The following is a 57,671-nucleotide window of genomic DNA, read 5'->3' as shown; positions in this document are numbered from 1 at the left end:
CGTTGTTCTTTGCACCTTGTTTTTTGTGGCTGGAGGAACCATTTATTATAACATTCAGGAGTATGAAAACAAACATCAATATGATCTGAATGAAAAAATGAAATCAATAGCCGAAGAGATTGATAATCGGCTAAATGATGTATCAACCATCACCCCTGAATGGAGAGATTGGTTGTGGCGGGAGTTAAATAAGCTTTCAAATATATTCCGTACCGATATTAATATTTATGGTGTTGATGGGAAGCTAATCGCTTCTTCCCGCCCGGAGATTTATATCCGGGGGATCCTTTCACAACGCATGAACGCAGATGCATACTACGAGCTTATTGAAAATTACCAGGTCAACTATTTTCAACCTGAAAAGATTGGAAATTTGTCTTTCTTATCGATTTACGAACCCATCATCAATAATAATGGTGATTATCTTGGTTTTCTGAATTTGCCCTATTTTACACGTGGCGATAAACTGAAGCAAGAGATATCGACATTCATTGTGGCATTTATTAATTTGTATGTGCTGTTGTTTCTTGCCAGCGTTATTGTCGCTGTTCTCCTGGCCAATCAAATTACCAAACCTTTAAGCTTGGTGAGAGAAAAGTTGAGAGGTATTCAGCTTGATAAAAAGAATGAGCAGATCAGTTATCAGCGAGATGATGAAATTGGATCATTGGTTAAAGAGTATAATCGGAAAGTTGAAGAATTGGCAGAAAGTGCTGAGATTTTAGCTCGTACTGAACGTGAAGTGGCTTGGAGGGAAATGGCAAAACAGGTGGCTCATGAGATTAAAAATCCATTGACGCCGATGAAGCTTAATATTCAATATTTGCAGCGAGCGAAGGCAGAAAAAAGTGAGCATTATGATGACTATTTTGATCGCGTGACCCGCACACTTATTGAGCAAATTGATACGTTATCTGATATTGCCACTGAATTTTCAAATTTTGCCAAAATACCAAAAGCAAATAATGATGTTTTTAATCTTTGTGATAAGCTGCAAAAAGTAACTGGTTTATTTGAGTCTAGTATGCATGTTGACTTTACGCTGGATTTGAATGGATACAAGGAAATATTGATTTTCGCTGATCGTGAACAGATTTCAAGAGCGGTTATGAATTTGGTGAAAAATGCGATTCAATCCATTCCGTCAAACAGGAAAGGTAAAATTTGCGTTAGCTTAAGTAAAGAAGAAAATCAGGCAGTAATTGCAGTGTCAGATAATGGTTCCGGGATTCCTGAGAATATCAGACAACAAATGTTTCAACCCAATTTTACAACCAAAACGAGTGGAATGGGGCTTGGGTTAGCAATTGTAAAAAAGATCATTGAAAATTCAGGAGGAACAATATGGTTTGAAACGGTGATTAATAAAGGAACTACATTCTACATCAATATTCCACTTTATAGGAGTGCCGAATAATCCATAAGTTTTTAGGTCGTTGTGTTTTAGTTCTCCGATACAAGGTGATTTCACGAATTGTGCACCAACTAACTTTTCTGTCATTCTATTGTTTTTAATAGAAATAGTCATAACAGATTGATCTAAGCAGTGGAATATTATTATTTTTGAATATAGATTGATAATAGATGTAGTTGTTAATTCATTTAAATTTAGATATTATGAAGTCAAGTGTTGCTGCGATTCGCCTGGAAAAGATTCAGTTAACAGAAACGGTACTGGTTTTATTTAGTACGATGTTACTTCCGATTTTGGTTCACATGCTACCGAATGTAAATAATCAGTTAGCAGGAATGGTATTCTTGCCAATTTTTCTGGCACCATTGGTCGCTGTGTTCTTTTTTAAAAAACATGTTGCAATTATTGCAGGTTTATTGGCACCAGCTTTAAATTATCTCTTGCTCGGGCGACCATCTCCTGAAATGGTTTTAATATTGAGTTCCGAAGTTGTTGGCTTTGTTTTGCTTTTAGGATGGTTAAAGAATTTTTCAAGAGTTCGTTTTTTAGCAGCACCGGTATCATATATTGTTTCTTCATTTTTTGCTGCATTAATAATAAGCTACTTAGGAATAGTGGGTTCGCCATTTGCTTTTTGGACAAATGCCGTTATTGTTGGTTCTCCTGGTATTTTGTTGATGGCAGCTTTAAATTTGGCGATTCTGAAATTTAAAAAATAAGATATGACCCCGTTATCTTTTAAAGATATTAGTAGGCGGCTTCGGGAAATGGAGCTGCCTTTTTTTGATTTAGTCATTGGGATTGGGACAGGTGGAATTGTTCCGGCTAGTTTAGTAGCTTTTCATTTAGATTGCGAGTTGCAGGTAATTACGCTCAACTATCGGGATGAGAATAATAATCCAAGACATGAAGTGCCGGTTGTTTTAGAAGGGCTTCCTTCTAATTTTGATTTAGCTGGTAAGAAAGTTTTATTGGTTGATGATGTCTCAGTTTCTGGTAAAACGATGAACCAGGCGTTGGAGGCATTGAATATGCCAGGCATTCAAACACTGGCAATGAAAGGGAAAGCTGACTATGTTCTTTTCCCGGAGATTAAGGACTGTGTAAAGTGGCCCTGGAAATAGGCTGTTGTTCTTGTTTTCGGTATTGAACCTATCTTGATCGAAATTAGACTGATGGATTGGTAATTATTTTTTATCTTAAAATAAAATTCAAAAAATTCTTTGGTAATGAAAAAACGAATTATCATTTCATTGGTAATAATCATCTTAACAGGTGCTGTTTATTACTTGAATTTATTGATGCCAATCATCACCGGTTATGCAGCCAAAAATCTGGCATCAGGTGTTTTTGTTGCTGGTCGTACACAAATATCGATGGAAAGTGAAGATCTTAATTTTTCAGTGATCAAGTTGGCTGAAAATACGGTAGATGCCGAAGCTCACACAGTTACCAGTCGCTTTTTATGGGGAGAATCTACAGCCGTATATGTTAATGGGTATGGTTGCACCTTGGTGAAGGACTTTACAGCGCAAGATATTTTGGGAAGAGATTATCCTGAAGTCACTACATTCCCTGAGAACCCGGATACGATTCCCTGGCCAATGGGTAGCTTGATTTCGGATTCTGTGCCCAGTGGAATTAATATGGATCAACTTGAAAAGAGTTTGAAACAAGCGATGGCAGATACTATTCCTTATAAAGGTACATTTGCATTGATGGTCGTTTATAAAGGACAACCTGTAGCGGAGGTTTATCGGGATGATTTTTCCAGTAAAAACCGGTTTCTAAGCTGGTCAATGGCTAAAAGTTTTACGAATGCATTGGTTGGCCTAAAAGTAAAGTCGGGAGATATCGATATCAACAAACCAGTGGAAATTACAGAGTGGGAAAACGATGAAAGAAGGAACATAACCTGGAATAATCTGCTTCATATGAATAGTGGATTGGAATGGAATGAAAGCTATGGAAATCTTTCGGATGTGACAGTCATGTTGCACAAAGTTGGCGATATGGGGGCGTATACTGCCGAGAAAGATGTTGCTTATCCTCCTGACTCTGTTTGGTCATATTCGTCGGGAACAACGAATCTTGTATGTAAGTTATTGAGAAACACTTTCGAGGATGATCAGGAGTTTTACAAGTATCCACGAGAGGCATTATTCAATAAAATTGGAATGAAAAGTGCCGTATTCGAGATGGATGCATCTGGGACTTTTGTCGGATCATCATACTTGTATGCAAGCATGCGTGATTTTGCCCGATTTGGGATGCTGTATCTCAATAATGGCATTTGGGAAGGTGAGCAAATCCTGCCAGAAGGTTGGGTTGAATATACTACTCAAATTGCAAAGGGATCGAAAGGACAATATGGTGCGTTTTTTTGGTTGAATAGATCTGGAGATTTGCCAGATGCTCCGGAAGATACTTTTCTTTGTCGTGGGCATGATGGCCAGTTTATTGTAATCATTCCTTCAAAAGATTTGGTGATTGTTCGTACCGGTTATTCAAAAAAAGGTGAGTTTGACTTAAATGGGTTGGTAAAAGGAATTGTTGACAGTGTAAGTAATAAAACAACATAATTATCGTCTGATATAAGTATAGACACCCTCTAATTAATTTGAATGGCTCGTACCATAGCTAAAATAAGTATTGCCTTGCTCATTATTGTTTCGCTGCCTCTGGGCTTTTACCTAACCCGGGAGTTAACCACTTTGAATGAAAATGAGAAAATGGTGGAACGAGTCTTTAGTTCTCAGCTAGAAACCATATTATTATCGCTGAATCAATATTCCGAAAGCCTTGTATCTCGCTGGGGGTATAGTTTGGATCAACCGGTTGACGCGGAAGGGCCTTTAATGCATGCAATTGTAAATAATCTTTTGCAGAATAATCCATCCATTGAACGTGTAAATTTTGCTGAATCCGGCAAGGGTGATTTGCTGGTTTCTTATGATCGATCGGGGGTTGCACATGCAGATTTTAATAAGCCTTCAAACTGGCAAATAAATAACTTGAGAAATCTTTTAGGGGATAATTTTCAGAAAATTGAAAGTCTGATTGACGGAAACAAAGTGCTGTTTTTCTTTTTGATGAAAAGTACCGAAGGAAATACTTTGTGCCAGTTGGTAATCAATCCTAAAGTATTTGTAGAACAAAGTCTAGGTCCACAAATTCAGCAGGTTTCGCAGGATATCTTTTACATTGAAGTTCGCGATACATTGAATGATGCACTTGTTTATACAGTTGATAATATTGATGAGCGGGAAGGTTCTATCGAAACATTGCCTTTATGGTATTTGCCAAATTATCAATTTGGAATTAGGCTAAAATCGAAAACAGTTACCGAGTTGGCATCCGAGCGAAGTCAGCAAAGCAGCTTGATTCTATGGGGTCTAACAGTGGTTGTTATCCTTGGGTTGGGATTTGTGATTTGGAATATCCGGAAAGAGATGAAATTAGCAGAGCTGAAATCGGAGTTTGTTTCTAATGTTTCACATGAAATTCGAACGCCTTTGGCACTCATTAGCATGTATGCAGAGACTCTTTTGCTCAAACGTGTGAAAACCGAAGAAAAGAAAGCTGAGTACCTGGAAACCATTTTTGAGGAAAGTAACCGGCTAACCGGAATTGTGAATCGAATTTTGAACTTTTCCCGCATTGAAAAAAATAAACGCAGTTATGATTTTCGAGAGGTGGATCTGATAAAATTGGTTGAAGCTTCCTTAAGAACCTGTAAAAATCATTTCGAGTCAAAAAATGTTGAATGTAAGTTTAAATCACCAGACAAGCCGATGATTGTAGTTGCAGATCGGGAGGCGGTGAGTGACATGTTAATGAACTTGATGGATAATGCAGTGAAATATGGAAAAGACGAAAACAAACAAATCACCATTAGATTAGCAACACATAAAAAGCAAGTTTGGCTCGAAGTGGAAGACAATGGGATTGGTATTTCCCTCAAGGATCAAAAGTATATTTTCGATCAGTTTTATCGGGTAACCGAGGGTAAGCTGGCAAATAAGGCTAAGGGTTCAGGGCTTGGTTTAAATATGGTGCTGAAAATGATGAAGGCACATGGAGGTGGAGTATCTGTTAAAAGTAAGGTAGGAGAAGGAAGTACTTTTATTCTTAAATTTCCGGTAAAACAAAATAATCATGTCTAAAATTTTAATTGTTGAAGATGAGCTGGCTATGTTGAATGGCCTTCGTGATAACCTTGATTTCGAGGGGTATGAAGTGGATACTGCAAGCCGGGGAGATGATGGTTATAAAAAATTGAAAAGTGGCAACTATGATTTAGTGCTGCTGGATGTAATGTTACCTGGAATGTCTGGTTTTGATATTTGTAAAAAAGTGAGAATGGAAGGTAATCAAACTCCAATTATCTTGTTGACTGCCCGGGGGGAAGAGCTCGACAAGGTGCTTGGCCTTGAGATTGGAGCAGATGATTATGTGACAAAACCATTTAGCCTGCGAGAATTGCTTGCACGCATAAAAACTATTTTGCGACGAGCCAGAAGTACTTCATCTTCTATTGATGATTGGGTTGAGATTGGACAGTTAAAAATATCGTTTGAATCATTTGAGGCAAAGATCAACGATGAGCCAGTGAAAATGTCTCACAAAGAATTTGAGATTCTAAATTACCTCTATCGGCACTCGGGCAAAATTGTTACCAGAGACGATTTATTGGATGAAGTGTGGGGCCTTGACTACCAACCAACAGCAAGGACTGTTGATAATTTCATTGTGCGCTTGCGAAACAAAATAAATTCCGAAGAAGTACAACACATTGTTACCGTTCATGGAATTGGTTACAAATTGGTGAATTAACAGTCATATCCATTATTCTCCTGAAGGTTGAATTTGCCTACATTCAATTGTCATTCTACAACATTTTTATTTTTGACTTTTGTCATACCTGCGGCCTAATTTATATTCTAATTTGCAGAAGAAAAGCAAACAGAATATAAGATTGAATTGTTGTCTTTTCATCTACTTAATCAAACTATAAATACTATGAAAAAGATTGGCTTAATTGGGGGTGTTGGTCCTGAATCAACTATTGAATATTATAAACAGATCATCAACCGTTTTCAGGAGAGACAAAAGACCAAGTCATATCCTCAGTTTATCATTCATAGTGTTGATATGACTACAATGCTTGATTATGCTTTTAGTGATCAGCTGGAAGAGTTGGTTGATTTTTTTGCTGAGAACATTGAAGTTCTGGAAAAGGCAGGAGTTGAATGTGCTGCAATTGCCGCTAATACACCTCATATCATATTTGATCAATTGGCTGCCAAGGTGAATCTGCCATTAATCAGTATCGTTGAGGAAACCTGTAAGGAAATTAATAAACGTGGAATGAAGCGTGTTGGGTTGTTTGGCACTAAAACAACGATGACGAATGAGTTCTATCCAAACGTGGCGAAAAAATATGGAATTGAGATTACAATTCCTGAAATTAGTAAGCAGGATTACATTCATTCAAAGTATATGTCTGATTTTGTTTTTAATCGCACGAGCCCTCAGACAAAGCAAAACTTAATTCAGATTGTGCGAGAACTTCAGGAGCGGGATTCCATCGAGGGATTAATTTTGGGAGGAACTGAATTGCCTTCAATTTTAAATCAATCAGATTTTGATGACATTGAAATACTGGATACCACCAAAATTCATGTTGAAAGTATCGTTGATAAAATGATTGAAGAGTAGGAATCTAAATTGGTAAAGTCTCTGTAAACTTCATTCTTAATTTTCTTTCAAAATACATTTCTGGATGCTTTTATTCCCTGGGATTGCCATCCGTTCGTTGTTTTTGTGACAATTCTGTGACAAACTTTTACAACGTGTGACAACAGTTTGACAAACAGGTTATATTCCTGTTGTTACTTTGTAATACAGAAAACAAGAAAACAGAAACAATCACAACAGAACACAATGAAAGCTATGAAAACAATTTTAACAATGTTGTTGCTGGTAGCATTCACAACTTTATCATTTGGTGGCGATGCTTCATTGGATGCAGCAAAGAAAAGTATGAATGAGCAAATTACAACAGTACTGAAGAAAAACATGAAACCATGGGACAACTACTTTTACAAAAACGACATTAACAAGGTAAAAGAAGATGTAGAGTTGGCATTTTATGTCAATGAAGATCAGACTATCAAAGTATTGCATGTGAAGTCTGGTAATCCAGATGCTGTTGGTTACGTAAAGCATGTATTGAAAAAAGAATCATTTAAGGTTAATAAGGTGTTGGCGGGAAAAACGTTTCGATTTAATTTGCATCTACGCTACGACGCCAGCTAACATCTCTAAATCAATTGTTGTAAATTCGATTAATGTTGCAAAAGAATAAAGAATCATGACCAATAGGCTTTTAATAGTTACTATGCTGTTTCTGCTGGCTTTCGGCTCTTCGGAGCTGAAAGCTGCAGATTGGCAAAAAGTTGTTGATTTAAGGGGAAGCTGGTATTTTACTGTCGGGGATGATCCGGCCTGGGCTGATCCAAATACGGATATTAGTGATTGGGACCGAATTGATGCACCGAGAGCTTGGGAGCACTATTATGAAGGCTATAACGGTTTTGCATGGTATCGGCATTCTTTTCGATTGGATCCAGAGGTGAAAGGAAAGGATTTAACTTTATTCCTTGGCAGTATTGACGATGTGGATGAGGTATTTGTCAATGGGCACAAAGTTGGGCAAACAGGTTATTTCCCACCTTATTTTAAGACTGCAGCAGGTCAGGATCGGCGTTATATTGTTCCTTCGGAAATTCTTCTTCCAACCGCGAATGTTATTTGTGTTCGAGTATTCGATTTTTACAAGCAAGGTGGAATGGTGAATGCAAATAGGTTTGGATTCTTTATTGATCGGGATCTTCGATTCCTGGATTTAGATCTGAGTGGAAAGTGGAAATTCAGTACCGATCGTTATTCTGATTTTAATAAAACAAGCTTTGATGATTCATTATGGGATGAGATACAGGTTCCTGCTAAATGGGAAAGTCAGGGGTGTCCGGATTATGACGGTTATGGCTGGTACCGTAAGAAAGTGATCATTCCAGATTATCTTTTAGAAAATAAGTTATTTCTGATTTTAGGAAGAATTGACGACTATGATAAAGTTTATCTAAACGGTCATTTAATTGGGCGGGTGGAAGATTTGGAGGCCTATTCAAGATTTAGGCGTGATAACTCGTGCAATTTGCTTAGAGTGTATGAGCTGCCGAAGGAATACGTAAGAAATAAAAATCTGATAGCAGTTGAAGTGCGCGACCAGTGGGGTGACGGAGGAATTTACGAAGGTCCCATTGGAATTATGACCGCTGACAATGCGGAGCAATTGTATAAAAAGAATCGTTGGGAGAACCGCAATAGTGGTTGGGAATCATTCATAAATGACTTGCTTGAATTATTAGATTAGAAATAGATATGAAAGCATCTTTAATATATACAATCATTTTAAGTTTCGTGCTTTGTTTAACGAATACAAATTTAGCATCGGCTGAAAATGAAGTTCAATTGAAAGGAATTTGGAAGTTTCGTGTTGGTGATCGCATGGACTGGGCAACTACCGGATATGACGACAGTGATTGGGATGATATCCGAGTCCCGGCCAGATGGGAAAATGAAGGGTATCATGGATACGATGGATTTGCCTGGTATCGGATTCATGTAAAAGTGCCTGAGGTATTTGATAATCGACTGTTAGAGCTTCATTTAGGATATATTGATGATTGTGACGAAGTGTATATTAATGGGGTGAAAGTCGGCCAGTCGGGAGCATTTCCGCCGCAGGTTGCAACCGCTTACAATGCAAAGCGAGTCTATAAACTTTCAGGAGAGCATCTTCACTTTGGCGAGGAAAATCTGATTGCCGTCAGGGTGTACGATTCTCAATTGGAAGGAGGCATGGTATCTGGTGATTTTAAATTGGTCGCATTGGCTACAAAGCCTCAATTTGAGGTTGACTTATCTGATGAATGGATGTTTAACAAAGGGAGAGAATACGATAAAGAAAGTGCAAAACCAATTCAAGTACCAGGAATTTGGGAGAATCAGGGATATAATAACTATGATGGGTATGCTGTCTATTCGAAAAGCGTTTTTATATCCAATGAAGTGGGTAATAAACGGCTGGTATTAATGGCTGGACGAATTGACGATGTCGATCAGGTCTATATTAATGGAAAATTTGTTGGAGAAACGGGCCAATTTAAACATCGGGATGGAGCAACCATGTGTGATGAGTTCCGCAATTATTTCATTCCAATCGAATTTGTAAACGGAGGTCAGGATAATCTAATCGAAATTCGTGTTCACGATGATCGTGGTGAAGGTGGTATCGTTGAAGGTCCAATCGGAATTATCACTCAGGATAAATTTAGAGAATACTGGAAATCAAAAAGAAGAAATTAGTTTTTGCGAATAGAAATTCTTGATATTCCTTTTTGGGAAGTCAAGGATGATTTTTCATCATTAAGCATAATTGTTTTGGACAATTAGAACACGAAATAACCTGCAGTAAATGCGGGTTATTTTTTTGCATAAAAAATCCCGCCGAAGCAGGATTGATTTATCTTTTAACCTAGTTTACTTATTCGTTCAAGCTTTTGTAGATCGAGGATCTTTATTTTCCGTCCATCAATCGCAATTACTTTTTCACCTGCAAAGGTAGAAAGTGTTCGGATGGCATTGGAAGTTGTCATGTTTGACAAGTTGGCAATATCCTCACGAGATAAGAAAGCTTTTAAAGTTACGCCATCATTTTCGTAACCATATTTTTCCTTTAAAAGGAGCAATGATTCTGCCAAGCGACCGCGAATGTGTTTTTGAGTTAGTGTAACTGTTCTAGAGTTTGAGAATCCAAGTTCACGGGCAAGCTTTCTCAGAATTCGGCCCGAGCAATCTGCATTGCGTAAAAGTTTTCCAAAAAAGAAATCGGGTGATACATGGCAAACTAGTGAATCTTCCAAAGTAACAGCAGAAGCAATGTGTATTTCCTCCGCTAAAAGTGCCCGATAAGCAATATAGCCCATCGGTTTGGTCATGCGGATGATTTGTTCCCGGCCACCAACACCTTCTTTGAAGATTTTTACTTTTCCCTCGATAAGAAAAATATAACTTGAAGGATTATCTCCCTCTTTATAAATGAATTCGTTTTTTTTATAATTGGTAAGAGTAATGTTGTGAAGGAATTCTTCTTTTTCTTCAGGGGTTAGCAGACTGAAAACCGATTTCGGATTTTCTAACATCTCTTTGATCCCCATTTCGTGACTCAACATAAACCTTATTTTACATGTTATACAGCAGTAAAGTTAACCAATTTTAACAAATAAAAAATGATTTACGTACTTATTTTCAAGTAAAATGACTTCTAAGTAATTCGTTTTTAGCTTTGAATGATAAATCAGTTGAATGATGATTTTTTTGTTTAATGGTACCGTGCAACAAGGGGCATCTTCCTCCCAAAACCAAAAGCTTTTGAACTTACCCTTATAATTGGGGGGGCCTGAAAGCGTTTGTATTCATTTTGGTTCACCATTTTTGTTACTTTAAAAACAGTTTCTTCATCGAAACCACGCTCAATTATTTCTTTTGGAGACAGATTTAACTCAATATAGTCGAATAAAATTTGATCGAGGATGTCGTAATCTGGGAGTGAATCAGTATCCTTTTGATCAGGTCGAAGTTCTGCAGATGGTGGTTTTACGATGCTGTTTTCAGGAATAACTTCACCATTTCGGTTAATGTATCTCGATAGCTTGAATACGTCCATTTTATACACATCACCCAATACAGCCAGCCCTCCATTCATATCACCGTATAAGGTTCCATATCCCACGGCACACTCACTTTTGTTTGTCGTGTTCAGCAAAATATTTCCAAACTTGTTTGACACGGCCATAACCAATATTCCGCGAGTACGAGCCTGGATGTTTTCTTCTGCCACACCGGGGGGGAGATCTTCAAATATCGGACTCAGTTGCTTTTCAAACTCATCAACCATGCTTTGAATTCCGATAGTGTCATGCCTGATTCCCAGGTTCTCTGCCAGGTGCAACGCATCCGCAACGCTGTGGTCTGACGAATATCTGGATGGCATCAAAACACCACGTACGTTCTCACTACCTAATGCTTCAACTGCCAATGCACAAACCAAGGCAGAGTCAATTCCTCCCGACAATCCTAGAATCGCTTTTTTAAAGCCCATTTTTTCAAAGTAATCGCGAATACCAAGGATAAGAGCCTGGTGTATCTTGGCGATATAATCTTTCTCAACTTGGTGGTGTATTGTAGTATTTTCTGTATCAACTACTCTGAAATCTTCATCAAAATAGGCGAGCTCACATGGAATGCTTCCATCCTTTTTCATGAAAAAGGAACCTCCATCAAAAACAATCTCTGTATGTGCTCCCACCTGGTTAACGTACACAATCGGGAGCTGATATTTTATGGCTTTGTTAACCAAAATATCTTTTCGCCAGCTTTCCTGGTTGTAAGAAAAAGGAGACGCTGATAGGTTGATCACCAAGTCGGGATTTAATTTGCTTAACTCTTCCAGGGGAGAACGGGTATACAATTTGTCTTTACCAAATTCATTCTGTGTTGGTTGCTCATCCCACAAATCTTCGCAGATAGTAACAGCAAGTTTTTTCCCGTTAAACTCAATTACATCAAATTGGCGATTGGGTTCGAAATGTCGATATTCATCAAAAATATCATAGGTGGGTAAAAGCGATTTGTTACGAATGGCTTCAATTTTTCCATCTTTCAGGAAGTAAGCAGAATTAAATAGTTTTTTCCCTTTACTTCCGGTATTTATGCTCGGACCACCAACAAGAGCTGCAATATTAATACAGTGCTTTGCAACCTCATTGATCGCTTTTTCTGCCTGTTCTATAAATTCTTTTCGTTCTAATAAGTCATGAGGATAATAGCCAGTAATTGCTAATTCTGAGAATACGATCAGTTCAGCTCCATGAATTTCAGCTTTCTTAATTGCTTCAATAATCTTTCGGGTGTTTCCCTCAAAATTCGCGATATGATAATTTAGCTGTGCTAACGCTATTTTCATTCATTATAATTTTCAGATACAACAATAAGAGATTCAATTCCCTTGAAAGAACAAAAATAGCGTAAAAAGAATAAATAAAAGTTGATTTAAGACTTTCTAAAAGTTCCTAATAACAAATTCATTTTCTGTTAACGTGATAAGCGTGTGTTAAAACACCAGTCCAAGTTTTAATGCAATAGAATTGAGTGTTGATCGCTCGTTGAAAGCATTGTCGCTGGTAACATCCAGAAAACCATTTTTATAGATCAACCCAATTGCTATGGCATTATTTCCACCCAGATCAAATTCAGAGCCTACACCAATATTCAGAGCAATGTTGAATAGATTAACTTCTTCGTTGATATTTGTCTTGTCAAGAATTCCATTATCGCTATCACCTCTCGCACGCACATTGATGAAACTGGACAATCCAAATTGTCCCCAATAGGTCCAACGTTGGAAAGGACTTGTTTTAAGTTTTATGGCCATTGGGACTTCCACATATTGTAATCGATACCGAATTGTTGATCCTAGTGGGAGCGTTTCGCCCGCGAATTCAAAAGGGGCTGTTGTGAAATAATCAAACCTTCCCCCAGTATTCGTAATCAGTAGCCCGGTAGTAAAGGCATACTTATTATCTTGATCGAAAAATATGTCTGCATTGACACCAAAATCAAATCCGGCGGTCGCGCCGTTTTTGTTTACTTCTTTTTGGTCAGATGACATCCAGTTTATAGAGGGACTCGCTAGGAACGACATTTGAACATTGCGTTGAGGAAATGCCCATATCGTAATAAGTGTACAAATAGATAAACAAATTAATTTCTTCATGGCTTTAAAAGAATTTCTGCTTATTGAACGGTAATTTCACGTAGTTTTGTATCTGCAAATCTCGAATAATATTTTGAAATTGACAATAAATACAAGAATCAAACGTCTCAGAAGTAAAAACAATATGATGAATCGTTTTTTGTTGATATTATGCTTATTGATCATTTTTATTTCCTGTAATCGCAACCCTCTAAAAGTTAATACCTCAAATGTTGAGCTGCAGTTGCAGTTTAAAAGTTTGGATGAAGATTTGTTTGAGGCTCAGGATAATCTGGAAATAGAATTGCCAAAGATTCAGAAAAGTTATGGTGACTTTTTCACCATTTTCACACATCAGATGATCAATATTGGTGGACCAGATAATGACGAATTCTACATGCGATTGGAATCATTTTTAAAAGATTTGGTTATTGTGGGTGCTAAAAAATTGTCAGATGAGACGATCGATAAAAAGAAATTGGAATCGACTTTTTTGAATGCATTGAAGCATTATAAATACTATTTCCCGGAGAAATCCATTCCTCAAATATATACGTGCATTAGCGGGTTTAACCAGTCGATTGTTCTTACTGAGAATTTGATTGGTGTGAGTTTGGACAAATATCTTGGCGAAGATTGTGAATTTTATCCACAGTTGGGAATTCCAAAATACAAAATACAAAATATGCATCAGGGGAAAATTGTTTCTGATGCTATGTATGCCTGGGCATTGACTGACTATCCGATTAAGGACGATGCTGATAAGTTAATAGAGCATATGGTTTACCAGGGGAAATTACTCTATTTTGTGGATGCGATGTTGCCTGAACTTGATGATACGGTTAAAATTGGTTATTCGAAAGAACAATTGGATTTTTGTGAGCTTAGTGAGCAAGGTATGTGGACTTATTTAGCGGAGCAAAAAATGTTGTTCTCGACACAACGGATGGATATTAAAAGGTACATTGATGATGCCCCGTATACTTCCAGTTTTACCGCAGATTCTCCCGGGAGAGTGGGGATGTGGTTCGGGTGGAAAATTGTCAAGGCTTATATGAAGAAGAATCCAAAGGTGACCATCAGTCAATTGATGGAGAATGATGATTATTTAGGCATCTTAAATCAATCAGGGTACCAACCGGATTAAGCTAACTAATACTATCCCTGGCTTCAATAATTATCTCTTTAATTCGGGTGTTTGGAGATAGCTTCAGTAAATATTCCATGGAGGAGAATATATCTTCTGGTTGTATCATTTCCTCATCGCTAAGTGGCGTCCCTGCAATATCAGCCATTTCGGTGGCCACCCATCCGGGGCAAATTGCAGTTACTGAAATTCCAAATACAGCTAGCTCCCGATAAAGGGATTCGCTCAATCCAACCAACCCAAATTTGGAAGCAGAATAGGCTCCACTATTGGAAAAACCAATCTTTCCTGCTCGCGACGCAATGTTAAAAATATAGCCAGACTTTTGGGCCTTCATGATCGGAACAATTTCTTTGAGGAGATTAAAATTGGCCATGAGATTGAGCTCCATTTGCAAGCGGAAATCTTCTGCTTCCAACTGAAGATTGCCACCAATATACATTCCGGCATTATTGACCAAAACATCTATTCTGGGGTAATAATGTTTAATTCTACTCAGACATTCTTTCAGATCACTTTCCTTGGTGAGGTCAACTGCGAAAAGAGACGCTTCACCACCATTTTCATTAATTTGTTGTGCGACTTCTTCAAGCAACTCCAAGCTTCTGGATATCATGATACAATGATATCCTAAACTAGCGAGTCCAAGCGCGCAGGCTTTACCTATTCCTCGGCTAGCTCCAGTGATAATTGCTGTCTTTTTTGTGGAATTCATTTTGCTAAGCATTTAGTTCACTCTAAGTTAGCAAAAAATCAGCTTGGATTATTAATTTTCAGTTGAATCTACTTGTAGTAAAAAACCGCTACCATGAATGTTTTTGATTTCAATGGTTGAGTCGGAAACCAGATATTTTCTCAGTTTGGTTATATAGACATCCATGCTTCGTGCGGTAAAATAACCATCATCACCCCATATCTTTTTAAGAGCGGTTTCGCGGGGCAAAAGTTCGTTTTTATTTTCGCATAACAATCTTAACAATTCAGCTTCTTTTGGCGAAAGTTTTTGTTGATGATCATCTATTTGGATGGTTCTCAAGCGAAATTGAAATAGATATCTACCCAGTTGATACTCTTCCTTAATCTGTGCAGCCGGATTTTGGCTGTTTCTGCTTAAGATAGCTTTGATTTTGCAAATGAGTACCTCTGTGTCAAAAGGCTTGGTTATATAGTCATCAGCTCCAATGTTAAACCCACGGAGCACATCTTCTTTGAGGTTTTTTGCTGTTAAAAAGATGAATGGAATATGTTTGTTTAACTTCCGAATTTCTGTGCCAATGGTAAAGCCATCTACATTTGGAAGCATCACATCAAGTAAGCAAATATCGTACTTGCCCGATCGAAATTTTTCAATTGCCAATTTCCCATCATCGACCCAAGTAACTGAAAAGTCATTCAGTTCCAAATAGGACTTTAGCACAGCTCCAAAGCTGAGATCGTCTTCGACAAAGAATATGTGTGATTTTTCCGTCATTAGGCTTTTTTCAAAATCCGAGTTCTCGTTGTCAAGTACAGACATTGATTTCGAATCTGTTTAGCTCTAAAATTAAAAAATATATAGGCTTTTTATGGTAATTCTTGAAAAAATGATTGACGGAAAGTATTATAGCAGAAAATAATATATAGGTTTAATTTGATTCTAATTCTTTATTCAGCATCCCACGAATCCAAAAAATCAACCAACTCAATTATTTCTTCTTCAGTATTATATAGATAGTCATTGCTCAATTTCAGCAAAAAAATATTGTGGTACAGCATGCTTATTTTTTCAGGGTTGGGTATCCTGAGAAGTGCTTTTGCCTGAGAGTACAGATTATTGCGATTCTTCATTTTATGCTTATTTACCTAACCATTCTTTAAATTCAGTGGCTTTTAACCGACTGATAGTTACTGGTTCATCAAGAGGATGAACTAATTTGACAACTAATTTCCCTCCAAAATAATTTTCGAATTTCCGAATGGATTCGCTGTTTAAAATGGTACTTCGGTTCGCTTTGAAAAAGCGATCCGGATCGAGCTCTTCTTCCAATTTTTCAATGGTGAAATCTACGATGTGCTTTTTCGCTTCAAAAGTCACGGCCTGTGTAATTCGATTCTCCGTAATAAAGTAGGCAATATCCTCAACGTCAATCTTAAAAAATGAGCTCACTCCCGAAATCAAAAAACGTTTCCGATATTTTTTCTCACCCTGAACGATGGCATTTAATATTTCCTTGTAATTGATGTTTGATTCCGAATTTCTTGCCGGATAGTTGGAAATTCGTTCAAACTTTTCGATGGCAATATTCAGTTTCTCTTCTTTAATTGGTTTTAAGAGATAGTCAATACTATTTACTTTAAATGCCCTCAATGCATACTCATCGTAGGCAGTTGTAAAAATGACCATGCTTTTAACTTCCACCTGCTCAAATATAGAAAAGCTTATTCCATCGGTTAATTGAATGTCCATAAATATCAATTCAGGAGCGGGATTATTTTGCAACCAGTCAACCGTGCTTTTCACGCTTTCAAAGGACCCGCAAATCTCCCAGTCGGGTCTCAATTTATTTATCATTCCTTTTAATAGCCGATAATTATGCTGTTCATCTTCTACAATAATAATTTTCATAATTATACTTTTCAGATTATAACATAGGAACTTTTACCATGAACGTTTCATTCGAATCTGAAACTTCAATTTTACTCGGAGTTAGCATCTCGTATCGATTAATTAAATTGCTTAATCCTGTTTTTGTGGAATAGGATGAGGTTCTTGGTTGCAAATTATTCTTTACGATTAAGTATTCATTATCAGTGTTTATTTCAAGTTTAAGAGGGGATTCTTTACTTATAATGTTGTGTTTGATTGCATTTTCTGTTAAAAGCTGCAAGGTTAATGGTGCAATTTCTCTGTCGAGTGATTCATCATCAAGTAATAATTTCACCTGAAACCCTTCGCCAAGCCTTTCTTTATGAAGCCCGATATACGATTCGATGAAATCTTTTTCGTTGCGCAATGTAGTGAGCATCTTGTCTTTACTCTGAAGTACATAGCGGTATACATCGGTAAAGTTCTCAGTAAATTTCAAGGCTGCGTCTTTGTCGTAAATAATGAGTGATTTTAGAACACTTAAATTATTAAACAGGAAGTGCGGATTTATTTGATCCTGAAGTGAGTTATAATCCATTTTGAGTTTTTCCTGCTTCATTTTTGAAATTTGTTCCTGAGTTTCAACCCACTTTCCTGTGAATCTTGCAATTGCCAGACTATTTGAGAGCATGTTTGCAAAAAGTAATCCGAGAATTAGCCCCATGTAAACACTAGGTCTCGAATTTTCAGTAAGCATTGTTGGCTCGATGACCGACATCGCAAATCTATGACAGACTACCAGCATCAATATTCCAAAAGAAAATTGAATTGCGATTCTCAGTTTAATCCTATTTGGAATTGGTAAAAACTTCTCAAGTATATTGTCTAAAGCAATTTGAAACTCACTAATAAAGTTAAAGATTACAATGACTAGTATATAATAGCCAGGTTTTACATGATCAACATTTTCAGGGAGCCCACCGGTAGCAAAAACAATTAGCTTAATGATTAAGATCGCAATCATGCTGATAATAGTAACCCTAATAATAATTGATAACGGCGAATAATTAGGGAGTCTGGTAGCTAGCGTTTGTTTTTTGCATGTATTTTCTAAGATCTTCATTTGAGCTCCACTTTTTTTTCAAAAATAGTATATTCTAATTCAAATGGTAATTCTTTTAATCATATAAAGACATGTTGCCAGTTGCTTTTTTCCATTTGGTTTTCAGAACATTGAATTGAGCGTTTGCTTTGATTAGTTGAGCTTGTGCATTTTGCCAATTTGCCTGCGCGTTTAACAAATCGGTTGTTGTATTCAGTCCAACATCAAAACTTGCTTTAGTCTCTTCTAAACTTTCTTCGGCTTCTGCAATGTTTCTTTTTGCGATCAAGATGGATTCAAAAGCTTCTTCAACCTGAATTTTAACCTGCATTACTTCAACATTGATTAACTCATTCGTGTTTTGCAGGTTGGTTGCTGCCTGTTGGATCTTTAATTTTGCGGCCTTTTGTTTTTGCTTATTCTGTCCCCAATGAAAGATAGGAATTGAAACTTGAGCTGCAATTATAGGTTTAAATTGAACGTTCTCACTAAGATTGTTGATGTACGCTCCAGTGTATTGCAAGCTCAATCCCGCTTGAGGCAAATAGTCTGCTTTAGCAAGTTTCAGGTCATATTCAGAAATCACTTTTTGTTGTTCAAGTATTTTAAGTTCTTCTCGGTTGGTACTCGCTAAATTCAACCCGTTTGATAAATCAAAAAGTTTATTTTCAGCTTCGGGTTGGTAATTGAGCTGAATGTCCATATCCAAATCCTGCCCAAGAATCTGGTTCAAATACATTTTTGATATTTTCAGACCATTTTGTGCTTTCATCAGGTTTAGTTCAGCTTCGTTTTTTTGGACGCTAACCTTCAATTTTTCACTGGCAGGCTGCAGTCCAACTTCATACATAGCCGACATTTGATCTCCCAAGACCGTTAGCATTTCAATGTACTTTTTTGCTAAATCGATATTTGACTTAATCATGATCACATTCCAAAATGCTTCATCTGTTTTATCAATAACTTCCGAATATTTTAGATTGTAAGCAAGCTTGGAAATCTCAACTCCAGCATCTGATTGCAAGTTGGAGTACTTGATTTTGCCACCGGTATAAATGGGCTGAGTAACCGATAACCCTCCATATGCGAGGGCCAGGTTCTTCAAACCCAAGTTTATACCGGGGCTCCAAACATTGCTTGTTTCAGTAAAAATACCGGCTTCGGCGGCTTCTGCACTTTCGGCGGTTGGTAAAAAATGTCCTGGCATTGAAATATTCTCCATAGTAGGAAGGTGCATTGCAGACACATCTGCTTCAACAGCTGGCAAATAAGCCGTTCTGGCTACTTTTTGATAAGCGATTGATTCTTCCTTTTGGAGAGCTGCATTTTTTAATTCTTTATTGAATTCGATGGCTTGTTTGCGGCATTCCTCAAGAGTCAATATTTTTTGTCCTGAAGCGGAAATAACCACAATCAAAAAAAGCATGGTGCTTAGTATATGTTTTATTGAATTATTCATTGTTCTCTATTTTCTGAAGGTTCTTCTTATTTTAATTCTTTCACATCAACTTTATACAGTACCGTATATAAAACAGGCACTACAACTAACGTTATCACCGAACCAATCAATAAGCCAAACATGATTACAATGGCTGTTGAGTTAAACATCGGGTCAAAAACTAAAGGAACCATTCCAAGGATGGTGGTTAACGATGCCATCATTACCGGGCGCATTCTGGATAAGGCCGCGTCGATGGTTGCCTTTAGTTTATTCTTGCCTTCCCGCAGATTTCGGTTAACTTCATCGAGCAGCACCACCGCATTTTTAATCATCATTCCAATTAGTCCGAGTGCCCCAATAATTCCGGCAAAAGTAAGTGGGATTCCGGTTAGCAATAAACCGACGACCACACCTACAAATGCAAATGGCACAACCATGAAAATGATTACAGGTTGCTTCAGATTATTAAACAACCCAATAATGATGATCGCCATTAGCCCAAGTGCAATCGGTAAAAAGCTAAATAATCCGGCATTTGCTTCACTTGAGCGAGAAGTTGCCCCCTCCCAGTGCATTTCATATCCTTTTGGCAGTTCAATAGCTTCAACTTGTGCTGCTATTTTATCTTGCACCTGTTGTGCTGTGTATCCTTTTAGAGCATCGCATTGTGCTTTAATGGCTCGTTTCCTGTTTAACCTGTTTACTTGTTGATTTTCCCAGCCTAATTGCATAGTGTCAACAATTTGCGCAAGAGGAGTGCTTGTTTGGCTTCGTTGTCCCCAAACCGGAATAGCCATCAGTTTCTCCATGTTGTCTGCAACATTGTTTGAAGTTTTTAAAACAATGGGTAATTGCTTGTCACCTTCGTAGATTGAGCCAATAGGCATTCCATTGGTTGCAACCAGTAACGAGTTTCCCATATCAGAGCGCGTTAAGCCAAGGGGCTGAGCCCTTTCAATAGAATATTTTGGGATTATTTTTTTCGATTGATTTTTCCAGTTGTCTGTTACATTTGTAGCAAGTGGATTCGTTAAAAAGATATCTTTTGCTTGGGTTGCCAGATCTTTTAATATTGCTGGGTCCGTTCCAATAAATTCAACTTCAACATCGGCATCAGCAAATGCAGCCCCATATTCATGAATGCGGATAAATGCATCGGGGTATTCTTTTGCAAGGCGACTTTCCAGTTCTGGAATAATTTCTTCGACCCGCTCAATTTCTTTCGTTTCAACAATGAGTTCTCCATAATTTGAACCACCCGTTGCCATTCCGCGCATTAAAAGATATCGTGCAGGAGGTCTGCCAATTGAACTGCTTACCGACTTAACTCCATCCATCTCAAGAATTTCTTTCTGAATAGAGGAAATGTCATTTTCGACAGCACTGATGTCTGAACCTTCAGGTAAATAGTATTCTATATAGAATTGGTCATAATCGATTTTCGACATAAAGTCGATTGTTACAAATCGAAACGAATAAAGTGAGATGAATAATACTAAAATACTACTGGCTGAGAATATAATCTTATGGCGAATAGCCCATTCAACAAAGCTGCGGAAAACCCTGTAAAATTTTGAGTCGTATTCAACTGCGTGCTCACCTTTTGGGCGCTCTTTTCGATAGAAGTATTTAGCGTTGAAAGGAGTTTGGATCATGGCAAACAGCCAACTAAGTCCGAGTGATATAATGAGTACGGTAAATAGTGAACTCAAAAATTCACCTGCCATATCAGGAGACATTCTTAATGGTAAAAATGCAAGAATTGCTACCGCAGTAGCGCCTAATAACGGCAGTCCAGTGTTTTTTGCGGTTCTAACAAAAGCCTTATTTCGTTCCACTCCATTTTTCAGATCGACTAATATTCCGTCGGCAACTACGATTGCATTATCCACTAACATACCCATTCCAAGTATGATGGCAGCAAGTGTAACCCGATGGAGTGGCAACCCGATGGACATCATTACGATTAATGTTCCCAGAATAGTAAAGACCAACCCGCTGGAGATAAGTAGTCCTGAGCGTAATCCCATTGCAAACATTAGGACAACAATTACAATTCCCACAGACACTGCCAGGTTCATCATAAAGTTTCCAACTGCTGCGTCGACTCTGTCGGGTTGGTAGTATATTTGATTGATCTCTATTCCCGCTGGTAATTCGGTATTCAGTTCAGCTAACTTTTCATCCAGTGCTTCTCCCAATTTTACAACATTAATACCACTTTCGTTAGATATTCCCAGCGCTAAGCCGGGCTTGTCGTTGTAGTAAAAAGCTTCACGTTTTGGTTCCATAAGCGATCTCTTAATAGTCGCAATTTCGCCTAAGCGGAAGTTGCCCCCTTCCGGAACTTGGATGAGTAGATTTTCAACTTCTTCAATTGTTGTAATCTTACCGCCAACTCCAACTCGAATTGATTCCTGACCAGTTACAATTGATCCGGGATTGATGATTGCGGTTTCGTTTTGCATAGCCATTGCAATCATCATAGGATTGATGCTCAAGCCGGCCAGTTTCTCAGATGAGAAAATTACATCAATTGCTTCGGTTTGTTTTCCGAAAACTTGAGATCGACGAACGCCGTTTACCAACAGAAGTTCCTTTTCAATATATTCAGTGTATTTCACCAATTCCTGGTGAGTAAATCCATCAGCAGTGACAGCATATAAAATCCCATAAACATCAGCAAAGTCGTCATTAACAATTGGATCGAGAGCACCGGAAGGAAGACTACCTTTTGCATCTCCAACCTTGCGCCGCAGATGATCCCAAAGTTGTGGTAGCTGTGGTGTTTTAACTCTGGGCTTAATGTTAATGGTTATAAGTGAAAGTCCGGGTTTTGAAACTGATTTTATTTCATCAATGTTTTCCAGTTTCTGAATGGCTTTTTCCAGTACATCCGTTACCTCCAACTCCACTTCGTGGGCAGTTGCTCCCGGGTATGGAGTAATTACCATTGCAGATTTGATAGGGATTTCTGCGTCCTCCAGCTTTCCAATGTTCAAATAAGCAAATATACCTCCTAAAAATACCGCGAACAGTATGGTAGAAATCATTGCCTTTTGGTTCAAAATCTTCTCCAGCATTATAGTAACCCTCCAACATTAGTTGCTGTTTGAGGTGCTATTGGTCTGACTTTTTGACCATCTGTGACAGAATGAACTCCTGCCGTAACTATTTGGTCACCCGATTTTAAACCTGAAGTTACCTCTATTCTTCCGCCTGATCTTAACGCTCCAATCTCGATTTGTTGCTTTCCAATTTTCTGTGTTGATGAATTAAAAACCCAGACATAATTGTTTGATACTTCATGGAATACTGCCGATGAAGGAATGGTAAGAATGCTGTTTTGAGCATCACCAATCAATGAAACTTCCGCTGTCATTCCTGGAGCAATTTTCAATTTTTCATTATTCGCGAATGAGAATTTCACTTCATACATTCCATCTTTCATTGTTTTTTCACTAACACTCGTTAGTTGAATGGGAAGTTGTGAAACCTGTGCATTTTTAACATCCAAGAAACTCGTTTTATCTGATTTTACCTTTTGCAACAAATTTTCAGGTACTGAAACAACTACTTCCAGTTGGGAGATGTCGATAATGGAAACGATTGGAGTACCTGCACCAACTGTTTGATGATTTTCTGTGAATTTCTCGTAGATATATCCGGAGAATGGAGCTTTCAGCTCGGTGTCTTTCAGTTGGTTGAGCGCATTGTCGTACCTGGTTTTGGCCATTAAATAACCTGATTCAATTTTTTCAAATGTATTCTCAGGAATTTTGTCTTGTTCAACCAATTGTTTGTATCGATTATATTCGCCTTGCAATTGTTGCCATTGGGCTTTTGTTGACGCAACTTGCAATTCATAATCACGGTTGTCGATGGACGCAATTACTTGTCCGGCAACAACGTAGTCTCCGGGCTGTACATTTAGTTCCGCAATGGGGCCACCCACACGGAACGAAAGAGAGGTAAGACTTCTTTCCTTGATCTTCCCATTAAAGACAAGTTTGTTTTGGCTTGCACTTGTGTTAATGGTTTCAACTTTTACAAATTTAATTGTCTCGGCTTTGGGCTCGTTTCCTTTGTTTGAGCAACTAATAAGTGTAAATAGTGTTGCTGCAAAGATTAAACAAATTGTACTGCTTGCTTTCATTTCTAGTTCTTGATAAATTTCTGTTGGCCAAATGTAAAGACACTAAATGCATCGTTTCTGGAGAAATATCGCGAACTGCTAAAATTGATGTTTGAAATGATTTTAAGTATTTGGGAATGGAAATAAAGAAAACCAGAAAAGCTCTCTTTTTTGGGAGATCGCCACTTATTCTTTTAAGTAAGGCAGAAAAACGTTGAACTGAGTGCCTTTCCCCAAGTCGCTTTTTACGGTGATGTTTCCATTATTTGCTTCAACAACGGCCTTCACATAACTAAGTCCGAGACCAAACCCCTTTACGTTGTGAATATTTCCGCTGCTCTGGCGGTAGAATCGTTCAAAAACTTTGGATTGTACGGATTTGCTCATCCCAATACCTTTATCAGAAACTGAAATAATAATCCCCTTGGGCGTATTGATGGTATCAATCTTTATTTCGGGTTTGTTGATTGAATATTTATTGGCATTGTCAATCAGGTTGTAAATGACATTCGCAAAATGGGTTTTATCAGTAGTAATGTTCGGATTGATAGCTTTGTAGTTTGTCTTAATGGAGCCACCTTTCTTTTCTACTTGCAGTTGAATACTCTGAATAACATCATCAGTTAGTTGATGTATGTTCAACGATTCCCATTTAAATTCAAAATCTTTTTTGTCCAGCCGGGCAATGGTTAATATGTCCTCGACCTGCCTGTTCATGCGGGTGTTTTCTTTTTTGATCATACCAACGAAATAATTCACCTGTTCCGGATTACTGATTACCTTTTCATTGTTAATGGAATCAGCAGCGACGGAAATAGTAGCAATGGGAGTCTTGAATTCGTGAGTCATGTTGTTGATAAAATCGGATTTCATTTCGGAAATCTTTTTTTGCCTTAAAAGGAAGAAAATACTTACGCCAAAAGTGATCAGAATAACCAGGGAAAAAAACAAAGAAGCAATCAGTAACCATGAAACTGATTGATATATAAACTGGGTTTGGCTGGGTATAAAAAGCGCCAATTTTTTGTTTTGGTCAAATACAGCGTTTGGAAAAAGTCGAACCTGATAGGGGCTTTCTGCTAATGAAATGCTGTCTTTTTCGTTGGAAAGCTCACTGATTGTATCATTGTCCAACAAAGCTATTTCAAAATCAGTTGGCATATTTTTGTCAGCAAGTTCATTACTTACCAATTCACGGACATCCGCAAGTTTTAAGTCTTCCTGCCCAAAAAAGGAAATTTCTGAAACAACTTTGGTTGTCAAATCCTTAAGTCTTTCAGTTTTAATTTCAATCCGTTTTTTCAGATGGGGCGAAAATTCAATTAAAGTATCAATTGCACTCTCCAACGAATCCAATGCCATTTTGCGAGAGTTGAAAAAAGTATGAGTATTGGTTAATATGGTGTCTTCGTGAGATACTATTATCTCTTGCTGGTGCAAAGAATCGTTTCCATCTGCAAATGCAAATACTTGCATATTCGTGTCTACACCAACTTCAAATTTGTAATCTATTTGGCCTGCTTTTGTAGATTTCCGTACAATCCTTATCGGCTTGGGGGGTGTGGGTGGAGCATTGAGATTTGCATCGTCCCAATGAAAATCTTCCAGAGTTGGTAAGCCGGCAAGAACTTCTACATCTTGACGCCTCTCAAGTTTATTGGCTGTTTTCTGTAACGCTTCATTTATACTACGATCGAAAAGCTCATTTTTCACTCGTATGGCATTATTTATCCATACTAACTGAACTCCAATCACTCCGAGGATCGAGAGGCCCATTAATATCAGTAAATATGTGAAGGTGCGCTTATTCATGCATCGCGTTATTTTGCTAATCAAAGATAAATATTTAATAAAGAGATCGTTGAGTTTTAACTTTTCCTTAACAGATTTTAACCAGGCTTTAACTGAGTTTTGGGGGCAACTGCTCATACCTTTGTTTCAGATAAAATTCTAAATAAAATAGAACAGTTATGAAAGCACTTCTTAAAACAGGTATTCTTGGGTTATTGACCGTTGTATTATTATCCTCATTTTCATTGCGGGAAAGCCCGGAAGATCCTCCTCGTGGGATAAAAAAACACCTAAAAATGGTGAAGGTTGAAAATGGTGAAAAAACGGTTATAGATACCGTAATCACTGGTGACGCCGATGTCATGACCTGGTTCTCTGATCAAGACTTCGATTTTAAAATTGATTCAACAATCAAAACAAAACTTAAAAAGTTTGATATTCAGATTGAAGATACAGACGGAAAGCAAGATGTTTTTGTTTTCTCATCTGATGATGACGATCCATTCTCGTGGACCGAAGATATTGATGTTACAACAGAGACTACTTTGGACGGGGATTCCATCGTAAAAGTGATTGTGATGAAAAAAAGCGATGGAGATCTGGAAGAGAAAGTAATTCGTATGAAACATCCTCATCCATTTGTAAAGGTTCCGCATCCGCCAATACCTCCAAGAATTGAATTTTTTAAGCAACACGTGGATGGAAATGTGATTAATTTGAACGACCCCGGGATTATCTCATTTAAGAAAAAAGACTTGAGTGGTGGCCGTGAAAAGATTGAAATTATCAGACAAAAACCAGCTAAGTTGGAAGATGTAGAGATTATTGAAGAGATGGCAGATTAAACAGCAGGCAGTATATTAGAAGCAATTAAACAGTGAAAGCGACTCCGGAAGGGGTCGCTTTTTATTTGATATTTAGAGATGTGCTGATTTTTTTCATGAATTAAATTTATGATTACTTGTTTTTTGAAATAAATTCATTTTTATTTGTGTCATACAAAACTAGGACACTAAACTTCTATGTCATGATTACAATTAAACAATTGGGTTTTCACTACAAAAAACAACACGCGTTGTTTTCGGATTTAGTTTTTCAGCAGGAAAATGGAAGCATCACCGGACTTTTAGGTAAAAATGGTGCCGGAAAATCAACACTGCTAAAGCTAATGGCTGGTTTATTAAAACCACAACAAGGAGAATTAAGTATCAATGGATTCAAGCCCTTCGATAGGTTGCCAGGTTTTTTAGCTGACGTATTTATGGTTCCTGAAGAGTTTACTTTCCCTTCAATATCCATTAATTGTTATGTAAAAGCTACAGCACCTCTTTATCCAAATTTTGACTACGAAAAAATGGATAAACTACTCAATGAGTTTGAGCTGGATGGGAAGAAGAATATTAATCGAATGTCTCACGGACAGCGGAAGAAGTTTCTAATTGCTTTTGCTCTGGCAACTAATTGTCGGTTGCTAATTTTGGATGAGCCTACTAATGGATTGGACATTCCTTCAAAAAGTTTGTTTCGAAAGATTCTGGTCAGTTCAGTTACTGAAGAGCAATTGGTGTTGATTTCAACACATCAGGTAAAAGATATTGAAACAATCATTGATAAAATTGTGATGCTTGATGAAGGCCAAATCGTGTTAAACGAAGATCTTCCAGTGATTACCCAGAAATGGCAATTCCAGATCACTTCGAATCTTGCAGGAGTTGATTCTGCAATTTATCATGAAAAATGCCCGGGCGGATTTCGCGTGCTGTCCAAAACAAATGGACAAGATGAATCCGACATCGATATTGAGCTCCTCTTTAATGCAATTGTAAATAAAGCCACTTTAAATTAAAGCCATGAATCAAAATAAATATTTCAATCCAGGTCGGTTTGCCCGACTGTTTAAACATGATTTACTAATCAATCAAAAAATCTATTTTTTTGCCATTGCCGGAATTGGAATTGCTATCTATTTACTTTCATATTTTATTATGCTTCAAAACAGAGGAGGCTTTTTAACAACAGATTCATACGTTCCATTAATGTTGTTTTATATGATGGGGCTTGGAGCATTGATTGGGAACTCTTTTCCGGCTTTAAAAAATCAGATTAAAACAAGCAGTTACCTGTTGTATCCGGGATCAACCTTCGAAAAATTTATGGTTCAGTTTGTTATTCGTATTGTGTTATTAATACCGATTGCATTTGGGCTTTTTTGGATCGGAACACATTTGGCCAAAGCTACCATGTTTCTGGTTCACCAGCCTGGGACTGATCCAAATAATATTATAGACTTTAATTATAGTTATTTACTTGAGGATGTTCCTACACTTCTGGATAAAACTTTTGTAGTATTCTCTATTTTTTCATTTGCGACAGTCCTTTTTGCCGGAGCAGTTTGGTTTAAACGTTTTTCCTTAGTTAAAACGCTAATTATTACAGGATTGATGTTTGGTGTTTATTTGCTGACATTTGTATTTTTTTCGCATATCTTTTTCTCGGACAAAGTTGTCGGATTTGATATTTATATTAATCAATACAAAGTAGCAAAAGACTTGCATAATATTCAGGTACTTCTTTATTCAGTTGGTGTTCTCTCCTGGTTATTTCTTTTGCCATTGGCTTATTTCAAATTAAAAGAGAAAGAGGTTTAAAATGGAATTTCAATCATCAAAAGGAATATTCCTACAGATTGCCGACAATCTTTGTCATCAAATTCTTGATGGACACTTAAAACCAGGAGATCGGGTTCCATCAGTGCGTGATTTGGCTGCTGAGTTTGAAGTGAACCGAAATACTGTTATGCGAACGTATTCCATTTTACAAGAATCAGGCATTTTTGAAAACAAGCGAGGTATTGGATTTTTTGTATCCGGTGATGCCATCAAACTGGTTCGAGATACCGAAAAGGCTAACTTTTTCAATCATGATTTACCTGATTTTATTCGCAAAGTCAAACTATTAAAACTAACAAGCAGCGATTTAAGTGAACTCGTATCCGAATTAAAAAATAACGACAACCATGAAAACAAGTAACTATATAATTATTGCCTTTCTTACCTTCTTATTTGAAGGAATTTTTATTTTTTACCTTACCTCTTGGCAACATCCAATTGATCGATATGAAAGAACTAGTTCTTTTAATTCATACAATGAAAAATTAGACAACTTTTCAGTAATTGTTGCCCAACCAAATTCTAGCATTGCAATTTCAAAATTAGAATATCCTCAATTTACGATCGTTTACCCTAAATCGGATAGTTGCACGTTTTCTTCCTATGAGGTTAGAAACGACACTTTATTTGTTAGTACAGATGAACTTACGCCTAAACATACATTAAATATTTATTCCTCTACATTAAAATCAATTGTAGCAAAGAACAAAAGCATTGTTAATATTCATCAATATCCATTTGATAGTCTGCATATTGAATCTTCATCTTCAAGAATATTTTTAGATAACATAAATATAAAGAATGCGAAATCTTTGCTATATATAAATGCCAGAAGTAATTCCCGAATACAGTTAAACAATATGGACGCCGGTGAGATTAACATGAAGTTGTCACATTCGGAACTGAGTATTCAGAATTCAGAAATTGGGACACTTTCAGGCAATGTAATGAAAGAATCTAAACTCTATAGCTACAAATCAGTGGGCAAATTCAATCTGGAAGTTGATCCGACAAGTAAATATAATCTGAATAAACAATAAGAAATAAAAGGAACATCTGGGTTAAACGAAAGCGTTAATTAGTGTAATAATTTTTGGGACTCCATTATTTCTTGTCACCAATTCAAATCTTTTCACCGCTCTTCGAATAAAAGAACGGCGAAAATGACTTGTTAGTCGAAAAAAATAAAGCATTCGTTATAATTTCTCGTTAATTTATTAACCTTAATTATTAAACCTATTTGGATTAATTCAGTCTACTAACAGAACGAAATTAACAACTGTGAAAATTACGATTGATCAACTAAGCAAAATATATCCCAATGGTAACAGGGCTTTAAGTGATGTCCAGCTTGAAATAGAAAATGGCATGTTTGGGCTACTTGGACCCAACGGTGCAGGAAAATCAAGCCTGATGCGAATTTTGGTCACCCTAATGAAGCCAAGTAAAGGAAAGGTTACTGTAAACGGTTTTGATTTGGTAAAAAACCGGAAAGATATTCGAAAAATGTTGGGTTATCTGCCTCAGGATTTTCGCTTCTTCTCAAAATTAAAAACCTATGAGTTTTTAGATTATGCTGCTCGTTTGGCTGGTATGAAAGATACAAAGGAACGGGCAAGTGCAGTTGACAAAATGCTGGAAGAAGTGGGTTTGTTTGAGGCACGCGACCGACAAGCAAACCGTTTGTCTGGTGGTATGAAAAGACGTTTGGGAATTGCTCAGGCGTTGATAAACAGTCCACAAATTATAATAGTTGATGAGCCAACGACCGGTTTAGACCCTGAGGAACGTATCCGGTTTCGAAACTTGCTTTCAACGATATCTACTAACGATGTAATCATTATTCTTTCCACCCACATTGTAGGAGATATTTCAAGTACCTGTACAAACATGGCACTGCTGAACCGTGGAGAAGTTGCTTACAGTGGTTCACCAGATGAACTGGTTGAGAAGGCGAATGGAAAAGTTTGGCTGATCAAAGCCACGGAATCGGAATACATGGAAATTAATGAAAAGTATCCGGTAATCTCGAATGTTCCAACAAGCGAAGGCTGGGAAATACAGGTTGTTGCCGATGAGATCAATGGTTACTATGGAGAGAATATTGATCCGAATTTAGAACATGCCTATGTTTATTTTATGGAAAGTCGACTAAACCAATGGACGGCCATTTAAGCTAAAAATCTGAGAAACGATGATATCAATTCACAACATACGATCCATTGCGCGCTATGAAACCAAAACACTATTGCGCAGTTGGTTCTTTCGCATTTTTGCCATCCTGGCAATGGTATTCCTGACCTTCTTTAATTTTGGAGTGCTGATAGAATCAAATGGTGGTGCCGGAGAATGGGATATTAAAGGACTTCCTTCATTGATTCCTTACACTAATTTATTATTCCTAAACGTAGTGCAGGCAGTGATTGCCATCTTTTTGGCATCCGACTTTTTAAAACGTGATAAGAAATTAGATACTACTGAGGTAATCTATATGCGGCCAATGACCAATGGTGAATATGTGATTGGTAAAACATTGGGAAACTTGGTTGTATTCATTGTTCTCAACATTATCATTCTTCTAATAGCTGTAATCTTCAACCTTATTACAAAAAATACCGACGTAAATTGGATTAGTTATCTCTATTATTTTTTAGCGATCAGTGTTCCCACCTTGGTATTCATCATGGGGCTATCGTTTTTGATTATGTCTTTGATTCGGAATCAGGCGGTTACGTTTGTGGTTTTGTTGGGTTATGTGGCCATTTCACTTTTCTATTTAAAGGATAAATTTTATTTCCTATTTGACTACATGGCTTTCAATATTCCGCTGACGTTTTCAGATTTCGTGGGTTTTGGAAATATTGAAACGATCCTCATTCATCGGGGGATGTATTTCTTACTCGGCTTAGGATTTATTTTTTATACCATTTTACTTTTAAGACGTCTGCCACATTCCGAAAGCATGCGAATTTTTTCATATATTTTTGGGACCGCAGCAGTTGTAGGAGGTTTGTATTTAGGGAGTTTACATGTTGGTTCATTTTTGAAAGATCAGGAGTTGAGGCAGGAAATGATTAGCCTGAATGACCAATATCTTGACGTAAAACAATTAATGGTTCGAGCATATGATATAAGTCTGGATCATGAAGGGGAAAGCATCTCTGCAGAGGCAAAATTACGAGTCCGAAATGATGATGAAACTACCAACAAAAAGATATTTTTTAGCTTGAATCCGGGATTGGAACTGGAACAGGTTACCGTTGATGGGAAAGATCAACCTTTTGAACGGAAGTTGGGATTGGTTGAGTTAACTGGTCTAAGTATAGAACCGCAAAAGCAAGCAGAAATTGTTTTTAAATATTATGGAAATATTAATGAAGCTGCTTGCTACTTAGATATTGATGATGAAACACGACAGAAAGCTCATCGAAATTTTCTGTATCAAATTGATAAACGATCTGCGTTTATTACACCTGATTACGTATTGCTAACTCGCGAGAATAATTGGTATCCGATACCGGGAGTTGGTTATGGAGTGAAAAACAAGCAATGGAGCTCACGACAATTTAGCCGATTTAGACTGGATGTATCTACCCGTGAAGGATTGACTCCTGTTTCGCAGGGGGAAATGGAGAAAGTTGATAATCGATATGTATTTAATTCTTCACATGCACAATCTCAAATCTCCTTGTCAATTGGAGAATATGAATCGATGCAAAAAGAAATTGACGGACTTCAATTCAACTTATATTATCGCAAGGGGCATGATTATTTTTCCAGCTTTTTTGAAGATATAAAAGATACAATCCCGGCAGTTATCACCGAGGCTTTGCAGGATTTTGAGCGTGATGTTGATTTATTTTATCCATTTGATAGGTTTTCATTAGTGGAGGTTCCTATTCAATTCTATTCATACGACCGATTATTAACTGGTGCACGAGAGCAAGTTCAACCAGAGATGATATTGTATGCAGAGAAAGGTTTGATGGTTCGTGAAGCTGACTTTTATGGACGGATGGAACAAAGACGAAGATGGGGCCGTGGTGATGAACAAAACCTGACTCCGGAAGAACGAAAAGTGCAGATATTGCAAAACTTCCTTTCCACATTTACCCAGGAAGAGGGGCGTCCTGACTTTAACCGTTCGCAGGGTCAGCTTCAGGTGGAAGAGACCCAGAATCCGTTTTATGCATTTCCTCTTTTCTACAATTACGCGTACTATATTCGCTCAGACCGTTGGCCGGTAACCGATCGTGTTTTCGAAGCCTATAAAAAGCAGGCTGGTGATAATCCACGGATGGGCTGGCTGCGCGATGTGCAAGGTATGTCGGAAGATGAACAGGGGAACCTGGCTTTGCTCTCACAAAGTTTTGAAGAAATTTTGGATGATCCCGATCAAAAACTCATCGTAGATAATGTGATTGAGCAAAAAGGAAAAGCATTGTTCTCAATCATTAAACGTAAAGCAGAAGACGATGCTTTTGAAGATTTCCTTTATGATTTTTTAAGTGATGTGAAATTTAGATCATCCAGCATTGAAGATTTCAATGATGCTTTATTGGATGATTTCGGTATTGACCTGATTCCGTATATGGAAAATTGGTTCAGCACAACCCAACTACCGGCTTTTCTTATTGGAAATGTCAACGCAGTAAATGTGCTTGATGGCGATGAATTAAAAACCATGGTCAAATTTAAAGTGAGTAATACCGAAAATGTAGAAGGTATCATTCAGGTTGATTTCAGATTGGGAGGAGGTCCCGGGGGAAGAGGGTTTGGCGGTGGAGGCACTCCTGAAACGGTTACCAAGCTTGTTCATCTGGATGGAAATCAAACCAAAGAAGTTAGTTATTTGGTGGGAGGCTCTCCTCGTGGAGCAACAATAAATACGCTTACATCCAGAAATATTCCTTCAGAAATTAGATTGCCATTGGATGATGTTAAGGAAGATACCAAAGCCACTCCATATGAAGGGGAACGTGTAGTTGATATTCCTGTTCGAATTGCAGAAGACAATGAGATTATACTGGATAACGAAGATCCTTCTTTTGTGGTAAGTGAAGATGATGAAGGTAGTTTATTAAGAAAGCTGTTGATTAAGGAAGAACCCAGCAAGCAAAAGTATTCCGGCTTTTCTGGTTGGCGGCCACCTCGTAATTGGACTTTGACTACCAATTCAAATTTTTACGGAGCATTCATTCGTTCCGCTTATTATCTGAGATCAGGAGAGGGAGAGAAAAAGGCAACATGGAACATTCCTATTAAAGATCCGGGATACTACGATGTGTATACTTATATAACGAATGATGATCGTCGTGGGCGTCGTGGCCGGGATGATGGAGGTGGTGAATATCATTACATTATACATCATGATGATGGCGAAGAAGAAGTGCCGGTTGATTTGAAAACTGCCGAAGATGGATGGAATCACCTGGGAGCTTATTATTTCTCACCAGATACAGCCGTTATTGAGATAACCAATAAGTCTGAAGCTCGAATGGTTGTGGCAGATGCTGTGAAACTGATAAAACAATAAAAAACAGATAAAGAGTCTATGAAAACTATTATTCTAAAAATTCAATTTCTAATCATTTTGATGGTTTTGCCGGCTGCATTTTTGTTAGCGCAGCAGCTTCTCGGATTAGATAAAGCTTTGGAAATCGCGATGCAAAATAGTCCCGATATAAGAAGGTCTCTTCTGAACTTGGAACGTTCGCAGGAATCATTGAATGCGCAAAATGCAGCTTTAAAATCACAATTTTCTTTAAGTCTCAATCCGGTTGAATACAGTCGCAATCGTACTTTTGACGATTTCTCATCAACTTGGTATACCAGTGAAAACTTTGGAACTTCAGGTACGTTCACCGTGTCCCAGCCAGTTTTGTTAACAGATGGAACCGTATCTCTGGTTAATCGTTTTGGTTGGCAAAGGAATACAAATGATTTTAATAATATGGAGGACAAAGCTTTCACAAATAACTTGTACCTGAGCTTGAGTCAGCCATTGTTCACATATAATCGTTTGAAATTGCAATTGAATGAATTGGAGCTTGATTTGGAAAATTCAAATCTGAATTATGCCATGCAAAAGCTGAATTTGGAGCGCATGGTAACCCAATTTTTCTACAATGTATATATGGCACAAATGAGTCTGAGTATTTCAAAAGACGAATTGGCCAATACCGAGCGAAGCTATGAAATCACCAAAAATAAGGTAGATGCAGGATTGGCTGCCAAGGAAGAGTTGTATCAAGCTGAACTCAACTATGCTACGGCAAAGTCGAACGTTCAAAATCAGCGCGTGAATTTGGACAACTACAAAGACCAGTTTAAGCAATACATAGGCATGGATATTTTTGAAGAAATTTCAGTTATGGCCAATGTGGATGCCAATCCGGTTCAAGTTGATTTGGACAAAGCGATTGACTATGGTTTGAATTCACGAATGGAACTTCGCCAGCGTGAAATTGAAATTGAAACGTCGATGTTTGACTTGGTTCAGACAAAATCACTCAATGAATTTAGAGGAGATATGAACCTCTCCATTGGAATCATTGGAGACGATGAAAAACTGAATAATATATATAATAACCCAACGAATAATCCACGGGTATCTCTTTCATTCAATGTTCCGCTATTTGATTGGGGAGAAAAGAAATCACGTATCAAAGCACAGGAAGCAGTAATTAAAACCCGCGAACTTGGTCTGGAAGAAGAAAAAACTCAAATAGTGATTGACATTCGACAGGTATATAGAAGCCTGCAAAATTTATTGACTCAAATTGATATTGCCAAGCAAAACGAAAAAAACGCTCAACTTACTTATGAGATTAATCTGGAGCGGTATGCGAATGGCGACCTTACCAGTATGGATTTGAATTTGTTTCAAACACAGCTTTCTGAAAAGAAGATGTCTTATGCACAGGCATTGATCGACTATAAAATTGAGTTGCTCAATTTGAAAGTTCAAACACTGTTTGATTTTGAACAAGGAATAGGAATCGTTCCTGAAGAATTACTAAAAGAGACCAAAAACTAAAATATAATTAGCTAAAACATAATCCCATGAAGATAAGTCATTTCCACATTACAATTTTATTTGCGCTTATTGGTTTTACCGCCTGTAATAACCAAAGTGCCGATTCTGCAGCTGAGGTTGCGATTCCTGTTTCGGTTGAAGACCTGAAACCCTCATCCATTGAGCAAACAATTACGACAACCGGAACTGTTGTTGCTACAAAAGAAGTGACATTAACAACAGAAATGTCCGGGCGTTATAGGCTAGCCAAGAATCCAAAGACAGGGAAGCCTTTCATATTAGGTGATAAAGTCGAAAAAGGACAGGTTATTGTTGAATTAGAAGATGAAGAATATCTCAATAATTTGGGAATGGAAGCCAAGGAATTGAACCTGAAAATTTCAGATCAAACCTATGAAAAGCAAAAATCCTTATTTGATAAGGGAGGAGTGACTCAGAGTGAGTTAAGTAATGCTGAAGTTGCGGCAGTGAATGCTCGTGACAATTATAATTTAGCCAAAATACAATTGGATAAAATGAAAGTTCGTGCCCCATTTAAAGGGGTAATTACTAAACTTCCTTATTACACAGAAGGAACAAAATTAGCTTCAGGAACTGAAGTGGTCAGTTTAATGAGCTACGAAAAATTATTGCTTGAAGTTAATCTTCCTGAGAAATACATTAACAAAATTGCAAAAGGACAAGATGTTCGCGTGATGAACTATACCTTGCCTGAAGATACATTGCATGGTGAGGTTAGCGAATTGTCTCCAGCGATTAGTACGGAAACAAGAACCTTTACAGGGAAATTATCGATTGACAATGACGATTTAAAATTGCGTCCTGGAATGTTTGTTCAAGGCGAAATAATATTGGCGCGTAAAGACAGTGTTATAGTTATTCCTAAGGATGTGGTTATCTCAAATCAGCGTGGAAAAACAGTATTTATAGTTGCACAGGGAACGGCTGAGCAAAAGCAGGTGACCTTTGGTTATGAGAATCAAGATAAAGTTGAAATTACTTCTGGGTTGAAAGTCAATGAACGTCTGGTTGTCAAAGGCTTTGAAACATTGCGAAATCGTTCGAAAGTTAAAATCATCAAATAGAAAGGACTTACCGTGAAGAAATTAAGCGAATTTTCGGTCAATTACCCGGTGACAGTTCTGATGATGGTTCTCGGCGTTGTTTTGCTGGGTTACATTTCCTACGATAAGTTGGGTATCGACCTCTTTCCTGATTTGAATAATCCCCGATTGTTTATTGAGATGGAGTCGGGTGAACGTCCTCCGGAGGAAATGGAAAAGCAATTTGTTGAGAAGCTTGAAGCTTTGGCTATTCGTCAGTCTGATGTTTTGCAGGTGGCTTCGGTTTCCAAAGTAGGGAGTGCACAAATTACCATTGAATATGCCTGGAATAAGGATATGGATGATGCGTTTCTGGATTTGCAGAAAGCAGTGACTTCATTTGCTCAAAACCAGGAAATTGATGCCATTAATATTACGCAGCATGATCCAAATACTACACCGGTAATCGTGCTCGGATTGAGCCATTCGACCATTGATGACATGAACGACTTGCGAAAAGTTGCGGATAATTATATTCGTAACGAGTTGGTGCGTTTGGAAGGTGTTGCAGAGGTTGATGTGTCGGGCTCGGAAGATGTTGAAGTACTTGTTGAAACCAATCAATATCTGCTTGATGCATTTGGATTGAGTTTAGACGAAATAAGCAATCGCATTCAAAGTTTCAATCAAAATGTTTCTGGAGGTTCTATAGAGGAAATGGGCTTGCGATATGTCGTCAAGGGAGTCAGTTTGTTAAAGGACGTTTCGGATTTTGAGAATGTAATTGTTGGATACAAACGAATTACTGCTGACGATAATACTGCTGCATTTGCGCCTGTATTTTTAAGGGAGGTGGCCAAAGTCAGCATTCAAAATAAAGAACCGGAAAATATTGTTCGATTAAATGGCAAGCGTTGTTTGGGGCTTTCTGTTTACAAAGAGACAAAGTTTAACACGGTTAAAGCTGTTGAAGAGATAAGTAATGCTATCGTAGATATTGAAAAAGCACTTCCTGGTTATCAACTACAAGTAGTTACAAATCAGGGAAGTTTTATTCGGGATGCGATCGACGAGGTTGAAGAGTCTGCTTTGTTGGGGATTGTGCTGGCGGTGTTTATACTATTTGTCTTCTTGCGTCGATTTGGAAGTACCATGATCATTAGTATTGCTATTCCGGTATCCATTATAGCCACTTTTAATTTAATGTATTTCAATGGGCTTAGCCTCAATATAATGACTTTAGGAGGGCTGGCACTTGGTGCCGGTATGTTGGTTGATAATGCCATTGTGGTCATGGAAAATATTTTCCGAAATCACGAAAATGGTATGTCTGTTCGGGATGCTGCCATTGAGGGGACTTCGCAAGTTGGAGGAGCGATTACCGCTTCGACGATCACGACAATTATTGTTTTCCTTCCAATTGTGTATTTACATGGAGCTTCCGGCGAATTATTTAAAGATCAGGCCTGGACGGTGGCATTCTCATTGGTATCATCGTTGGTTGTTGCGATCTTGGTAATTCCAATGCTGTTCAATCTTTTTTATCGGAAAAAGAAAAAACAAGTAAAAGCCCGTTCTGTTCAGGTGAAGGGTTATGGCTTATTTCTGGAGAAGGTTTTGAAAGTTAAATGGATTGTTATTATAGTCACAGCTTTGTTAGTGGGCGGAGCCTCTGCTTTGGTTCCTTTTATCGGGACAGAGTTTATGCCAAAAACTGAGACTCATGAATTTAGTTTGGATATACGTATGCAGGAAGGTACACGTCTCGAACGAACAACTGCTGCAGTAGAAAATATGGAAGCAATTATTTCTGAAATACTGGGAGATGATCTGCAAACTATATATAGTCACGTCGGTCCAACAAGCGCTATCAGCAGTTCTGCTTCCGATATTTTTGAAGGAGAAAATACAGCGAACATTAAAATTTCTCTTAAAGCAGATAGCCATTTAGCTTCGACAGCGGCAATCCGAAAAATTAGTCAGGCAATTGGTGAATTACCGGGAATGGAAATTAATTATTTGCAGGATGAAACAGCACTTAAAAGCATCATGGGCACGGATGAAGCTCCATTGGTAATTGAGGTGCAAGGCGAAGATCTCGATGTTATCGAAGAACTGACAGCTGAGGTGAAAGGTCTGGTTGAAGGATTGCCGGGGATGTACAATTTTGAATCCTCAACGGAGGAGGGATCGCCGGAAGTGGAGATTGTGGTTGATCGGATGCGTGCCGGAATGTATAACCTGAGCGTAAATAATATTGTTTCACAAATTCAGGATCAGTTGGAAGGGCGTGTTGCCGGACAAGTGGAGCGCCAGGGAGAAATGCAGGACATTACTCTTAAACTTCCGGATCAAGGTTTGTCAAAATTGGATGAATTAACGATTGAGAGCAATGATCAGCGATTTTTGGTCAATGAATTGGCTTCCATTAGCATTGGACAATCGCCCAAAGAGGTCTATCGACGAAATCAAAACCGCATTGGGAAAATTACAGCACAGTTGGATAAGGACATGCCACTCGATCAGGCTGTAAAAGAAATTAAGAACGCCATTAAGCCTATGAATATTCCACCGGACTATAAGGTGAATATAAGTGGTGAAGAAGAAAAAAGGCAGGAATCCATGTCTAGTTTGACTTTTGCATTAATCCTTTCAATTGTATTGGTCTACATGGTTTTGGCGTCACAGTTCGAATCATTATTGCATCCATTTACCATTCTGTTGACTATTCCACTGGCAGTTGTTGGGTCAATATTGGTATTCTTTATCCTTGGAAAAACGCTTAATATCATGGCCTTTATTGGGGTAATCATGTTGGTAGGTATTGCCGTAAACGATTCCATCATATTTATAGATCGAATATTGCAACTTCGTAATGAAGGAATGCAGCGAATGGAGGCAATTATTCAGGCAGGGCAACAGCGAATCAGGCCAATTCTTATGACCAGTTTGACAACTATTCTGGCGTTATTCCCATTGACCCTGGGAATTGGTGAAAGTGCTTCGTTGCGTTCACCAATGGCGCTGGCAGTAATTGGTGGTTTGATAACTTCCACACTGCTTACGTTGGTGGTTATCCCTTGTATGTATGAGGTGCTTGAAGGCATGAAAGATTGGTTTAAGAAAGAGCCAAAAACAGTCAGTTAATTGAGGAGGACAGCATGAAGTTTATTATAGATAGAAAGACACTGATCAGCATGTTGTTTATCGGCTTGACCCTTTTGGGTTATGTATCCTATAAACAGCTGGGAATGGAATTGCTTCCAAATGCGGAGCTGCCGTTTCTGTTTGTTCAGGCTGTCTCAACCCAGGAAGCTGACCCTGAATACCTCGAAAATGAGGTTATTGTGCCACTGGAAGGAGCAATTGGTACCCTGGAAGGAATTGAGTCGTTGGAGTCCAACATCAATTCAAGAATGGGAACTGTTATTGTGTACTATCAAAAAGATGTTGATTTTAGTTTTGCCTATCTCAAACTGCAGGAGAAAGTAAACGAGATTCAAAGCGACTTGCCGGAAGGAGTTCGGGTGAATGTGAACCGGGTGGATTTGTCGCAGATGAATACGCAGTTCATGGAGTTGCAGGCTCGTGGAAGTGGTGGTGTTGACCGGGTACGGAATATTGTGGATCAGGAAATAGCTCCAGATCTGGAGAATATTGACGGCATAGCCGGAGTGAACGTCTTTGGTGGAAAGGAAAAATCCATCGAGGTAATTCTGGATATGGGCGCCTGTGAGGCTTATGATATTACACCGGGGCAAGTACGATCTTTGTTGTCACAAAATGCCCAATCGCGAACCTATGTAGGAAATCTGAAGGAAAAGGAAAAGCTATATTTTGTCCATGTTACTGCAGAATATGATCAGGTTGGAGATATTGAAAACCTAGTTGTTGCTGATGGCCCAATCCTTTTAAAAGATATTGCTGAAATTCGTTTTGGGGTGAAAGAAGAAACCAGCTACAGCCGCGTTAATGGGCTGGATGCGGTAACAATTCGACTGATCAACGATTCGCAAACCAACCTGATTGAGCTTTCACATAAAACTCAGGAATTAATTGCCCAACTAAATGCAGATTTGGCTACCGAAGATGTTGAATTGGTGATTCAAAGCAACTCGGCTGATACCATGGAAGACAATATTGATCAAATTATCAATTTGGCATTGATAGGTGGATTAATGGCTGTTTTTGTTCTGTGGATGTTCTTGAAAAATGTGCGCATTGTAGCATTCATTGCTCTTGCAATTCCAGTTTCGGTTTTTACAGCTTTTAACTTATTTTACGCCTATGATATCACATTAAACAGTCTTACGCTGGTTGGAATGGCTCTGGCGATTGGGATGCTTCTCGACAACAGTGTTGTTGTTTTGGAGAATATTTATCGGCTGGCTGGTAAGGGTGAAAATGCAGATACGGCTGTTACGCAGGGTACGACTGAAGTTTGGCGATCTATTGTTGCGGCTACGCTGACAACGGTAACAGTATTTCTTCCATTTGTTTTCTCATCTAATTTTATGATTGAGATGCTTGGGAAAAATGTGGGCATTTCAATTATCTCCACCTTGTTGGTTTCTTTGGTTGTGGCCTTGCTTTTTGTTCCGATGGCTATCCACTTCATCTTAAAAAGGAAAAAGGGGAAAGACATTTCGTTTGAAAAACTGACCACGAATAATCGAATGGTGCAGGTGTATATGCTGCTTCTTAAGTCGTGTATGCGATATCCTGCTGCAACGGTTTTGGGGGCGGTGGCTGTCTTCTTTTTGACCATATTTATAAGTCTTGCCGTTAGTGTTAGCTCATTGCAAGAGGTTGAACAAGACGAAATTCAATTATTCGTAACAATGCCTTCCGGCTCAAGTCTTGAGACCACGGATGAAACCGTCAAAAAGGTTGAAGAAAAACTGGTTGATGTAAAGGAAAAATTAGACGTGATCAGTTCAATTGAAGAAGAAGAAGCCAATATACGAGTGAAGTTGGTGGAAGATTATGAAAAAGTTGATGGGCGTAGTTTTGCAGAAATTAAATCATCGATCAATGAGTTAACCAGGAATATAGGTTCCGCTGAAATTTCATTTGAGCAGACCCAATCAAGCAGAGGCGGTGGTTTCGGAAGTGGTGGACGCAACATGATGGGTAGCTTTCAACGAATGTTGGGAATTGGTTCCGAAGAAGAACGGATTGTGTTGAAAGGGCAGGACTTCGAGATCATGCAAACAGTTGCAGAAGATATTCAGTACTTTCTGGAAGATATGGACTTTATCAATCGGGTGCGATTAAATGTATCTGACAACCGTCCGGAAGTTCATATGATTTTTGATCCCTTATTAATGACCGAATATAACATCACAATGAACCAGGTTGCAGGTGAACTGAATTCATTCTCCGGGGAAATTGCAACGGGAGTGATGTTTAACCAAGGGGTTGATGAGTACGAGATCATTATTAAGCAGGGAGAAGAAGATCCAACGGAGGAAGAGGATTCCCGAACCATGGATGATTTGAAAATATTGCAGGTAAGTGATGCTGCCGGAGGGTTGCATGATTTGCAGGATTTTAGTCAGTTGGTGTATGCTCGTGGTTTAGCAGGGATCAACCGGATTAATCAGGAAAAGCAAATTGAGATTACCTATAGTCTGATTAACGAAGCGCAACAGTCAAAAGATTTGTTGGAATCCTATCGATATGAAATAGATGGACTGATTGCTGCGTACAATTTTCCTTCGGGAGTTGCGGCAGAAGTAATTCATGAGGAAAATGATTTGGAAGAATTTAACTTCCTGATATTTGCGGCCATCATCTTGATCTTTATGATTCTGGCTTCTGTGTTTGAATCATTTGCAACTCCTTTCGTGCTCTTATTCTCTATTCCGTTGGCTGCAATCGGATCACTGCTTGCCTTGATTATTACCGGCAATAGCTTATTCAATGCTAATACGATGATTGGCTTCCTCATATTATTGGGGGTAGTGGTAAACAACGGAATTATCCTGATTGACTACAGTAATATTCTCCGAAAACGGGGATATCGACGATCACGTGCGTTAATGACAGCAGGTCTTTCAAGGGTTCGTCCAATTTTGATAACCGCCATCACAACCATTGTTGCAATGGTTCCATTGGCAATGGGGCAAGCAGAATATGTGAGTGTTATTGGGGCTCCGTTTGCAATAATAGTAATTGGAGGATTGGCGCTTAGCACCCTGTTGACACTTATTTTTATTCCAACATTTTATTCTGGCCTAGAGAATGCATTGGAATGGTTTTATGGTCTCGATTGGAAATTGAAAACCTTCCAATTGTTGCTGATGGGATTTACCTTAACAATGGTTTATCTGGATGTAGATACATTAACATGGCAAATGGTTGACACTGTATTAGCAGTTGTACTGGTGCCTGGATCTACTTGGTTTGTTCTGAGTAGCTTGAAGAAAGCAGGAACCAAGCTGGTTAAGCCTGATGAAAAAGTACATATTGTCATTCAAAAATTAGTGAAAATTTATGATCGTCCTGGACGATTTTCACGTGAATGGACTGGTGGATTGAATATTAGAAGACGTGCGGGATTGGAAAAAGAATACAAATCCATTCGTGAATTTGACCAATTGATCTGGCAAATACCCCTGCTAGGATTTATGGTCTATTTTACATTCTTCTATTTGGAACCAGCCTTTTGGATCAGTTTCATGATGGTGATGGTTTATCTCTACCTGAATCAAATTTGGAAACCGCTTGCTATTTACTTGGGGAATCGTTTTGTAGACACAAACAAAAATATTTATCAGATCAGCAATAAGTACACGAAGTTGTTCTTGTTCTGGTTGTTTCCATTGTTTGAATTATTTGTTCTGTGGAAGAAAACAGATTTTATTGGATTTGTGATTTCATTTGCAGTTTTGTGGTACCTCGCATTGTTGATATCGGTCACTGCAAAACGATTATATGAAGAAAAAGTAAACATCGATCGAATTACTGGTAGGTTTGGATCGTTGCGAAGGACTGTTTTTAGATTGGTAAAACAAATTCCTGTAATTGGGAAAAGAAGAGTTCCTTTTAAAGCATTGAACGGGGTTTCCCTGGAAATTGGAACGGGAATGTTTGGTTTGCTAGGGCCTAACGGTGCAGGTAAATCAACCATGATGCGAATTATTTGCGGAATCTTTGAGCAGAGTTACGGAAAGGTGTGGATTAACGGTATTGATACCCAAAAGAAGCGGGAAGAGCTGCAGGGATTGATTGGATATTTACCACAGGAATTCGGCACATATGAAAATATGCCTGCCCAGGAATTTCTGGACTATCAGGCTTTGTTAAAAGGTCTCACGGATGCAGAAGAACGTAAAAACCGAATTGAATATGTTCTAAAATCGGTGCATATGTGGGAAAAACGAGGAGATAAAATTGGTTCCTTCTCCGGGGGTATGAAACAACGAATTGGGATTGCTCAAATATTGTTGCATCTACCCAAGATAATGGTGGTTGATGAGCCAACAGCCGGGCTTGATCCGCGAGAACGCATTCGTTTCCGAAATCTGCTGGTTGAATTGAGCCGTGATCGGATTGTAATTTTCTCAACCCACATTATTGAAGATATTTCCAGTTCATGTAATCAGGTTGCTGTTATTAACCGTGGTCGTGTGAAATATCACGGAACACCAATCGATATGGTGAATCTTGCCGATGACATGGTTTGGCAATTTGATGTGCCGGCCAGTCAATTTGATAAGATGCCAAACAAGCAAATGGTTGTTCATCATATGAGAGTGGGAGAGAATATCAGGGTTCGAATGCTCAGTAAGGAAAAGCCTGCCGAAGACGCAGTTGTTGCTAAGCCAGTGTTGGAAGATGCTTATTTGTGTTTGATAAAAGATTTGAAATAAAATGGATACACTGAAAATAAAAAATACACTTAACCTGACTCGTAAAATGATCCAGTACAACTTCCGAATTATCTTCGGTGGTCGCTTCATATGGTTCTTGCTTGCTGCTTTTGCATTTTATGTTTTTGTAGCCATTTCAGGAGTTTGGAATGGTGCCGTGCCTGATGAGGAGTTCGTTTTTGATATTCTTTTGTTTCCAGCAATTCTGCTCATCTTTTATCCAATGACTTTTGGCATTCAGAATGATTTGGATGCAGGCATTTTGGAGATTTTATTTGGAATACCTGATTATCGATATAAGGTTTGGTTGGTTCGCCTAGTACTGGTTTTTGTACTGGTCTTTCTGCTGTTAATTGGATTTTCAGGGATAAGTTATATTTTTTTAACTCCGGTGAATCTGTTTGAAATGGCTGGACAAATTATGTATCCGGTGTTATTTTTGGGAAGCATGGCATTCATGTTTTCCACCATCATCAAAAATGGAAACGGAACGGCTGTGGTCATGGTTATTCTTGGAGTGCTAACCTTGATTATCAGTGAAAATTTGGAACGTACGATGTGGAATATATTTTTGAACCCATTTAATGTTCCGCGAAACATGAATGAAATGATTTGGGAAGGTATCACGATAAATAACAGGCTCTTTCTGGTGATTGGAGCTTTGGTATTTATTCTGTATGGACTTTTTAATCTACAAAAGCGCGAGAAGTTTATTTAGCATTTCTATAAACTTATAAACCTCCAGTTCTTAAAATCCGGAGGTTTATAATTATGCCTTCTGATGATTCCTGCTAGTAATCATCTTCCCATCTTTCGCTGGGGTCATTAGGCATTGCAACCGCTTTCCAGGAAAACCTGAAAATAGCAGGTTGAACCAATTGCTCAAAATCAACATAATCCATTCTGATTAGTTCGGTATGATTTCCTGCATTAAAAGTAATTTCACGATCTTCAGCCAGAGTTTCAGCTACAAAAACTTCCATGTCGTATAGATTTCCAAAAGGAGGCATTGCCCCAACTTCACAATCGGGAAATCTACTTTTGAATTCAAGTTCAGTAGCTAACTTAACTTTACCTTTTCCGAAGATATCTTCCAATGCATCAAAATCAACCTGATAAGAAGCAGGCAAAACTGCCATTGCCATTTTATCATGTATTTTAATCATTACGGTTTTTGCAAATTCCTTTCCTGCAATGTGAGTTAATGCTGCTATTTCTTGAGAAGTGTAAGCATTTGAATGTTTTATCACCTCATACTCAATGTGATTTTCGTCAAGAAAAGCTTTTAGTTTTTTAGCGGGCATAACCTCGATTTTAAAGTTGTGAAAGAAAGCTTTTCAGCCAAAAACAATAATTATATAGAGATAGACTGCATTAGAATTTTACCCAAAAAAGCGGGAAAATGTTTCAATCACGCACCTGAATTTTAGTTATTCTGAATGAACGAGCTAATCTGCAGCTGCTATCTTTTCTAGAATCAAGTTTTTTGATGCTTATGTTCACAATATTTTTTGAAATTATCAAGAATCGACTGCCATCCATTTTTTTGCAGCTTAATCGAATGTGTTGTTTCAGCATCAAAATTTTCCTGAATGGATGTTTGTCCACCGAAACTTGAGAATAATACCTCAACTTTTCTTTCATCGTCCATAGAGTAACTGATTTGCTTAAGATTTACCACTTTTTGGTATGTTCCTTCGAAATCAAATCCCATGCTGCCATCCTTTGCCTCCATCCGATACTTAAAACGACCTCCCTGTCGTAAATCATTTTCTGCCCGGGGTGTATGCCAATCATCCGAGGCATTATTCCAATTTAAGATATCGTCAGGAGTAGTCCAACATTTCCAAGCATATTCAATAGGTACATTAATTTCGGTTGTCACTGAAATCACTTGCTTTTTATTTGTATCCATAAACTTAAACTGTTACTTGTTGACACAATTGAACATCCATTGAACACCAAATTTATCGATACAACTTCCGTAGTAAGCGCCCCAAAACATATCCTGAAGTTCCATAGTTACTTCACCGCCTGCGGACAGGCTATCAAAAAGCTTCTTAGTTTCAGCACGAGTGTCAGGTTCTAAACTAATGTAGACATTGTTTCCAAAGTTCACTTTGAAACCCATTGATTCAGGAGCGTCAGTACCCATCAGTACATGTCCTCCCAATATTGGAAGTTCGATGTGCATGATCAAATCCAGATCTTCGTCAGCGATTGCAGGTGCACCTTCTTGTGGAGGTACATCGCGGAAACGTGCCACGCCTCCACCACTAAACTCACCACCAAAAACTGACTTGTAAAAATTGAAAGCTTCCTCAGTGTTACGAGGAAAATTAAGGTAGGTGTTTACTCTTGCCATTGTTTAAGTAGTTAATGCATTAACTACTTAAACAATGCTTTGTCAAATTAAGTTTGCTTCTTAAAAGCTTTCCCTAATAATAAAATCTTCAAAGTTTTTTTTCTCTTTTGTTGGCCATTGAACCGGGACACCAACTGGTGTAATACAGACCCGCTTATATTTTTCAGGTATATTGAATGCCTTTGAAGTTGCCTCTTCCGAAATTGCATCAGTAATATAAACAGTTCCGTATCCAAGAGCTTTCGCAGCAAGTAACAAATATCCTGCAGCTAATGCTCCATCATCTTTGTTATAGCCTGGGTACTGGCTTTCATTGTCTGTTAATACGACAATATAAGCCGGAGCAGACAAGTAACCATTGAGCAAGCGCTTTTCCTCCTGTTCCATCTTTATAGATAATTCCTGCCCGCTTATATTTTGCTTATTAATAAGATAATCCTTCCGATGCTTCAATATTTCTACCTTTAGCTTTTCAATTTGCTTTTTATCCTGAACAAGCAAAAATTTCCATGGCTGCTGATTACCAGCAGTTGGAGCCATCCGTGCAGCATCCAGAATTTTTAATAAATGCTTTTCCGGGACCGGATCTGACTTAAACTTTCTAACTGACCGACGGGAATGGATCACATCAAAAATTGTAGTAAGATTTTCCTCCGAATTGAAATTATTCGCACTGGAAACAAACGGAGCAACGGTACATGCGCCCAACAGGCTTGCACTTGCTTTTAATGATTCTCTTCTGTTCATTGTTTCGTTTTTATTGAGATTAGTTTTCTATTGAAATTCCATCCAGATTATTCAGTTTCGCTTTAAAGCCCCATCCCCCAAAGCTTTCGTTCACAAGGATTGTGATAATATTCTCCCCTTTTTTAAGAGGCATATAAACTGAATCGAAATAACCAATCGTGCCAAGGAAACGATAATCGCGCGACCGATAATTGTCCATCCCTGTCCATATCGCTTGTCCGTTTACGTAAATTTTAGCTGCATCGCTAAATCCAAAGCTCATCATTTTCACCTGGTCAATGTCAGAATTCAATTTATATTGAGCGATGACTGCAGTTTTCTTATTGGTCCGTTTTGCAACTCTTGCAAGATTTGCCAAGCCGTCAGACTCAGTTTCAAGTGTTGTAAAATTTAGACTTTTAACAAACTCCTCATCCAAATCAACCGGCTCTATAAAAGGATTGATGTTAATAGGTTCAGATACTCCATACTTGGTAATTGTCTCTTTTTCAACCAGAGGCTTCGTTTTAAACTCACTTATAAGTACTGGTGGAACCTGGCTAACCATAATATTGGCAAAGCGAGCAGGGCCATAGAACTCAATCGAACCTTTCGCACCCGATATTTTAAGCTCGTTGATTACCAATATTGGCTTCTCCATATTTTCTATGTATATCTCACCCTGCGAGCCGTTAATAGCAATTTTTATGTGGAACCATTCGTCAAATGGATATTCTTTGGCACCACTAAAACCATCACCGTAATATAATTGCCAACCAGCAATGCCGTTAAAAACAGGAGTGTACTGCATGGCATCGGGATTACCACTCTGATGCATCCGAATATAAAATTCTTCAGTGCTATTTTCCCTTTGCCTGAACCTTACACCAGCGAATCCCCGAATTTCTTGAACACACATATCAAACTCAATCACTCCATCTTCGAAGATCAAATCCGAAATTTTAGCAGCACCTCTTTGCGTGTTTATACAAGCTTGGTTTTTATAATCATCAAGCGATGCATTGTCAGTCAATTCAAAATTCAGTTTAGATATTGTTGCTTTTGTTTGTGCATAATTAAGATAGGAAGCTAACAATAAGAGAACAGTAATAATTGTTTTCATGATTCTGATTTTAAATATTTTACCAAAGTTCGGAAAATGCTCATTTGAAAGATGATCAAATTGCATTCAATTTCTGTTCAATTAATAGTCATACTATAATTTATCCGTTCTTCTTAGTATTTTTAGAAAAAAAAGTCTTCCATGCCCGAACAAATCCAAAAAGAAAGACAACTTATTGAAATTCTAAAAAGAAGAATTGTAGAGCAATTACAGGCACCCAGCCCTGAAGAATGGCAGCAGCGAAATTTTGAGACTCTCAGCAACCAGATTGAAGAAAAAACCAATGTATTGTTGAGTATTAGTACGTTAAAACGTATTTGGAAGAATAAATATCAAAAACTACCTCATAAAAACACCTTAAATGCTTTAGCTCTTTTTATTGGTTTTAAAGATTGGTATGATTTTGTATGTAACAACCAGCAAAAAGTTGACACGCCCAAAAAAAAGAAGGAAATAATAATCCATGGAGGTTCTTCTTACTTAGTCATCAGTGCTTCAGTTATCGCCAGCATACTATTGGTTGTTTTAATTTTTAAGACCCAATCTGCAACTAATTTCAATGAAGCTCTTTTCTCGAGTGAAACAACAGTAGAGAGCGGAGTTCCTAATACGGTTGTTTTTGATTATGATATTTCAAAGTGTGAATTTGATAGTGCATTTATTCAGCAATCTTGGGATTTTAGACGACGGTCACGTATTAATAAAAATGAGAATCAATCTACTTCTGTTTACTATTTCCCAGGATATCACCATGCAAAACTGATATTGAATGATCAGATTGTAAAGGAACACATTGTATATATTAAAACTGATAACTGGCTCACTTTAGTCCAAAATGCAAAAAACGAACGAATACCTGTTTATTTAAGAGAAAACTGCATTTCTCAGGGTGAAATACAAGTAACACCCCAACAGCTGGCAGACAAAAATATTGATTTGGAAACGAATGATTACCGGGTAAGTTATATTTTTATGAATGAGAAAATCTGGTGCGACACCGATAATTTTTCATTCGAAGCAAAAGTAAGGAATAGCCTAGATGAAGGAGGGATCACCTGTCAGAATTGCCAGATTATTTTTCATGGAACTTCAGGTATGCACATGCTTAATTTTTGCGATACAGGTTGCATTGGAAATATAAGCCAACTGTTTAGCGAAAACTACTCTGACGGAAGAAAAAATGATTTATCTGCGTTTGGAACTGATTTTAATGATTGGAAGAAGATTAGTTTAGCAATCAAAAATAAGTTTGCAACAGTTTGCCTTGAAGGTGACGATATATTCAGTGCTACCTATGAAAATGGAATTGGTAAACTGACTGGTATTACCATTAGCTTTTTAGGTTGCGGTGCTATTGACTACGTTGCATTAAAAAATGCAGACAACGAAACTTTCTATGAGGAGGATTTTAATTAAAAGATTAAATCTGCTCCCAACCAGACCGATAGTTGTGCCTGATCCACTCTTCCGCCATTTGTTTGGCTGGCAAAGTCACATAATCCTTATTGAATCTTGGATCACCATTAACTACTTCAAAATCATCATGAGAAAGTATTTTTATTTCATCGCTATCGCTGATATTGGTAAAACGCATATTGGCTCCATCCCATATCAACTTGCGTTTCAAACTCTGCAGTCTGACTGCTAATACGCCCATCACAACCATCTCATTAAATGGGCCTGCATGCTCAAAGTATGAGGATGCTTCAACTCTGTTTTTAGGTGTTTCCTTGCATGCCCGAATCCAATCTTGCTCGTGTCCTTCAACATTGTCAATAATCCTTCTGATTGTTTTTTCTGGCTGAGTAAAATGTTCCATTTCAGCAGTTGGAAGTAATGTAGGATCTGCCGCAGAGGAACCGCACATTATCTTTCCTTTAGTGCCATGAAAAATACATCCACCTCCATCGTTCCCCATTTGTTCCCCATCCATTAATTCAGATGGGCGCGGGGGCATTAAACCTCCATCATACCATGTTACTGTTACTGGCGGCATTGCAACTTTTGGAAGATTGTCGCGTGCTGGGAATTCATACGTGACCATTTGAGCATTAGGTGCACATTCCGTATTTACAGGAGTTGAAGTTCCCTGTATTGTTGAAGGATACTTTAATTTAAGTGCACGAAAAACAGGATCAAGAATATGACAAGCCATGTCGCCAAGAGCTCCTGTTCCAAAGTCCCACCAGCCACGCCAATTCCAGGGATGATATATTTCATTGTATGGGCGGTAAGGTGCAGGTCCGATGAATAGATCCCAGTCAAGTGTTTTTGGAATGCGCATCTCTTTTTCTGGGCGCTCTAAGTCCTGAGGCCAAATTGGTCGATTGGTCCATGCATCTACTTTTGTGATATCTCCAATTTTTCCTGCCCAAATCCATTCACAAATTTTCCGAACACCATCACCAGAACTACCCTGATTCCCCATTTGAGTAGCAACTCCATATTTTTGAGCCGTTTCCGTAAGGATTCTCGATTCGTATACCGAATGGGTTAGTGGCTTCTGAAGATAAACATGAATGCCTTCGCGCATAGCCATTAAAGCAGGTAGCGCATGTGAATGATCAGGCGTTGCAATCATCACCGCTTCAATGTCTTTTTGTTTGGCAAACATCTCCCGGTAATCTTTGTATTTTGGAGCTACTGGCCATTCGCGGAATGAGTTCCTGTTTGCATATTTCCAATCAACATCACAAAGGGCTACAATGTTATCTGTATCCATCATTTTGAGGTTGTGATACCCCATGCCGCCTACACCGATACCAGCAATGTTTAATTTATCGCTTGGAGCTTTATGACCCAGTCCTGCAATTACATTACTTGGTAATATACTAATTCCAGCAATCGCGGTTGCGGTGGAGCCAAGGAAGTGGCGTCTGCTAAGTGATGTTTGTTTAGGTCTCATTTTCTGAATTTTCAATTGAAAAAACTGTGTGAAGCAAGATAGTAAGAAAAGCTAATCTTTAAAAACAAATTAACTGATATAAATTGCCTAAAAATCTTCCTTTTTTGAATTTTCTGATATTGGAATACCTGTATGTTTAATGCTAATTTGAATTAGCTGAACTTTTTCCCAAGGCTTGATTCTAACCAGTCGGTAAGATCTTTATAGTTTTGAAATATACCATATTGCCATGCTGTGTCTTGCATGGTTTTTCTGTACAATTCAAAAAATTGAAGGTTATTTTGATTGATGTTTGCCAAGATGCCTACATAGACATTTTTTGTCCACCTGGTTGCTGCTTTGTTTACAGTAGCAATTGTTTTCGCATCCTCAACTTCAATTGAAACAGATTTTATTTCACGAAAATCCCAAATTTGATATAAAATAGCATCAAATCTGGGATCCCCGATCAACAGATCATTAGCTTCCATTACAACTTCAAAATCTAATATTCCTTCAATTTTGATAAATGCACCATTATTTTTCCAATCAACTGTTATGCTCAACGTATTGTGTTTTAATATCAAAAAAGCATATAAATCAACAGTTTATGGAATAAAAAGTTTATCCGTAGAATCTATTCAAAAACACTAATACAGATGCGTTTTGCGTCAGTTGCTGGAAATTAACTATCAATAAAACGGAAATTATAAATTGATTCTGAAATTATATATATAGGCAATAATATGCTACTTGTCCATTTGCTTTTACTTTAAAACGAACATTTTTTTCAACGCGAAAAGTTTCCCCTTTTGAAAACGATTTCCAGCTAGTCTCTCCGGGTACCATTACATCCAAAATTCCACTGGTGATTGTCATTAATTCAATGGTTGATGTGCCAAATTCATATTCACCATTTTCCATCACGCCAATAGTGGCGTTGCCTTCATTATTTTCAAGAGCAATTGACTTAACTGCACCTTCAAAGTATTCATTAACTTTTAACATAGTCTATAATTCAGATTATAAATTTTCGACAAAAATAGTTGAATAATTAGGTTTTGGTTCATTCAATAAAAAACGGGATAAGAAAAATCTTACCCCGTTTATATCTAATTTGAAAATCAGTTCAAAATTATGCTGGCATATCAGGCAATTTCCAACCTTTACGGTAAGTGTGCTTGATAAGTTCGCTTGCAAATTCTTTTGCAGGAACTGGATCAGTATAAGTTTTCTTGAATGTTGGGTGACCATCATGGATAGCAAAACCATCTTTGATAACTGTTCTGATTTCTTCAGTATCATTAAGGTTTGTGAATTCCATTTTGTTTCCATCCCATTCCAATTCTTTATTCAGTGCTTGCAGACGAACAGCTAATACGCCCATTACTACCATTTCGTTGAATGGCCCAGCTTCACTGAAATCAGAAGCAGTAGGAACACGGTTTTCAGGAGATTCTTTACAAGCGCGAACCCAATCCATTTCGTGGCTTGTTTCAACACGACGACGGAATTTAGGAGCGTTTGGAGTGCGTCCTGATAACAACCAAGGATTAACACCATAACAACCGCAAATCAATTTGTCTTTTGTACCGTGGAAAATAACACCACCGCCTGAATCATTAGGATTTTTACCTGCTGGCCATCCATCAGGAAGCATTGGTTTAATACCACCATCATACCAGTTAACTTCAACTTCAGGAAGTTTAACTTTCATTTTCTTCTTAGCTTTTCTTTCAGGGAAAGTAAGCTTAACAGATTGAGCAGTAGGTGCACAGTCTTGTAACAACAAAGTTGAGTTACCTTGTGCTTTTGTTGGATATCCTAATTCAAGACCAACAAATACAGGATGTAAAATATGGCAAGCCATATCACCAAGAGCACCTGTGCCGTAATCCCACCAACCACGCCAGTTCCATGGGTGATAAATTTCATTGTAAGGACGCATTTTAGCTGGTCCTGTGAATAAATCCCAATCCAATCCATCAGGAACCCACTGTCCTTGTTCTGGAGTATTTAAGCCTTGAGGCCAAATTGGACGGTCAGTGAAAGCTTCTACTTTAGTAATTTCACCAATTTCACCGTTAGCGATCCATTCTGTAGTTAAGTTAACACCTTCACCAGAAGAACCTTGATTACCCATTTGAGTAGCTACATTGTATTTAGCAGCTAAGTTCGTTAATAAGCGAGATTCATAAACAGTATGAGTAAGCGGCTTTTGCACATAAACGTTTTTACCCATTGTAATGGCATCAGCAGCAACGATGGCGTGAGAATGGTCAGCAGTTGCAACAACAACAGCATCAAATTCTTTACCCATTTCATCATACATTTTACGCCAGTCTTTGTATTTTTTAGCTTTTGGGAAATGATCAAATACGTGTTTTGCATACTTCCAGTCTACATCACAAAGACCAACAATGTTTTCAGATTCCAGATTTTTCAGGTTAGCAAACCCCATACCGCCGATACCAACACCAACGATATTAAGTTTGTCACTAGGAGCTTTGTGACCCAAGCCCGCAATAACATTACTAGGAAGGATCGTAATTCCAGCTGCAGCAGTAGCCGCAGTTCCTAGAAACGCCCTTCTTGAAACTTGTTTAGTTTCTTTTGAAAGTTTTTTCATAGTTTATTATTTGAATTGATTCAGGTAAAATACTTAAATACTTATTAGCGCTTTTATACAAAAAACAGCTAAAGATATAATTCTATACGCTTTTGAACAAACATTTTTCCTGTTGAATCGCCCGTTTATTAATCATTTTTGTAAATGGAACAACAAGATACAATCATTTTTTTATTTAACTCATGAGTTTTGATTGTATTAAATAGCTTTTGTCTATTCTGAATAAAAAAAATCAATTTGATTGGTATGTAGTGTGCATATATATTTGTCGCATAATTTTTATTGAATTTATTTAAAAAAAGCAAAAATCATGTTGACAATTGGACAAAAATTTCCGGAATTTAAAAAGAAGGCTGTTGTTTCATTAGAAGCAGGAAAAGAGTTTTCTGAACTTACAAATGGGGATCTGGATGGAAAATGGAGTGTGGTGTTTTGGTGGCCAAAAGATTTTACATTTGTGTGCCCTACAGAGATCACAGCATTTAATGATCATTTTGAAGAATTTAAAAAGCTAAATACCAACTTGGTTGGTGCTTCAACCGACTCAGAATATGTGCACCTGGCTTGGCGAAATGAACATCCAGGATTGAGAAAATTACAATTTCCTATGTTAGCTGATACTTCGAAATCGCTTGCAGAGGAACTAGGTATTCTTGAGCCAGAGGAAAGAATTGCTTACCGTGCAACATTCATTATTGATGCTGACGGTATCATTCGTTGGGCCACTGTAAATGATTTGGCAATTGGTCGGAATATCCCTGAAGTTCTTCGGGTTTTGGAAGCACTTCAAACAGGCAAACTCACTCCTTGTGATTGGGTGCCAGGAGAAGCTACTTTGTAATACTTAAGCCATATAACAAGTTAGATTAAAAAGAAAAGGAAGCTTTTAAGCTTCCTTTTCTTATGTTTTAAAATCCTCCATCGTCGTAATCCATCTCCCGGACTCCGTCTCCACCACCGCCTTTGTCCATTTTGAAGTTGTTTATTTTATAGCTTAAAGTTAATGTGAACACCTGCGATTCGCGTTCCCGTTTATAAACATCTTTGAAGTCAACACCACTGGAAGTTCGTTCATAATTCATTGTACCAAATACATCTCTCAAACTCAGTGTTGCTGTCAATTTCTTTTTGAGCAAATCCTGACGGTACGATAAGTTGGTGAAAAAGAAACTCGACCGTTCGCCCTGCGCTGATACCGATGGGCCACGATAGTAACCTGTCATCTGTAAACGTGAGTCTGGCGAGAATTTGATGGTTGTATTTAAACGACCCGTATAGTTGGTACTTTCCCGATTAATAGATTCGCCAAGTATCTCTCCCTTAATTCTATATTGATAGATCGAAAAGCTTGAGTTAAGAATTAGCCAGTCATTAATGCTCAGGTTTCCCATGATTTCAGACCCCAGCGAATAATCGTTGTTTAGATTTTCAGTGTTAATATAGAAAATGCCATCATCTCCTAATTCGGTAACTTGTGTGATTAGGTTGTTTGTTACCCGATAAAATCCTTCCAAAGAGATAAATGATTTGCCGTAACTTTTCATTACGCCCAATTCATAAGAATCAGTGTATTCTGGATTTAATTCCGGATTTCCGTATCTGATTGTGTACCGGTTATAATAATTTGGGAACGGATCTAAATCCCTGCCACCCGGACGATCAATTCGGCGACTATAACTGGTCATTAACTGAAGTTTGTTTAAAAACTCGTAAGAAAAATGGACCGTGGGAAACAAATCAAAACGGTTAAGTTTTGCCGGTTCACTTGACTTTTCATGCTCAATACTTCGATTAGTATATTCTCCACGCAAACCGAGCTGGTATTTAAAGTTCCCAAAGTTGTTGGCAAATGTGGAATACCCGGCAAGTATGTCTCTTTTAAAATGTTGCGAGCTCGAGAATTGAGGATTGTCGATATAGTCATTGGCATCGTTATCCCAATCGTTAAATGAATAGTCTTCAAATTCACGATCGATCCTGCTTTGAAAGCCGGCTTCAAATCTACCTTCACTCCCAACTGGTTTAGTATAATCCAGTTCCATACGGTATTCGTCTTCATCTTCCGTTTCCAATGTTTTTATTCGTGCCAAATATCCTCCTGTCTGCACAAAATCAGAGTTGGTGTAATATTCATCTTCAAATTCATAGTCGTCTCCAACGCTATTCGAGTAATAAAAAAGAGCATCTAATTTATGAGTCCCATCTTCGTTGAATTTTTGCTGAAAATTGATGTTTGTATTGAAATAGGTTCCCTCTCTTTTAGAGTCTTCAATTTCGATTGAGTAAACATCCGTGCTCGCTGGCAATGTAAATTCATGAAGTGTACTTTCTCCTCCACTTTTTCGTCCGTATTCGCCGTACGTTCCTGAGAAAGTCAACGTTGATAAATCCGTCAGGTAGATGTCTAAACCGCCTTTAAATCGATATCCATCTCTTCCAAAATCGCGTGTTCCATCTGAAATAAGATAAGTCGTTGTATCACCCTTATATGTTTCACGCTCCGAGTTTCCGGAACCATAAAACGTTTCATCACTGAAATCTGCACCAAAGAAAAGATTGGTTTTTGACGTTCTGTAGTTTAACGTCAGATCAGACCTGTATTTATCCCGTGTTCCGATCATTGCATTAACGATCCCATTAAATCCCGACAATACATTCTTTTTCATGACAATATTGATAATTCCAGCCATGCCATCAGGATCGTATTTTGCAGAAGGATTAGTAATGATTTCAATATTTTCGATAACAGAAGCCGGTAGCTGACGAAGTGCATCACTTCCTTCAAGCACGCTTGGTTTACCATCAATTAAAACGGTGAAACTTGAAGATCCTCTCAGGCTTACATTTCCTTCAATATCCACTTCAACAGATGGTGTGTTTTCCAGTACATCAACAGCAGTGCCCCCAGCGGCGTTGATATCCTGGCTGACATTAATCACTTTTTTGTCGATTTTGTATTCCACTCTGGATCGATCAGCAACAACATTTACAGTTCCAATTTCCTGGGTTGATGGAGATAATTCAATAGTCCCCAGATCTATTTCCTTATGCTCTTTGTTAATTTCAATGTTATTGATTCGGGTTTTATTAAATCCAATGAAATTTGCTTCGATGTAGTAGGTCCCATAATCAATATGATCGATCATGAATTCCCCATCGGCATTTGTAATACTTCCGGAAATAAGCGAGGAATCTTGTGCGAAAATTGAAACATTTGCATACTCCATATTCTGCCTGGTTTCAGCGTCAATAATCTTCCCCATAATCGTAGATCTTGCTCTTGGAGCGTTTTCATCTTGCATAGGCGGCTGAGCCACTACTGCAAAATTGAAAAATACCAGTAGAGCAAAAATTGCTTTCTTGACTTGCATGTTTCTGTTTTAAAGTTTATATGTTCTAAGACATATACATAAACAGATGGTTTAAGAGGGTAATTCAAATTCGTTGTTAATAATTGTAAACAGTAAGAAGATATGGGATTTTGATGTCAAAAATGAAGTTTGAATATTATCATGAGAATGATTTGGTTATATTTGTCATTGTATTAAATCAACTATTAACTCAAATAAACACTAGATGAAACTTCGAAACATTTTTTTAACTCTTACTGCATTCGTCCTGATTGCAATGAGTTTCAGTTTTTGTACAAGTACTCCACCTAAAAAGGAAATTGGTATCCAACTTTGGTCAGTTCGTGATGATATGGGCAAAGATGCAACAGCAACAATTGCAAAATTGGGAGAAATTGGCTATGCCTATGTTGAAGCTGCCGGTTATAATAATGGTAAATTCTATGGGATGGAACCTGCTGCTTTTAAAGCTCTATTAGAGCAAAA

At 38.0% G+C, this 57,671-nt stretch carries 48 protein-coding genes (2 of these 48 cut by a window edge); 26 read left to right on the top strand and 22 right to left on the bottom strand.

Annotated elements, in window-relative coordinates; genetic code table 11:
* From ACUNWD_RS16460 to ACUNWD_RS16415, 10 genes are all read left to right on the top strand, one after another.
* A protein-coding gene (locus ACUNWD_RS16460) for an ATP-binding protein (RefSeq protein WP_445588937.1) crosses the window boundary here: on the top strand, positions 1–1,417 show its 3' portion. It extends 2,273 nt beyond the left edge of the window; the window shows 1,417 of its 3,690 coding nt (coding positions 2,274–3,690); the start codon falls outside the window, past its left edge; it ends in the stop codon at positions 1,415–1,417.
* A gap of 200 nt (positions 1,418–1,617) precedes the next feature.
* Entirely contained in the window at positions 1,618–2,133 is a 516-nt protein-coding gene (locus ACUNWD_RS16455) for a hypothetical protein (RefSeq protein ID WP_445588936.1), read from the top strand.
* A 3-nt stretch (positions 2,134–2,136) separates the two neighbouring features.
* Positions 2,137–2,538, top strand: a complete 402-nt coding sequence (locus tag ACUNWD_RS16450) for a phosphoribosyltransferase (protein ID WP_445588935.1) — start codon at positions 2,137–2,139, stop codon at positions 2,536–2,538.
* A gap of 105 nt (positions 2,539–2,643) precedes the next feature.
* A complete protein-coding gene (locus tag ACUNWD_RS16445) occupies positions 2,644–3,996 on the top strand; it encodes a serine hydrolase domain-containing protein (RefSeq protein WP_445588934.1) in 1,353 nt (450 codons plus the stop codon).
* A gap of 42 nt (positions 3,997–4,038) precedes the next feature.
* Complete coding sequence (locus ACUNWD_RS16440; RefSeq protein WP_445588933.1) at positions 4,039–5,580, top strand: sensor histidine kinase; 1,542 nt, start codon at positions 4,039–4,041, stop codon at positions 5,578–5,580.
* The gene (locus ACUNWD_RS16435; RefSeq protein WP_445588932.1) at positions 5,573–6,250 is read left to right on the top strand and encodes a response regulator transcription factor; all 678 of its coding nucleotides are present in this window, start codon (positions 5,573–5,575) and stop codon (positions 6,248–6,250) included. The genes ACUNWD_RS16440 and ACUNWD_RS16435 overlap by 8 nt, the downstream gene beginning before the upstream one ends.
* Positions 6,251–6,436: 186 nt before the next feature.
* The gene (locus tag ACUNWD_RS16430) at positions 6,437–7,135 is read left to right on the top strand and encodes an aspartate/glutamate racemase family protein (RefSeq protein WP_445588931.1); all 699 of its coding nucleotides are present in this window, start codon (positions 6,437–6,439) and stop codon (positions 7,133–7,135) included.
* 234 nt (positions 7,136–7,369) lie between these two features.
* Positions 7,370–7,735 (top strand): hypothetical protein, encoded by a 366-nt coding sequence (locus ACUNWD_RS16425; protein ID WP_445588930.1) that lies wholly within the window; start codon positions 7,370–7,372, stop codon positions 7,733–7,735.
* Positions 7,736–7,790: 55 nt separating this feature from the next.
* On the top strand, positions 7,791–8,855 hold the full coding sequence (locus ACUNWD_RS16420; RefSeq protein WP_445588929.1) for a sugar-binding domain-containing protein: 1,065 nt from the start codon (positions 7,791–7,793) through the stop codon (positions 8,853–8,855).
* A gap of 8 nt (positions 8,856–8,863) precedes the next feature.
* Entirely contained in the window at positions 8,864–9,850 is a 987-nt protein-coding gene (locus ACUNWD_RS16415) for a hypothetical protein (RefSeq protein ID WP_445588928.1), read from the top strand.
* Positions 9,851–10,014: 164 nt separating this feature from the next.
* Here ACUNWD_RS16415 and ACUNWD_RS16410 read toward each other — a convergent pair whose 3' ends face one another.
* The 3 genes from ACUNWD_RS16410 to ACUNWD_RS16400 form a co-directional block, all read right to left on the bottom strand.
* Entirely contained in the window at positions 10,015–10,716 is a 702-nt protein-coding gene (locus ACUNWD_RS16410) for a Crp/Fnr family transcriptional regulator (protein ID WP_445588927.1), read from the bottom strand.
* A gap of 149 nt (positions 10,717–10,865) precedes the next feature.
* Complete coding sequence (locus ACUNWD_RS16405) at positions 10,866–12,509, bottom strand: NAD+ synthase (protein WP_445588926.1); 1,644 nt, start codon at positions 12,507–12,509, stop codon at positions 10,866–10,868.
* A gap of 147 nt (positions 12,510–12,656) precedes the next feature.
* Positions 12,657–13,319: a porin family protein gene (locus ACUNWD_RS16400; protein ID WP_445588925.1), complete on the bottom strand. Its 663-nt coding sequence runs from the start codon at positions 13,317–13,319 to the stop codon at positions 12,657–12,659.
* Between the two features lie 127 nt (positions 13,320–13,446).
* Here ACUNWD_RS16400 and gldB point away from each other — a divergent pair, with 127 nt between their 5' ends.
* Entirely contained in the window at positions 13,447–14,445 is a 999-nt protein-coding gene (gene gldB, locus ACUNWD_RS16395; protein ID WP_445588924.1) for a gliding motility lipoprotein GldB, read from the top strand.
* A gap of 1 nt (position 14,446) precedes the next feature.
* On the opposite strand, the gene ACUNWD_RS16390 is transcribed toward gldB, so the two are convergent.
* The 9 genes from ACUNWD_RS16390 to ACUNWD_RS16350 all read right to left on the bottom strand — a co-directional run bounded on the left by ACUNWD_RS16390 (position 14,447) and on the right by ACUNWD_RS16350 (position 25,501).
* Complete coding sequence (locus tag ACUNWD_RS16390; RefSeq protein ID WP_445588923.1) at positions 14,447–15,160, bottom strand: SDR family oxidoreductase; 714 nt, start codon at positions 15,158–15,160, stop codon at positions 14,447–14,449.
* 51 nt (positions 15,161–15,211) lie between these two features.
* A complete protein-coding gene (locus tag ACUNWD_RS16385) occupies positions 15,212–15,916 on the bottom strand; it encodes a response regulator transcription factor (RefSeq protein WP_445588922.1) in 705 nt (234 codons plus the stop codon).
* A 173-nt stretch (positions 15,917–16,089) separates the two neighbouring features.
* Positions 16,090–16,272 (bottom strand): hypothetical protein, encoded by a 183-nt coding sequence (locus ACUNWD_RS16380; RefSeq protein WP_445588921.1) that lies wholly within the window; start codon positions 16,270–16,272, stop codon positions 16,090–16,092.
* A 7-nt stretch (positions 16,273–16,279) separates the two neighbouring features.
* Positions 16,280–17,050 carry a LytR/AlgR family response regulator transcription factor gene (locus ACUNWD_RS16375; protein WP_445588920.1) on the bottom strand — a complete coding sequence of 257 codons (771 nt, stop codon included), beginning with the start codon at positions 17,048–17,050 and terminating at the stop codon, positions 16,280–16,282.
* Between the two features lie 16 nt (positions 17,051–17,066).
* Entirely contained in the window at positions 17,067–18,134 is a 1,068-nt protein-coding gene (locus tag ACUNWD_RS16370) for a sensor histidine kinase (RefSeq protein WP_445588919.1), read from the bottom strand.
* A 55-nt stretch (positions 18,135–18,189) separates the two neighbouring features.
* The gene (locus tag ACUNWD_RS16365; RefSeq protein WP_445588918.1) at positions 18,190–19,572 is read right to left on the bottom strand and encodes a TolC family protein; all 1,383 of its coding nucleotides are present in this window, start codon (positions 19,570–19,572) and stop codon (positions 18,190–18,192) included.
* 26 nt (positions 19,573–19,598) lie between these two features.
* On the bottom strand, positions 19,599–22,637 hold the full coding sequence (locus tag ACUNWD_RS16360; RefSeq protein ID WP_445588917.1) for an efflux RND transporter permease subunit: 3,039 nt from the start codon (positions 22,635–22,637) through the stop codon (positions 19,599–19,601).
* Positions 22,637–23,710: an efflux RND transporter periplasmic adaptor subunit gene (locus ACUNWD_RS16355; protein ID WP_445588916.1), complete on the bottom strand. Its 1,074-nt coding sequence runs from the start codon at positions 23,708–23,710 to the stop codon at positions 22,637–22,639. The genes ACUNWD_RS16360 and ACUNWD_RS16355 overlap by 1 nt, the downstream gene beginning before the upstream one ends.
* 165 nt (positions 23,711–23,875) lie before the next feature.
* Positions 23,876–25,501, bottom strand: coding sequence for a sensor histidine kinase (locus ACUNWD_RS16350; RefSeq protein WP_445588915.1), 1,626 nt, complete (start codon positions 25,499–25,501; stop codon positions 23,876–23,878).
* Positions 25,502–25,659: 158 nt separating this feature from the next.
* On the opposite strand from ACUNWD_RS16350, the gene ACUNWD_RS16345 reads away from it, so the two are divergent.
* The 12 genes from ACUNWD_RS16345 to ACUNWD_RS16290 all read left to right on the top strand — a co-directional run bounded on the left by ACUNWD_RS16345 (position 25,660) and on the right by ACUNWD_RS16290 (position 44,826).
* On the top strand, positions 25,660–26,325 hold the full coding sequence (locus ACUNWD_RS16345; RefSeq protein WP_445588914.1) for a hypothetical protein: 666 nt from the start codon (positions 25,660–25,662) through the stop codon (positions 26,323–26,325).
* 182 nt (positions 26,326–26,507) lie between these two features.
* Positions 26,508–27,326 carry an ABC transporter ATP-binding protein gene (locus ACUNWD_RS16340; RefSeq protein WP_445588913.1) on the top strand — a complete coding sequence of 273 codons (819 nt, stop codon included), beginning with the start codon at positions 26,508–26,510 and terminating at the stop codon, positions 27,324–27,326.
* A gap of 4 nt (positions 27,327–27,330) precedes the next feature.
* Positions 27,331–28,128, top strand: a complete 798-nt coding sequence (locus tag ACUNWD_RS16335; RefSeq protein WP_445588912.1) for a hypothetical protein — start codon at positions 27,331–27,333, stop codon at positions 28,126–28,128.
* Between the two features lies 1 nt (position 28,129).
* A complete protein-coding gene (locus ACUNWD_RS16330) occupies positions 28,130–28,510 on the top strand; it encodes a GntR family transcriptional regulator (RefSeq protein WP_445588911.1) in 381 nt (126 codons plus the stop codon).
* Positions 28,497–29,189 carry a hypothetical protein gene (locus ACUNWD_RS16325; protein WP_445588910.1) on the top strand — a complete coding sequence of 231 codons (693 nt, stop codon included), beginning with the start codon at positions 28,497–28,499 and terminating at the stop codon, positions 29,187–29,189. Before ACUNWD_RS16330 ends, ACUNWD_RS16325 begins: the two co-directional genes overlap by 14 nt.
* A gap of 241 nt (positions 29,190–29,430) precedes the next feature.
* Positions 29,431–30,324, top strand: coding sequence for an ABC transporter ATP-binding protein (locus tag ACUNWD_RS16320; RefSeq protein ID WP_445588909.1), 894 nt, complete (start codon positions 29,431–29,433; stop codon positions 30,322–30,324).
* A 19-nt stretch (positions 30,325–30,343) separates the two neighbouring features.
* Positions 30,344–33,685: a golvesin C-terminal-like domain-containing protein gene (locus tag ACUNWD_RS16315; protein ID WP_445588908.1), complete on the top strand. Its 3,342-nt coding sequence runs from the start codon at positions 30,344–30,346 to the stop codon at positions 33,683–33,685.
* Between the two features lie 18 nt (positions 33,686–33,703).
* On the top strand, positions 33,704–35,188 hold the full coding sequence (locus tag ACUNWD_RS16310) for a TolC family protein (RefSeq protein ID WP_445588907.1): 1,485 nt from the start codon (positions 33,704–33,706) through the stop codon (positions 35,186–35,188).
* 26 nt (positions 35,189–35,214) lie between these two features.
* Positions 35,215–36,273, top strand: a complete 1,059-nt coding sequence (locus ACUNWD_RS16305; protein ID WP_445588906.1) for an efflux RND transporter periplasmic adaptor subunit — start codon at positions 35,215–35,217, stop codon at positions 36,271–36,273.
* Between the two features lie 12 nt (positions 36,274–36,285).
* Positions 36,286–39,378 carry an efflux RND transporter permease subunit gene (locus ACUNWD_RS16300; RefSeq protein ID WP_445588905.1) on the top strand — a complete coding sequence of 1,031 codons (3,093 nt, stop codon included), beginning with the start codon at positions 36,286–36,288 and terminating at the stop codon, positions 39,376–39,378.
* Positions 39,379–39,392: 14 nt separating this feature from the next.
* Positions 39,393–44,108, top strand: a complete 4,716-nt coding sequence (locus tag ACUNWD_RS16295; RefSeq protein WP_445588904.1) for an efflux RND transporter permease subunit — start codon at positions 39,393–39,395, stop codon at positions 44,106–44,108.
* Between the two features lies 1 nt (position 44,109).
* Positions 44,110–44,826: a hypothetical protein gene (locus ACUNWD_RS16290; RefSeq protein ID WP_445588903.1), complete on the top strand. Its 717-nt coding sequence runs from the start codon at positions 44,110–44,112 to the stop codon at positions 44,824–44,826.
* Between the two features lie 73 nt (positions 44,827–44,899).
* On the opposite strand, the gene ACUNWD_RS16285 is transcribed toward ACUNWD_RS16290, so the two are convergent.
* The 5 genes from ACUNWD_RS16285 to ACUNWD_RS16265 form a co-directional block, all read right to left on the bottom strand.
* The gene (locus tag ACUNWD_RS16285) at positions 44,900–45,412 is read right to left on the bottom strand and encodes an aminoacyl-tRNA deacylase (protein WP_445588902.1); all 513 of its coding nucleotides are present in this window, start codon (positions 45,410–45,412) and stop codon (positions 44,900–44,902) included.
* Between the two features lie 173 nt (positions 45,413–45,585).
* On the bottom strand, positions 45,586–46,023 hold the full coding sequence (locus ACUNWD_RS16280; RefSeq protein ID WP_445588901.1) for an SRPBCC family protein: 438 nt from the start codon (positions 46,021–46,023) through the stop codon (positions 45,586–45,588).
* Between the two features lie 12 nt (positions 46,024–46,035).
* On the bottom strand, positions 46,036–46,473 hold the full coding sequence (locus ACUNWD_RS16275) for a VOC family protein (protein ID WP_445588900.1): 438 nt from the start codon (positions 46,471–46,473) through the stop codon (positions 46,036–46,038).
* A 60-nt stretch (positions 46,474–46,533) separates the two neighbouring features.
* A complete protein-coding gene (locus ACUNWD_RS16270; RefSeq protein ID WP_445588899.1) occupies positions 46,534–47,220 on the bottom strand; it encodes a nitroreductase family protein in 687 nt (228 codons plus the stop codon).
* Between the two features lie 19 nt (positions 47,221–47,239).
* Positions 47,240–48,322 (bottom strand): hypothetical protein, encoded by a 1,083-nt coding sequence (locus tag ACUNWD_RS16265; RefSeq protein WP_445588898.1) that lies wholly within the window; start codon positions 48,320–48,322, stop codon positions 47,240–47,242.
* A 141-nt stretch (positions 48,323–48,463) separates the two neighbouring features.
* Here ACUNWD_RS16265 and ACUNWD_RS16260 point away from each other — a divergent pair, with 141 nt between their 5' ends.
* On the top strand, positions 48,464–49,738 hold the full coding sequence (locus ACUNWD_RS16260; RefSeq protein WP_445588897.1) for a hypothetical protein: 1,275 nt from the start codon (positions 48,464–48,466) through the stop codon (positions 49,736–49,738).
* Positions 49,739–49,742: 4 nt separating this feature from the next.
* On the opposite strand, the gene ACUNWD_RS16255 is transcribed toward ACUNWD_RS16260, so the two are convergent.
* The 4 genes from ACUNWD_RS16255 to ACUNWD_RS16240 form a co-directional block, all read right to left on the bottom strand.
* Positions 49,743–51,227, bottom strand: a complete 1,485-nt coding sequence (locus ACUNWD_RS16255; protein WP_445588896.1) for a Gfo/Idh/MocA family protein — start codon at positions 51,225–51,227, stop codon at positions 49,743–49,745.
* A 152-nt stretch (positions 51,228–51,379) separates the two neighbouring features.
* Positions 51,380–51,772, bottom strand: a complete 393-nt coding sequence (locus tag ACUNWD_RS16250; RefSeq protein WP_445588895.1) for a hypothetical protein — start codon at positions 51,770–51,772, stop codon at positions 51,380–51,382.
* A gap of 160 nt (positions 51,773–51,932) precedes the next feature.
* Positions 51,933–52,214 (bottom strand): pyrimidine/purine nucleoside phosphorylase, encoded by a 282-nt coding sequence (gene ppnP, locus ACUNWD_RS16245; RefSeq protein ID WP_445588894.1) that lies wholly within the window; start codon positions 52,212–52,214, stop codon positions 51,933–51,935.
* 127 nt (positions 52,215–52,341) lie between these two features.
* Positions 52,342–53,835 (bottom strand): Gfo/Idh/MocA family oxidoreductase, encoded by a 1,494-nt coding sequence (locus ACUNWD_RS16240; protein ID WP_445588893.1) that lies wholly within the window; start codon positions 53,833–53,835, stop codon positions 52,342–52,344.
* A gap of 310 nt (positions 53,836–54,145) precedes the next feature.
* Between ACUNWD_RS16240 and ACUNWD_RS16235 the strand changes: the two genes are divergently transcribed.
* On the top strand, positions 54,146–54,676 hold the full coding sequence (locus ACUNWD_RS16235) for a peroxiredoxin (protein WP_445588892.1): 531 nt from the start codon (positions 54,146–54,148) through the stop codon (positions 54,674–54,676).
* 67 nt (positions 54,677–54,743) lie between these two features.
* Here ACUNWD_RS16235 and ACUNWD_RS16230 read toward each other — a convergent pair whose 3' ends face one another.
* Positions 54,744–57,206 (bottom strand): TonB-dependent receptor domain-containing protein, encoded by a 2,463-nt coding sequence (locus ACUNWD_RS16230; protein WP_445588891.1) that lies wholly within the window; start codon positions 57,204–57,206, stop codon positions 54,744–54,746.
* Positions 57,207–57,411: 205 nt separating this feature from the next.
* Between ACUNWD_RS16230 and ACUNWD_RS16225 the strand changes: the two genes are divergently transcribed.
* Positions 57,412–57,671, top strand: the 5' portion of a protein-coding gene (locus ACUNWD_RS16225) for a sugar phosphate isomerase/epimerase family protein (protein WP_445588890.1). 601 nt of this gene lie beyond the right edge of the window; only the first 260 of its 861 coding nucleotides appear in the window; it begins with the start codon at positions 57,412–57,414; its stop codon lies off the right edge, out of view.

Source organism: Sunxiuqinia sp. A32 (genome assembly GCF_052690465.1).
Note: the sequence above shows the minus strand (reverse complement) of the source record. Positions and strands in the feature narration are given on the sequence as shown.

What these genes read in the sequence shown, in the direction of transcription:
- ACUNWD_RS16455 (WP_445588936.1), top strand. Translation starts at nt 1,618, where the DNA reads ATGAAGTCAAGTGTTGCTGCGATTCGCCTGGAAAAGATTCAGTTAACA.
- ACUNWD_RS16450 (WP_445588935.1), top strand. Translation starts at nt 2,137, where the DNA reads ATGACCCCGTTATCTTTTAAAGATATTAGTAGGCGGCTTCGGGAAATG.
- ACUNWD_RS16445 (WP_445588934.1), top strand. Translation starts at nt 2,644, where the DNA reads ATGAAAAAACGAATTATCATTTCATTGGTAATAATCATCTTAACAGGT.
- ACUNWD_RS16440 (WP_445588933.1), top strand. Translation starts at nt 4,039, where the DNA reads ATGGCTCGTACCATAGCTAAAATAAGTATTGCCTTGCTCATTATTGTT.
- ACUNWD_RS16435 (WP_445588932.1), top strand. Translation starts at nt 5,573, where the DNA reads ATGTCTAAAATTTTAATTGTTGAAGATGAGCTGGCTATGTTGAATGGC.
- ACUNWD_RS16430 (WP_445588931.1), top strand. Translation starts at nt 6,437, where the DNA reads ATGAAAAAGATTGGCTTAATTGGGGGTGTTGGTCCTGAATCAACTATT.
- ACUNWD_RS16425 (WP_445588930.1), top strand. Translation starts at nt 7,370, where the DNA reads ATGAAAACAATTTTAACAATGTTGTTGCTGGTAGCATTCACAACTTTA.
- ACUNWD_RS16420 (WP_445588929.1), top strand. Translation starts at nt 7,791, where the DNA reads ATGACCAATAGGCTTTTAATAGTTACTATGCTGTTTCTGCTGGCTTTC.
- ACUNWD_RS16415 (WP_445588928.1), top strand. Translation starts at nt 8,864, where the DNA reads ATGAAAGCATCTTTAATATATACAATCATTTTAAGTTTCGTGCTTTGT.
- ACUNWD_RS16410 (WP_445588927.1), bottom strand. Translation starts at nt 10,716, where the DNA reads ATGTTGAGTCACGAAATGGGGATCAAAGAGATGTTAGAAAATCCGAAA.
- ACUNWD_RS16405 (WP_445588926.1), bottom strand. Translation starts at nt 12,509, where the DNA reads ATGAAAATAGCGTTAGCACAGCTAAATTATCATATCGCGAATTTTGAG.
- ACUNWD_RS16400 (WP_445588925.1), bottom strand. Translation starts at nt 13,319, where the DNA reads ATGAAGAAATTAATTTGTTTATCTATTTGTACACTTATTACGATATGG.
- gldB (WP_445588924.1), top strand. Translation starts at nt 13,447, where the DNA reads ATGAATCGTTTTTTGTTGATATTATGCTTATTGATCATTTTTATTTCC.
- ACUNWD_RS16390 (WP_445588923.1), bottom strand. Translation starts at nt 15,160, where the DNA reads ATGAATTCCACAAAAAAGACAGCAATTATCACTGGAGCTAGCCGAGGA.
- ACUNWD_RS16385 (WP_445588922.1), bottom strand. Translation starts at nt 15,916, where the DNA reads ATGACGGAAAAATCACACATATTCTTTGTCGAAGACGATCTCAGCTTT.
- ACUNWD_RS16380 (WP_445588921.1), bottom strand. Translation starts at nt 16,272, where the DNA reads ATGAAGAATCGCAATAATCTGTACTCTCAGGCAAAAGCACTTCTCAGG.
- ACUNWD_RS16375 (WP_445588920.1), bottom strand. Translation starts at nt 17,050, where the DNA reads ATGAAAATTATTATTGTAGAAGATGAACAGCATAATTATCGGCTATTA.
- ACUNWD_RS16370 (WP_445588919.1), bottom strand. Translation starts at nt 18,134, where the DNA reads ATGAAGATCTTAGAAAATACATGCAAAAAACAAACGCTAGCTACCAGA.
- ACUNWD_RS16365 (WP_445588918.1), bottom strand. Translation starts at nt 19,572, where the DNA reads ATGAATAATTCAATAAAACATATACTAAGCACCATGCTTTTTTTGATT.
- ACUNWD_RS16360 (WP_445588917.1), bottom strand. Translation starts at nt 22,637, where the DNA reads ATGCTGGAGAAGATTTTGAACCAAAAGGCAATGATTTCTACCATACTG.
- ACUNWD_RS16355 (WP_445588916.1), bottom strand. Translation starts at nt 23,710, where the DNA reads ATGAAAGCAAGCAGTACAATTTGTTTAATCTTTGCAGCAACACTATTT.
- ACUNWD_RS16350 (WP_445588915.1), bottom strand. Translation starts at nt 25,501, where the DNA reads ATGAATAAGCGCACCTTCACATATTTACTGATATTAATGGGCCTCTCG.
- ACUNWD_RS16345 (WP_445588914.1), top strand. Translation starts at nt 25,660, where the DNA reads ATGAAAGCACTTCTTAAAACAGGTATTCTTGGGTTATTGACCGTTGTA.
- ACUNWD_RS16340 (WP_445588913.1), top strand. Translation starts at nt 26,508, where the DNA reads ATGATTACAATTAAACAATTGGGTTTTCACTACAAAAAACAACACGCG.
- ACUNWD_RS16335 (WP_445588912.1), top strand. Translation starts at nt 27,331, where the DNA reads ATGAATCAAAATAAATATTTCAATCCAGGTCGGTTTGCCCGACTGTTT.
- ACUNWD_RS16330 (WP_445588911.1), top strand. Translation starts at nt 28,130, where the DNA reads ATGGAATTTCAATCATCAAAAGGAATATTCCTACAGATTGCCGACAAT.
- ACUNWD_RS16325 (WP_445588910.1), top strand. Translation starts at nt 28,497, where the DNA reads ATGAAAACAAGTAACTATATAATTATTGCCTTTCTTACCTTCTTATTT.
- ACUNWD_RS16315 (WP_445588908.1), top strand. Translation starts at nt 30,344, where the DNA reads ATGATATCAATTCACAACATACGATCCATTGCGCGCTATGAAACCAAA.
- ACUNWD_RS16310 (WP_445588907.1), top strand. Translation starts at nt 33,704, where the DNA reads ATGAAAACTATTATTCTAAAAATTCAATTTCTAATCATTTTGATGGTT.
- ACUNWD_RS16305 (WP_445588906.1), top strand. Translation starts at nt 35,215, where the DNA reads ATGAAGATAAGTCATTTCCACATTACAATTTTATTTGCGCTTATTGGT.
- ACUNWD_RS16295 (WP_445588904.1), top strand. Translation starts at nt 39,393, where the DNA reads ATGAAGTTTATTATAGATAGAAAGACACTGATCAGCATGTTGTTTATC.
- ACUNWD_RS16290 (WP_445588903.1), top strand. Translation starts at nt 44,110, where the DNA reads ATGGATACACTGAAAATAAAAAATACACTTAACCTGACTCGTAAAATG.
- ACUNWD_RS16285 (WP_445588902.1), bottom strand. Translation starts at nt 45,412, where the DNA reads ATGCCCGCTAAAAAACTAAAAGCTTTTCTTGACGAAAATCACATTGAG.
- ACUNWD_RS16280 (WP_445588901.1), bottom strand. Translation starts at nt 46,023, where the DNA reads ATGGATACAAATAAAAAGCAAGTGATTTCAGTGACAACCGAAATTAAT.
- ACUNWD_RS16275 (WP_445588900.1), bottom strand. Translation starts at nt 46,473, where the DNA reads ATGGCAAGAGTAAACACCTACCTTAATTTTCCTCGTAACACTGAGGAA.
- ACUNWD_RS16270 (WP_445588899.1), bottom strand. Translation starts at nt 47,220, where the DNA reads ATGAACAGAAGAGAATCATTAAAAGCAAGTGCAAGCCTGTTGGGCGCA.
- ACUNWD_RS16265 (WP_445588898.1), bottom strand. Translation starts at nt 48,322, where the DNA reads ATGAAAACAATTATTACTGTTCTCTTATTGTTAGCTTCCTATCTTAAT.
- ACUNWD_RS16260 (WP_445588897.1), top strand. Translation starts at nt 48,464, where the DNA reads ATGCCCGAACAAATCCAAAAAGAAAGACAACTTATTGAAATTCTAAAA.
- ACUNWD_RS16255 (WP_445588896.1), bottom strand. Translation starts at nt 51,227, where the DNA reads ATGAGACCTAAACAAACATCACTTAGCAGACGCCACTTCCTTGGCTCC.
- ppnP (WP_445588894.1), bottom strand. Translation starts at nt 52,214, where the DNA reads ATGTTAAAAGTTAATGAATACTTTGAAGGTGCAGTTAAGTCAATTGCT.
- ACUNWD_RS16240 (WP_445588893.1), bottom strand. Translation starts at nt 53,835, where the DNA reads ATGAAAAAACTTTCAAAAGAAACTAAACAAGTTTCAAGAAGGGCGTTT.
- ACUNWD_RS16235 (WP_445588892.1), top strand. Translation starts at nt 54,146, where the DNA reads ATGTTGACAATTGGACAAAAATTTCCGGAATTTAAAAAGAAGGCTGTT.
- ACUNWD_RS16230 (WP_445588891.1), bottom strand. Translation starts at nt 57,206, where the DNA reads ATGCAAGTCAAGAAAGCAATTTTTGCTCTACTGGTATTTTTCAATTTT.